We start from the raw sequence: 57671 nt of genomic DNA on the forward strand, positions 1-57671 counted from the left end.
CGGCCCGCCGCCTTCCAGCGGCGGGCCGACACGCGCGACGGCGACCTCATGAAACCCCTTCTCGGAGAGGCGACTCGCCACTGCCCGCTGTTCGCCCGCAGCCGGACGGCGTGACGCGTCAGGTGAGGTCTCTGGCGGTGAGGGCGGCTTCCAGAAGGCGGGCTTGGGCGGGGATCGTGAAGTCCAGGCCGGTCAGAGCGGTGATCCTGCGTAGCCGGTAGTCGAGGGTGTTGCGGTGGATGTGCAGGTCCTGAGCGGTGCGGCTTCGGTTGTGGCCGCGATTGACGAAGGCGCGCAGGGTCTCGACCAGGTGGGGGTGATCGTCCAGCGTGTCGAGCTTGGCGGCGAGCCGGGCGAGGCCGCTGCCGGGCCGGGCCAGCTGGTATTCGAGCAGGACGTCGTCGAATCGGTAGAGGCCGGTCGGTCGGCCGAGGCGCTGGACGATCTCCATCACCCCGCGCACCTCTTCGGCGGCCCCGGGAATGAGGTCCGGCTCCGCGGCCCGGGCCGTGGCCGCCACGACGGGCTGGCCGGTGGCCTCGGCGATCCTGGCGACCAGGGCCGGCAGGTCGAGCGTCGCCGGCAACAGCGCGAAGCCCCCGGTGTGGTCCAGCATGGTGAGCACGGGCGTTCCCGTGTGGGCGTCAAGGGCCGACTGCGTGAGCCTGACGGTGCGGCGGTCGGCCGGCGGGTCCTCGGCGAACCGGATCTCCATGACCTCGTAGGCGGGTGCGACCGTGACCCGCGCCGCCTCCGCCAGGGCCTCGTGCGGCTGCCCGGTCAGCAATGCCGTGATCAGCGCCCGCCGCACCTTCCCGTCGTCGCTGCGCATGTCGTCCTGTGCCTGTACGTGAGCGATGGCGACCGCGGGCATGGCCGAGCCCAAGCAGCCGAGCAGGCTCAGGCCCGCCTCGGCCAGCTCCGCACGGTCGGCGGTCTCCGCCAGGGCCCGCCACCAGACTTCGGCGCCGACGAGGTACGCGGTGAGCGCCGCCTCCAGCGGGACGCCCTCCTCGGCACGCCGCGCGGACCATTCGATGAGCTCGGTCAGATCGCCGGGGCCGAGGGCGCGGCCCTCCCGCAGCGCCCGTAGTAACAGCCTGAGGACAGCCGCGACCGACCGGCTGACCTCTTCGTCGAGGAGGTCCTTGGGCAACTGCCGGTAGAAGGGCACCTCGGATTCACACCGTGCGACCACCGCCGCGGTGAGCTCCCTGACACGTGGAGCCATGCGGGCGTGAAGGGCGGGCATCCACGGATCGTCACATTGCACAAACCGTGACGTCAATCATTGCCGCGAGTGCGGAGAGACGGCGGGCGTTCCCCCATTCAGGATGTGCAATCAAACGAGAAGTGAATCCGGCGTAACACGGGATTCACCTCTCGGCGTCCCCCTGTCAGGAGAAACCCCATGCTCCGAAGGCTGTTCGTCCCCCTGATCGCACTCGTCCTCGCCCTCACCGCCACCCCGCACGCGGCCGGCGCCGACACCGGCTTCCCCTCCGTCGAGGGGAAGTGGAGCGCCGCGGGCCCCTACGCCACGGCCGTGGACGTGGGGCTGGTGACCACTCTGTACTACCCGCGAGACATCGCGCAGAGCCCTCGACGTCATCCAGTGATCATTTGGGGCAACGGTACGTTCGCCTTCCCCGTGGTCTACCGTGACCTGCTGCTCCACTGGGCCAGCCACGGCTTCATCGTGGCGGCGGCGAACACACCGCAGTCCAACCTGGGCATCTCGATGCGGGCGGGCATCGACCTGCTGGCTCAACGGAACGCCGACCCCGGCAGCATCTTCTACGGCCACGTCGACCTGGACCGCATCGGCGCGTCCGGCCATTCACAGGGCGGTGCGGCCGCCATCGTCGTCGGCGCGGATCCCCGGGTGGACACCATCATCCCGATCCAGCCCGGACCGCTGGCCGACGTCGACACGGTGCACGGCCCGATGTTCATCCTGGCCGGGCAGTACGACATCGTCGTGTGGCCGGCTCTCGTCAAGGCCTTCTACAACGACGCCGACCACATCCCGGCGATCTACGGCGAGGTCAGGGGGGCCGACCATTTCACCGTGGTGGGCGCCCCCGGTCCCTTCGCCGGCCCGACGACGGCGTGGTTCCGCTTCCAGCTCATGGGCGACGAGGAGGCGCGCGGCGAGTTCTTCGGCGCCGGATGTCACATCTGCGCCGACACCCGGACCTGGTCCGACGTCCGCCGCAACCAGCCGGCGCTGCGGGTACCGGGCCCGGCGCTCTGACCCGGCCCCCGCGGCCTCGCCCTGTTCAGCGCCAGCGGCGTAGTTCGTCGTCACGCGGCGCGCGGACGAGGTCAGGGCCCGGATGATCGAACAACATCACCGGACGGGTCCTGTCCCAGACGGGCCAGCCTGGATCGCCGGAGACGGCGAAGGCGATCCAGGCTCGGTGCATGGCGTCGGCCAGTTCCTGGGGGGCTTCGGGTCCCGCCAGGGCCAGCTGTGCCGAGGTGCGCAGCGTGTCGAAGACGAACCCGATCTCCAGCGCGTGGCAGGCGCCGAGCCCGTCCACCGGCGAGCGCCAGCCGAACTCGTACATGTAGGTGTTGCCGCCTCCTGCGCGTGCGTCGGCCAGCCGGTTCAGCGGCACGCGGAGCAACAGGTCGGTGGCGAGAGCGCCGAGGATCTCACCGGGCCGGGCGCCTGGCCGGTTCGCCCGGTAGAGCCTGGCCAGCGATCCTTTGATCTTGAACTTGGCCATCGCGAGCCGCAGGGTGAGACCGCCGATGCGGTCGACCACCCCCGTGGGGACGAACCACAGCCGGTACTCCTCGGTGTTGGCGCCCAGCAGCAGGTCGACGTCGCGTGCGACGCCCGCCTTCAGCGCGTCCATCGGGTGCGCGGGGACGACGTCGCCGTCCAGGACGATCTCGAACCCCGCGCCGCCGCTGATCGGGTTCCCCTTGGCCGTCGCCTCGGCCTGCGCGGTGAGCAGCCGTTCGCGGTCCACGGCCGCGAAGGCGGCGGCGGTCGGAGCGATGCCGAGACCTCTGGCGATGACCCGGGTGATCCTGGCCCCGGCCTCGGACGGCACGGCATGTGGCGGGCCGCTCTGCAGTACGGCACGGCGGAACAGGCCGGCCGAACGGGGGCTGGTCAGCAACGCCCCGATGCTGATCGCTCCCGCGGACTCGCCGAACACGGTGACGTTGCCCGGGTCGCCGCCGAAGGCCGCGATGTTGTCTCGCACCCAGCGAAGTGCGGCGAGTTGATCCAGCAGGCCGCGGTTGGCGGGGGCGTCGGGGAAGACCGCGAAGCCCTCGACACCGAGCCGGTAGTTGATGGAAACCAGCACGATCCCGTCGCGGGCGAAGGCACGGCCGTCGTAGACCGGCACGCTGGAGGAGCCGTTGCGCAGTGACCCACCGTGGATCCACACCATGACGGGCAGGCCGTCGGCTCCTTCGGGGGTCCAGACGTTGAGGTTGAGGCAGCCGTCGCCGGGGATGTCCGGATCGGGGATCAAACGGTCGAGGGGGCGGCGATAAGGCCGCTTCGGCGCGGTGGGGCCGAACTCCAGCGCGTCCCGGACGCCCTCCCACGGTTCGGGCTCGACCGGAGCCCCGAAGCGGTGGGGACCGAAGGGCGGAGCGGCGTACGGAATGCCGAGAAAAACCGCCACACCGTCATCGAGCCTGCCTCGTACCTTCCCCCGCTCGGTGGCCACTATCGCTTCCATCGGTTTCCTCCCGGTCGGTTCCACCGATCCTCATCTTCCCTAACGATCGATCGGTCGTGCCATATGCTCCCCGGCTTCGCCCCAGGGCACAATGGGGCGAGGAAGAACGATCGATCGGCAGGAAACATGACCATACCCACAGAGCAGCGGCGGATCGCGGCCGACGAGGTTCGGCTGCCACCCGACGTGTTGCCGGAGGGCACCAAAGGCCGGATCCTGCGGGAGGCGCTACGCCTGTTCGCCGAGCGGGGCTTTCACGGCGCCTCGATCAGGGACCTGGCCGAGGCGTGTGGCATCCGCTCGGCCACTCTTTACGCGCATTACCCGGCGAAGGAGCACGTCCTGGCCGAGCTGATCCGCATCGGCCACGAAGACCACCACGGGAGGCTGCTGCGGGCAGGCGGCACCGACCCGGTCTCACGGCTGCGAGCCGTGGTACGAGAGCATGTGCTGGCTCACGCCGAATATCCGCTGCTCGCCACGGTGGCCAACAACGAACTGCACGCCCTCTCGCCCGAGATGGCCGCCCCCGTGCTGTCGATCCGCGCCGGTGGCAGGCGGTTGCTCATCGACATTCTCAACGAGGGCCTGGCTCAGGGCCTCTTCGACATGCCCGACACCTTCCTCGCGATGACCGCCATCAGCGGCATGGGCATGCGGGTGGCCGGCTGGTACGGCACGGGCGTGCCCTACACACCGGAAGAGGTCGCCGACGCCTACGCCGACCTCGCCCTGCGCATCGCCGGCGCGACCATCCCGCGCTGACCCGCGGACAAGCCCCGCCGGCCCGGGCGCCGATCGGGGAAGCGGCGCCCGGACTGTCCGGTCCTACGCCGGGATGAGCAGGGTGGTCAGCAGGTCGTCCAGGCTGACCAGTCCGGCCAGGGAGCCGTTCGCGGTCCGGACGAGCGCCAGCTGGCTGTGCGCGGCACGTAGTTCGGCGACCGCCTGGGAGATCGAGGTCTCCGCTGAGAGCTCGGGCAGCCGGTAGGCGATGTCTCGAGCGCGGATCCGGGTGCCGCGCCTGCGGGCCAGGTAGGCGTCCCGGACGTGGACCACCCCTGCTGGGCGATCACCGTCCCACACCACCAGGCGGGTACGGCGCGTCCGAGCCGAGGTGCTGACGATCTCCTGAGCCGAGGCGTCGGCCGGCACTCCGGCGATGTCGCTCACCGGGACGGTGAGCGAGGCGATCGACGCGTTCGGGGCGTGCAGTGCCTGGGTGAGCACCGCGTGGTCGTCGGTCTCGATGAGCCCCAGGCGGCGCGACTCCTCCACCAGGTGCTGCAGTTGCTCGGGTGTGCGAGGGTTGGACGTCTCGTCACGGGGCTGCACCCGGAACATGCGCAACAGCAGGTTGCTGACGCCGTTGAGCGTGGTCAGGATCGGCCGGACGGCCACGGTGAAGCCGCGAAAGGGCAGCGCCAGGGCCGTCGCCGAACGCTCGGGGTGGGCGATGGCCCATGACTTGGGGGCCATCTCGCCGATCACCATGTGCAGGAACGTCACGATGGCCAGCGCGATCACGAAGGCGACCGCGTGCGCGGCGGCCTCGGGCAGGCCAAGGGTGTCGAAGAGCGGTGTCAGGCTGCCGGCGATCAGCGGCTCGGACACCACGCCCAGACCGAGAGAGCACAGGGTGATGCCGAGCTGGGCGCCGGCGAGCATCAGCGACAGCTCCCGGATGCCCTTCACCGCCGCTGCGGCGGCGCGGCTACCGTGCGCGGCCGCCTTCTCCAGGCGGTGCCGTTTGGCCGCGACGAGGGCGAACTCGGAGGCGACGAAGAAGCCGTTGCCGATCAGAAGGAGTACGGTCAGCAGAATGCCGGTGGGCAGGTTCACTTCTCCTCCACGCCTTCCTGGCTCGCCTCGGTGTTCCGGAAGGGGCGCAGGCGGACCCGCTCGGGTACGTGCCGGTCGAGGGTCAGCACCTCGATCTCCGCATGCGTGGGCGCCTGCTCGGCCATGGAGGGGACCAGGTCGACGGTGACCACGTCACCGACCGCGGCGAAGCGGGCCAGGCGCCGCAGGATGAGCCCGCTGACGGTGTCGTAGTCGTCCTCGTCGGGCAGTTCCAGCCCGGTGGCCAGGGAGACCTCGTCGATGCGCAGGCTCGCGTCGATTTCCCAGCCGTCGCCGGTGGCGACCACGGTGGGGATGTCGAGGTCGTTCTCATCGGCGATCTCCCCGACGAGTTCCTCGGCGACGTCCTCCCAGGTGACCAGCCCGGCCAGGCCGCCGTGCTCGTCGAGGACGCAGGCGACCTCCTCGTCGCGTGCGTGCATCTGGGCGACCAGGTCGGGCAGTGAGACGGAGAAGGGCACCATCAGGACCTCGCGGGCGATGTCGGCCACCGGCGTGTCCGCGGCTTTGTCGGCCGGGATCGCCACCAGCTCGCGCAGGCCCACGATGCCGATCACGTCGTCCAGGCGGTCGCCGAGCACCGGGTAGTGGGTGTGCCCGTGGCGGGAGATCAACTCGTCCAGCTCGGGGATCAGAGCCGAACCGGCGACGCTGACGACGTCGGCGTGCGGGACCATGACCTCCCCGGCGGTGTGCTCGGAGAAGGCCAGTGCCCGCTCCAACAGGTCCGCCTGGTCGCCGGGCAGGTGCCCGTAGGCCTCGGACTCACCGATGATGTGCCCGAGTTCCTCCAGCGTCGCGCCGTGGTGCAGCTCCTCGACCGGCTCGATGCCGACCGCGCGCAGCAGCCTGTTGGCCGCTGAGTCGAACAGCCGGATGATCGGCCCGGCGATCGTCAGGTAGGCCAGGGTGGAGGAGGCCAGCGCGCGGGCCAGCGGTTCTGGCCTGGCCAGCGCGAGGTTTTTGGGGGCGAGCTCGCCCAGCACCATCTGGATCACGGTGGCGACGATGAAGCCGAGCAGCAGGGCGATGCCGCCGGTCGCGCCCTCGGGGACGCCGAGTGCGCCCAGGCCTGGGGCGATCAGCTCGGCCAGCGCGGGTTTGGCGATGAAGCCGACGACCAGGGCGGTGACGGTGATGCCGAGCTGGGCGCCCGACAACATGAACGACAGCCGTTCCATGACCTTGATCGCGCGGGCGGCCTTCTTGTCGCCTTCGGCGGCCTGCTGGGACAGAGCCAGGCGATCGGCGGTGACATAGGCGAACTCCTGGGCGACGAAGTAGCCGGTGGCCAGGGTCAACAGCAGAACGGCCAGCAGGCCGAGGGCGATGCTCACCTCGGTTGCCTGCCTCGTGATCGACGGTCTCTGATGTGGTCTCTGCTATGGCCGGAGTCCGACGACACGGACACCACCACCTTGCCCTTTCATCCGGCCCTCGTGGCCGGCTCGTGTCCTCCCGGGTCGTCGACGCGGGAGGACCTCCGTGTCCGCAACGCTAGCCGATCTTCTGGAGCCGGCCCGCTTCGGGGTTCTTCAGCGTGGTCAACGCTCCGCAAATCGGCCGGGTTCCTCCTATGGCGTATGTCATATGTTCAGATCTTTTCAGGGGTGACCTGTGCGGGCTTACGATGATCGGCATTTGACCCCTTCCCCCCTCCGGGAGCTGACCTCTTGCCAGGGCGAGAACGTATTCGTTCCTTCCTTGAAACCCGGCTCTTCCAGCGGGTTGTCATCGCCGTCATCGTGATCAACGCGATCACGATCGGCTGTGAGACCTCCTCCTATCTGACGGACCGGATCGGCGGCTTCCTGCACGCCGTCGACCGGATCGCCCTGACGATCTTCACCGTCGAACTCGCCGCCCGCCTCTACGCCTACCGGGGCGCGTTCTTCAAGGACCCGTGGAACTGGTTCGACGCGATCATCGTGACCATCGCGCTGATCCCGGCGTCCGGCCCGACCTCCGTGCTGCGGGCCCTGCGAATCATGCGGGCGCTGCGCCTGGTCTCGGTGGTCCCCAGCATGAGCAAGGTCGTCGGTGCGCTGTTCGCGGCCATGCCCGGGATGGCCGCGATCGTCGGGCTGCTCCTCCTGGTCATGTACGTCTCGGCGGTCCTCGCGACCCAGCTGTTCGGCGGAATCGCCCCCGAGCACTTCGACGAGCTGCCGACGTCGCTGTTCACCCTGTTCCAGGTCATGACCGGCGAGGCCTGGCCGGACATCGCCCAGACGGTCATGGCGGAGAAGCCCTGGGCGTGGGTCTTCTTCGTCGGCTACATCCTGATGTCCTCCTATGTGGTGCTCAACCTGTTCATCGCCGTCGTGGTCAACGCCATGGACGACCAGAACACCTCCGCCGAGGAACAGCGGACCGAGGACCAGCTCACCGCCATCCTGAACGAGCTCGCCCGCCTGCACGCCAGGATCGACGCGATACAGGGTGTTCCCCGAGCTGCTCAGCCCGTCAAGGCGCCGCGCAAGAACGCCGCCCGTCGCTCCCGGTAACCGGCCCGTGGCAGGCCGGCCTGCCCATGAACTCCGCCTGCGTCGCGGCGGATCGACGAGGGTGGGCCGGCCTGCGTCGCCGACCCCGGTGAGGGTACCGGTCGGCACCGACGCCTCCGGCCGCCGCATACCGCGACCGGGCGCCGGAGATCAACGGCCGGCCGCCCCGGCGCGGATACGGCTGTCGCCGCTGGAGGTGATCACGGCACAATGAAGTCACGGCAGGCACCCCCAGAGAAAAGTGACCGTGATGGATTTCCGTGACGATGTGGATCTCGACGCCTCCCAGGTGGAAGACCGGGGCGGTGGCGGTCTGTCCGGTGGCGGAATCGCGGTCGGCGGGGGCCTGATCGGCATCATCGCGCTGGCCGCGGCCGTGTTCTTCGGGGTCAACCCGGCCGAGCTGCTGAACGGCGGCGGCTCACGACCCGCTGACCCGGGCCCGGCCTCGAACCTGGGAGCCCAGTGCAAGAAGGGGAGCGACGCCGACCAGTCGGACAAGTGCCGGGTGGTGGGTGTGGTCAACAGTGTCCAGCGGTACTGGCAGGACGCCTTCACCGAGCGCGGCAAGGAGCCCTACCGCACCGCGAGAACCATCCTGTTCAGCGGGGCCGTGAGCACAGGGTGTGGCCGCGCCGGCTCGGCCGTCGGCCCCTTCTACTGCCCGGCCGACCGCCGGATCTACATCGATCTCGGCTTCTTCGAGGAGCTGCAGAGCCGCTTCGGCGCCAAGGGCGGTCCGTTCGCCCAGGCGTACGTGATCGCTCACGAGTACGGACATCATGTGCAGAACCTGATCGGGACCACCAGGCGGGTAGGCAACGACAGGAAAGGGGCCGACAGCGCCTCGGTCCGGCTGGAGTTGCAGGCCGACTGCTATGCCGGGGTGTGGGCGAAGAACGCCATCGACACCGGGTTCTACGAACGGCCGTTCACCGACGCCGACATCCAGGAAGCCCTGGACGCGGCCGCGGCGGTCGGCGACGACCGGATCCAGGAGCGCGCCCAGGGCAGGGTGGATCCGGAAGGATGGACGCACGGCAGTTCGCGACAGCGAGTCAAGTGGTTCACCACCGGATACCGAACCGGTGCCCCCGCGCGCTGCGACACCTTCTCCGGCAGCCTCTGATACCGGCGACCGCGGTTCCACGGCCCGGTCGCGCGCTCGACGGCGATGCGGGTGAGCCAGCCGAGGCCCGCGGTGAAGAGGGGCGGCCACACGATCGGCCCGAACGTGTAACCGACCAGTACCGCGAGTGGAATCCACACCCGGTGCACGGCGTGATAGAGCACTCCGGGAGGGCCGACGCCGGCCAGTCGGGCCAGGTCGGGCAGCACGAAGAACAGGAGCATGGCACCCGTGGTCGGCACCCCGTACTTGACACTCTCGAAAATCGCGAAAGCGGCCAGGAACAACGCGAACGCCCACCAGGCTGCTTTCCGTGCCCACCCCATGACGTCGTGCCGAGAGTCACCCCGCCGCGCGGTCACGGAAGGAGGCTTCGCCCTGGATTCCCCGTCATGGGGATACTCGGCAGTCACCCGAAAAGCGTAGTGGAGGAGACTGGTCGAACACCCGGACTCCGAGCCCACACCGTCGCCCCGGGAACTCCTGCGATCAAGAGAATGCGCACTGATCTGGTGACGATCGTCGTCGAGGACTATGACCGGGCCATCGCCTTCTTCGTCGGCATCCTGGGCTTCGACTTGGCCGAGGATGTTCCCTCAGAACCGCCAGCGCGTCGCCGTCATGCCGTCCACGCCGTAGCCGAAGGCACGCATGGGCATGACCTGGTAGAAGCCGTACTCGGGCGAGCCGGGCAGATCGTCCTCGTGGACCGAGCCGTCGCGTACCGCGAGATCCCACTCGTACTTCGCTCTGAACGCGGCGGCCACCCGCAGGAGCCTGGCCTCGTCCCGCACCAGGGTGGCGACGCCTTCGATCGAGAGGTCGAGGGTGTCGCCGGCGACGGTGACGACGCAGTGGGGGTTGCGGGCGAGGTTCCTGGCCTTACGGGACGTCGGGCGGGTCGTGAACCAGGGTGTGTCGTCGACGCAGACCAGCAGTACGGGCATGGCGTGCGCGCGGCCGTCGGGCCGTACCGTGGAGAGCCATGCCTTCGGCGCGGTCTCCAGGCACGCCCGCGCCTGGGCCCAGGGTTTCACCGTCGCCTCGTCCGTGCTGAACGGTGTCGCGTCGGCCTCGCTGAACAGGAGTTCGGCGGTGGGTGTCGTTTCGGCTGCCATCATGTGTTCTCATCCTCAAGATCTTGACGCTTCACCGGGCGGCGGTGCTCAAACGTGGTACTCGTCGTGCAGGCGCCACCACTCGTAGGGCCGGGTCTGTGGCCTGCCTTCGGGGGAGTCCTCCCAGATCTCCTGCCGGCCAATCCTGGGCCGAGACGACCTGGGGATGGCTCATGATGCTCTCCCTACTATTGGTTCCCTAAAGGAACTTACTTGGAAGACGGTAGCAGGCGATCGTTCCTTAAGGGAACCCTCTAGCTTAGACTGACCTCATGCAGCGAACCCGATTCGGTGACATGACCTGCTCGATCGCCCGCACGCTGGACATCGTCGGCGAGCCGTGGTCACCGTTGATCCTGCGGAACGTCTACGTCGGCATCACCCGCTTCGATCAGATCCAGCAGAGCCTGGACATCTCGCGCAAGGTGCTCACCGAGCGACTCAAGTGGCTGGTCGAGAACGACGTGCTGGAGCGGCGAGAGTATTCGAGCCGTCCGCCGCGCCATGAGTACGCGCTCACCGCCAAGGGCTTGGAGCTCTGCGACCTGCTGCTGGTGATGGTGCGCTGGGGAGACCGGTGGACGGCGGGCGAGGCCGGTCCGCCGGTCCTCTACCGGCATCATGCCTGCGGTGAGATCAGCCACGTCGAACTGCACTGCTCGGTGTGCGACCGGCCCATGCGCGCCGCTGACATCGATGTGCTGCCCGGTCCTGGTGCGGCCTCGGTGTGAACCGCCGTGAACTGGCCCGGCTCAGGTCTTCGCCTCACCCGGATGGCCGCCTTCATCGGTGGTGTGGAGGACGGTGAACTCGGTTGGGAGGACTCGCGGGACAAACGGACGCGGGCCTCCTCGGTCACTGAAGGACCTCAAGTCGGGTGGGACAAGGGGATGTCGGAGATCTGAGGTCCTTGCTCACCGGAGCCTTTTGGGGCCGCCCCCTTCAAATGCTCACCGAACGTCAGCGTCTCGTATCAGAATGACATGACGCCAGGTGGTGGCCGACCTCTGCGAGGGTGGTATGGACAACGTAATGCGGCTGGTCGATGCTGCGACACTCGATCCGCGGATCACCCCCGAGCAGTTGAGCACCCGCTATGGCCAGGACGACCACGCCTTCAGTCTGCTGGCCGTCGCGGAGGCGATCCTCAACCGTGTTCCCGCCGGTGTCACCCAGTGGCTGTCGGCCCCCGGCGTGCGCACGATGTGGGAGGAGGTCCTCACCGTCCAGGAGGGCAACCACCAGCTTTCGTGGTGGAGCAAGATGATCACTTTCGGGATCGAGCACCCCGACACCCTGCGCGCGGACCGGCGACTGGCCAGGATCCGCCAGCGTCGCCGAGAGGCACAGTTCATCGTGACCACATCGGTGGACCGGCCGGTGGACGGCCGTGTGCGGGACACCGCACTGCAGCGGCTCAAAGACGCCCATCCCCAGGAGACCGATTCGATGCTCGACGAGTTGCGCCGCCTGGGTGGCATCGTCGGCGACGAATGCCTCAGCCCCGGGGCCGAACGGCTTCTGCGTCTGAGCGATGAGCGGTTTCGCGACCTGGCCGCCCAGGATGTCCAAGGACGCGCGGACGCCGACGAGCTGAGGCATCCCGCTGTGCTGGCCCGCTGGTATGACGCCCTGGTCGAACTGGGCTCTCAAACCTTCGAGCAGATCGGCCTCGAAACCGAAGAGCGCAACATCCGGGCATGGTTCGCCGTTCCCGACCGGTACCTGATCGATACCCGGCACGACGCGTCCGTCGAGGACTGGGCCCCCAGGCTCACCTTCCTCACCCACCTGCGCACTCGCCTGATGGAACGCGGCAGGCTCCGCCGCGCACACGACCTACGGCTGTTCCAGCAGGTTCACAGCCCCTTGGAGCAGAGGCTGAGGGCGGACTACCCCGATGAGTACGTCCGCTACCGGCAAGAAGAGCCCTCATCCGCCGCCGCGCCGCAGGCGGGCGAACCTCGTCCACCCCACCCCGCCGTGTTCTCCGGATACGCGGAGGTGTTGCACAGGCATGCGTGGGATGTGAAATGGATCTATGACGGGCACCGGGTGTGGTTGGACGCCTGGCACGGCGACGACTGGCGTAAGGGCGGCCGCATCGTCGTCACCGCCGCACGGAGTAGAAACGCCGGTAAGTCGTCATGGAGATGGAGCAGGCCCAACTTCGTGTTCCACAACCGCCGCTCCCGCCGTTACACCCTCCTGTCGAGTGCGGAGGCCCTGGTAACGCTCGCTGCGGAAAACCCCGCCGTCACCCCGACCCGATACCTCAAGGCCGTGGTGCCGCAGGTACGTGAGCATCTTGAGGCGCTCATCCCTCCGGACGGCTTCCGATGGCGGCACCCGTACCCGCCCCCATGCGGCCCCGCCCTGGACAGGCCGCAGGAGTTTCACGAACGCGGGCTTCCGGAAGGGGATCTATCCGGGGTCGCGCAACGCCGAGGCTAAGCCCGTGGCCGTTGGGTGTTCCCACAGCAGGCGGGCCGCCACCGGTCTGCGCAGGACGTCACGGAGGCGGTCCAGCAGTGTCACCGCGAGCCGCGAGTCGCCGCCCGCCTCGAAGAAGGTGTCGTGCGGGCCGACCCGATGGTTGTCCAGCACCCGCCGGAAGGCTTCCAGCACCTCCAGTTCCAACCGGTCACGTGGCTCGCCCGTGCGTCTCCCGGCGCGGGCGGCCGAGGAGACCAGCCGGCGACGGTCGATCTTGCCCGCGCTCGTCAGCGGTAGCTCGTCCAGCACGTGCACGGCCCCCGGCACCATGTAGCCGGGCAGCCGCCCGGCCGCCCATGCCCTGGCGTCCTTCGCCGTCACCGGCCCGGAAGCGGAGGCGGGCCTGGGGACGGACAGGTAGGCCACCAGCTGGTCGTCCTCCAGTGTCACCGCCGCGTCGTCCACACCGGGACAGGCGCGTAGCGTCTGCTCGATCTCGCCGAGCTCGATCCGGTAGCCACGGTGCTTGACCTGGTGGTCCACCCGGCCGATGAAGTCGAGGCGGCCGTCGGGGCGTTGCCGCACCAGGTCGCCGGTCCGGTAGAGCCGCCCGCCAGGCACCGGAGGCCGGCCCGGTGCGGGGGGAAGCGGCCCGGCGAGGGGCACGAAGCGTTCGGCGGTCAGCGCGGGTCGCCGGTGGTAGCCGCGGGCCACGCCCGCGCCGCCGACGTGCAGCTCGCCGGGCACACCCCGTGGCACCACACGGCCCGCGGCGTCCAGCACCAGCGCGTACGTCCCCGCCATGGGCAGCCCGATCGGCGGTACGCCCTCGCCGGGCGAGCAGTCGGCCAGGGTCGCGATGACGGTCGCCTCGGTCGGCCCGTAGGCGTTGACCATGCGCCGGCCGGTGCCCCAGCGCTCGACCAGTTCGGGAGGGCACGCCTCGCCACCGGTCACCAGCACCCGAAGGTCCGGCAGCGGGTCGTCGCCGGGCAGCGTCGCGATCACCGAGGGGGGCAGCAGCACGGCGTTCACCTCGCGCCCGGACAGGCACCTGCTCAGCGCCCGGCCAACGAGGATGTCCCCGGCCTCCGGTACGCACAGGGTGCCGCCGGAGGTCAGCGTGGTGAACACCTCCCAGACCCAGGCGTCGAAGGTCGGCGGCGCGAACTGCAGCAGCCGCGTGCCGGGACCGATGCCCAGCTCGGGGGCGAGGGCCGTGACCAGGTTGCACGCGCCGGAGTGCTCAAGCAGCACCCCCTTGGGCAGGCCGGTCGAGCCCGAGGTGTAGATCATGTACGCGAGGTCGCACGGCCCGGCGGGGCTGACCGGGGCGGTCACGCCCTGGTCGCTCAGGTCGAGGTCGAGGCGGCGCCCCCCGCTCCGCGGCAGTTCGCGAAGGATCTCCCCGGTGCTCACCAGGACGGCCGCCGCCGCGTCGGACAGCAGGTACTCCAGCCTGGCGGCAGGCTGGGCCGGGTCGAGCGCCAGGAACGCGCCGCCCGCGTACAGCACCCCGGCCACGACCGTGACCAGGCGGGCCGAGCGGGGCAGGCAGATCGCGGTCACCGTGCCCGGGCCCACCCCCTCGGCGGCCAGCCGGCCGGCCAGCTCCCGGGCGCGCTCGTCCAGCTCGCGGTAGGTGAGCCGCCCGTCGTCGCCGTCCACCGCCGTCGCGTCGGGGGTGCGCCCGGCCTGCGCGGCGATCAGTACGGCCAGGGTGGAGTCCGGGTCCACGGTCACCGGTGGGCCGGTAAGAGGACCGGAGCACTCGTCCAGCGGCAGGTCGAGCACCGGCCGGGCGGGGGAGCGGGACATCTCACCGAGCAGCCGGATCAGGCGGGCGGCCATCAGCCGGATCGTGGCGTGGTCGAAGACGTCGACGGCGTAGGTGAGGGTCGCCCGCAGCCGCTCGTCGCCGCCTTCGGGAAGGCCCGCCCCGCCGTTCCCGGCGAGGGGAGCGCGCGGCCGGTCGCCGCTGTCCCCGCCCTCGCGGCCCCTGCCCGATGCCTCGGTGGTGAGGCGCAGGTCCAGGTCGCGGGCCGTCCACGGGGTGACGGCGTCCGGGGCGTCGAGCGGTTCCAGGCGCAGGCCCGCCGCCTCGTGCGTGACGGGATGGGGCACGACGCCGTACGTCACGTCGAACAGCGCGCCCCGGCTGGGGGTGCGGGGCGGGGCGACGGCGGCGGCCACGTCCTGCAGTGGCAGCCGATGCCGCCGGGCGTCGCCGACGGCTCGCTCCAGGCGGGCGGAGAGGGCGGCGAGGTCGGGGCCGCCGGACAGGTCCACGCGCACCGGGAGGAAGTCATCCAGCGGCCCCACTGTCCCGGAGAATTCGTTCGGCTCCCCGCCGAGGGGCCCCGAGACGCGGCCGGGGGAGTGCACGCCGATCGTGAAGCGCTCCTGGCCCGAGCAGCGCGACAGCAGCGCGGTGAACGCGGTGAGCACCGCGAGCGGAGGGTCACCCAGCCCGGCCGGTACGGCCACCTCGAAGTGGTGTGCCCCGCCCGCGCCGGAACGGCGCCCGGGGCGGGGACGGTCGGTGGCCACCTCCAGCGGCGGCACCTCCCGCAGTGCCGCGCGCCAGAACCTTCCACTGTCGGCGTCCGCGTCCCTCTCGGCAGGGGCGGAGGGCGGCTCGGGCAAGCGCGGGGAGTCATCCTCGGCCCTTGCCCGGTACAGCTCGGCCAGGTCGGCGGCCAGTACGGCGGCCGAGCCCTCGTCGGTGACGCACGGGTGCGCGCGCAGCACCAGCACGTGCTCCGCCGGGCCGAGCGCCAGCAGCGAGACGCGGGCCAGCGGCCCCGTCACCAGGTCGAACGGCCGGGACTCCAGCTCGGCCAGCGTCGCGCCGAGCTTCTCGGGCTCGACCGGCACCGCCCGCGGGGCGGGCAGGACACCGGCCGAGACCACCGGGCGTGGCCCGTCGCCCCGGGTGGGTAGGGACCAGCGCAGCACCTCGTGCCGCGCGGCCAGATCGCCGAGCGCCGCGCCCAGTGCCGCCTCGTCGAGGGGGCCGGTCAGCCGCAGCCGCAGGGAGATCCCGCCGGGCGCGACATCGCCGAGCAGATGTTCCAGCCAGGCCCGCTCCTGGACGGGCGAGAAGAGCCTCACCGCTCGCTCCCGGGCAGGTTCAGCCGGAGCCAGTCCAGCTCCTGTTCGATCATGCTCTGGAAGTTCGCGGGCGAGACCATCGAGTACGGCATGTGTGCCTCGCCCCAGTAGCTGACCAGCCGCACCTTCTTGGCCTGCCTGGCCAGCGCCGTGTACATCTCCTCGGAGCCGGTGTGGGTCAGGTAGTCACGCTCGCCGTGCAGCATGAGCACCGGAGTCTTGATCTTGCCCGCGTGCAGCAGCGGGCTGTTGCGCACGTACCGCTGCGGGTCCTCCCACGGGGGCTTGCCCAGCCCGAACTCGAAGGCCGGGTCCTCGATGTAGGCCGGCGCGAACCATTCCTGCGCGCGCGGCGTGTAGCGGAAGCGGGAGTCGAACACGCCGTAGCTGCTGATCACGTCGGAGAAGCCGGAGATCGCGATCGCCGCCTCGAACCGGTCGGTCTGGGTGACGAGGCTGTGCACGTTGTAGGAGCCGAAGGAGTGCCCCATCACCGCCAGCCGCTTGGAATCGGCCACTCCGGAGTCGATCGCGGCGTCCACCGCGTTCATGATCGGCTTGGTGGGCCAGGTCATCGGCTCGGCCGCCGCCTTGCCCTCGGGGCGGGGGATCGACGGGACGAGCACGGCGTAGCCGCCTGCGGCCAGGAACTGCAGGGTCAGGTAGCTCGGGTTGTTGACCTGGAACTCCGGCACGTCCTCCAGGGTCGAGACGATCCGGGTGCCGTACACGTTGACCACGAGCGGGTGACGCTGCCCGTCGCGGTGGCCCGGTGGCAGCAGCAGTGCGCCGGTCAGCTTCTCCCCGTCCGCGCCCTTGTAGGTGACGAGCCTGCGCTGCGGGGGGAGCACCTGGGCGAGATGGCCGTTCAGCGAGATCCGCTGGGTGTGGCGGCCGGCGTGCGTGGTCCACAGCGCGGTGCCCTGGTCGCCGCCCGCGCCGAAGACCGCGGTGCGGTTGGCGGGGGAGTACCCGGCGATGCCCGCTTCGGGGTGCGGCGCCGGGAGCGGGGTCAGCACCGGTGCGGCGCCGGGCGCCAGCTCGTACAGGCCGCCCTTGGTGTCACGCGCCAGCACCAGGGGGAAGTCGCGGTCGAGCCGGGGGTTGGCCGGTTCGGCACCGCCCCGGTCGGTGGGGCGTACGCCGTTGCGCCTGACACCGTCGTCCAGCGGCCAGGCCAGCTCCGCCAGCGGGGCGGCGCCGGTGGCCTTCAGGTCGCGGGCCTGCCCGGTACGCGGGTCGATCAGCCAGGCGCGCCCGTCGGCCACGCCCAGCACGCCGCCGGTCACCGGCACCAGCTCCAGCGGGGGGACCTTGAACCGTGAGGTCAGGTCGCGCGGCTTGGCGGCGGGATCGGCCGGGTCGAACGCCCACCAGTCCTGGCGGGCCGCCGGATCGGCGGCATCGGCGACCTGCGTACCGCGCACCAGCGGGGTGCCCGCGCCCCAGAGCAGGCCGGTGGCCACCAGCCGGTCGGCGGCCAGCGGTGCGGCCTGTCCGCCGGCGGCGGGCACCAGGTAGGCGGTGAACGGGTCGGGCGTCTTCGGCGTGGCCTTGCCGACGACCAGCAGGTTGGCGCCGTCGGCGGCCCAGCGGGGCTGCACGGTGACCGAGGGACTCGGCACCTCGGTCACCACGCGTGGCTGCCCGCCGGCGGCGGAGGCGATCGCCAGCCGGGTACGCCGTTCCAGGACGCGCTTGAGCCGCCCGGCACGTGCGGGGGTGGGGCCGAGGTCGTCCACCCGGGCGATGTGCCGCCCGGTCGGGTCGGCGACCAGGTTGCCCGCCGTGTAGGTGCGGGCCGGCCCCGCTGAGGTGATCTTGCCGGTGACGGCGTCGATGACGGCGATCTCCTCGTCCAGCGTGTCCGCCCGGCCGGCGGTGGAGCTGTCGAGCACGGAGGCGGTGTCCTCCTTGCCGCGCTCGACCTTGGCCCACTCCTTCGGGGCGGCACGCTGAGCCTCCAGCCACTGCCCGTACTCCAGCGACCAGCGGCCGGGCCTCACCATCGGCGCGATCACCCGCCGGGAGTCCAACCACTGGATCAGGTAGCCGGAGGCGTTCGTCATCGTCTGCACCCCGCGCGGGGTCAGTTTGCGGATCTCGCCGCTCTCGCGGTCCCACACGTGCAGGAACACGTCGTCGCCGCCCCGGGTGGAGGCGAAGGCCAGCATGCGCCCGTCGGGCGACCAGACCGGGTTGTAGTGACCGGTGCCGTCCTTCGCCCCGTGCGTCACGTCACGGGCCGGTCCCGCGCCGTCCGCTATCCAGATGTCGGCGCGCTCGTTTCCATCGACAAATGATGCGCCATATCTGCTCGACTCGCTCGGACCACGTTTCACGACCGCCGCCACTGATTTACCGTCGGGGGACGGGACGACTTGACCGAGTTTCTTCGTGGTCAGGAAGTCCCGCATCGTGAACGGCCCGGGGGCCCGCACCGCGACAGGCTGCTCCACCGGTGGGGAAGCGCCTCCCACCAGGGCGGCGGCCGTGAGCAATGACAGGACGAGCTTGACACGTAGCACCATGGGAGGACGATAACCACGTCATCGGAAACGCGGAAAAACGCCCGAGCGGCCCTCCGGTGGGCGGCTTATAATCCCGCCTTCGCCTTAATCGGACCATCCCGCCGCTTAAATCAGTGCCATCCCGCCGGCGAGATGACATCTGCCGGAAATCTCTCCGAGGAATGGGAGGTTCGTAAATGACCGATGTCGATCTGGCCGACGCCGAGCTGCACGTCGGAGACAGACCCCACGAGGTCTTCCGCCGGCTGCGCGACCACGACCCGCTGTACTGGAACCCCGAGGGCAGGGAGCCGGGCTTCTGGTCGGTCACCCGCTACGAGGACTGCGTGAAGGTGCAGAAGGACCCCCGGACCTTCAGTTCCAACCAGACCAACACCCTCGGCCCGCACCGCAACACCGGTGACCAGGGATCCGGAAAGATGATCAACACGACCGATCCGCCCCGCCACACCGAGCTGCGCAAGCTGGTCAACAAGTGCTTCACGCCCCGGGCCATCGCCGCCCTGGAGCCGTACCTGCGCTCGGTCGTCAGGGACGTGTTCGCCGACGCGCTGGAGCGGGGGGAGTGCGACTTCGCCGAGGTCGTGGCGGCCCTGCCGGTCGCGGGCATCTCCGCGCTGCTGGACGTGCCGCGCCAGGACTGGGACCTGATGCTCAGCCTCACCTCCACCGCGTTCGGCTCGCACGACAGCGAGTACCAGCTGACCTCCGACGTGCGCGCCAACGCCGCCCAGGCGCACGGCCGGCTCCTGCTCTACTGCCAGGGCCTGGTGGAGCGGCGGCGCGCCTCACCCGGCGACGACATCGTCAGCCTGCTGGCCCGCTCCCAGGACGCGGGAGTGCTCAGCGAGGAGGAGTGCCTGCTCTTCTTCGACGTGCTGATGCTCGGCGGCAACGAGACCACCCGGCACGCCGCGGTCGGAGGGCTGCTGGCCCTCATGGAGCACCCCGACCAGTGGGAGCGGCTGCGCAAGGAGCCCGAACTGGTGCCCAACGCGGTCGGCGAGCTGCTGCGCTGGACCTCGCCCAGCCGCCACGTGCTGCGCCGCGCCGCCCGCGAGACCGAGCTGCACGGCAAGACCATCCATCCGGGCCAGGACGTCGTCATCTGGCACACCTCCGCCAACCGCGACGAGCGGGTGTTCGACGCGCCGGAGGTGTTCGACATCGGGCGCCCCCGCAGCTCACGCAACGGGCACGTCGCGTTCGGCTCCGGGCCGCACTTCTGCCTGGGCGCCGCCCTCGCCGAGCTGGAGCTCACCGTCTTCCTGGACGAGCTCGCGACCTCGGTGTCGGGGGCCGAACTGCTCGGGCCGCCCGACTACCTGCGCTCCCCGGTCATCAACGGTGTCAAGCACGTCCAGGTTCGGCTCCACCCCATGGGGTAGAAGCGGAGACCATGAACTCACTCACCTGGGATCAGGTCCACGCGCGGCGGCTGGCCCGCCACCATCTCGTGAAACCCGTCTCCGGCGACCTGCGGAAACCCGTGCGTGACGTGTGCGGGGTGCAGGCGCAGGTCGCCGCCGCGGCCGAGCTGGCCATCGGGTCACGGGTGAGGGACGCCACCCGCGAGCAGGTCCGCGCGGAGCTGTACGACGACAAGCGCCTCGTCAAGACCTACAGCCTGCGCGGCACCCTGCACGTGCACGCCGCCGACGAGCTGGCCCTGTGGCTGGCGGCCATGCGCTGGAAGCCCTACTGGCGTGCCAAGGGCAGCTGGCACGCCCACCACGGGCTGACCGCCGAACAGGGCGAGTCGTTCGTCGACGCGGTCCGCCAGGCACTGGACGGCGAGTGCCTGACCCGCGAGGAACTGGCGGGGGAGGTGTCGGGCCGTGTCGGCGCCTGGGCCAAGGACAGGCTCGCCTCCAACTGGGGCGAGCTGCTGCGTCCGGTGGCCTACCTCGGCGTGCTCTGCTTCGGGCCGGTACGGGGCGCCAAGGTCACCTACGTCAGGCCCGACCGGTGGGCGGGGCTGAAGGTCGAGCTCGGCGACCAGCCCGATCCCGAGGAGTCGGCGATGGAGATCATCCGCCGCTACCTGCGCGCGTACGGTCCCGCCACCCACCAGGACCTGGCCCGCTGGTTCGCGCTCAGGCCACCCGAGGCACGCGAGGCGCTGGAGTCGCTCGGCGACGAGATCGTCCAGGTCGAGGTCGAGGGCCGCAAGGCGTACGTCCTCGCCGCCGACGAGAGCCGCTGGCCGTCACAGGCGAGCTGCCTGCGACTGCTGCCGCAGTACGAGGCGTACGTCCTGGGCAGCGGTCCCAAGGAGGTCGTCGTGCCCAAGGGCACCGCCGGACGCGTCTTCGAGCACGGCCGGGGCAGGTACGAGGGCGCGGTCGCCCACCAGATCATGCTCGTCGACGGGGTCGTGTCCGGCATGTGGGAGCGCAGAGAGAAAGGCGGCAAGGTCGAGATCAAGGTCGAGTCGTTCGTCGAACTCGATTCCGGCCGGAGCGAGGAGCTGGAGCGGGAGGCCGAGCGTGTCGGCCGTTTCTACGGCGCCGAGGCCACCCTGTCCATGGGCAGGCTCACCGGCAGGAAACGCTGAGTCCGCCGCCCGGGGCCCCGCGGGTGGCGGGGCCCGTGTGGCGGCCTTTGCTCATCGGCAGGCGCCGAGGTCCTCCCGGATCGCACGCAGCACCGACCGGCGCTGGGTGTGGATGAAGAAGTGCCCGCCAGGCAGCAGCCGGAGCCGGAACGCCGACCCCGTCTGCGCGCTCCACGCGCCCAGCCCGGCGGCCGTCGTCGTCGGGTCCCCGATCCCGCCGAACACCGAGATCGGGCAGGCCAGCGGCGGCTCGTCCTCGTGGACGTAGGACTCGGCCACGTTCAGGTCGGCACGGAGCACCGGCATGACGAGGCTCATCAGCTCCGCGTTGCCGATCACCTCCGGAGGGATGCCGTCCAGCCGGTGCAGCACGCGCATCAGGTCCTCGTCGCAGAGCTGCCCGAGCCGCGGCATGCCGTCGCGGATCTGGGGGGCGTTCCAGCCGGAGACGAACAGCCGCCCCGGGCCCGGCAGCCCGCGCGAGCGCAGCCGCCGCGCCGTGGTGAACGACACCAGCGCGCCCATGCTGTGCCCGAACAGCGCGAACGGCAGCGGGGCCAGGCGCGACAGTTCGTCGATCACCGGATCGACGATCATCGACAGCCGGTGCGGCGGCTTCTCCCCGATGCGGGTCTCCCGGCCAGGAGAGCGCACCGCCCACAGTTCCACGTCGTCGGCCGGCAAGCCGGCCCAGCCGCGGAACGTCGTGGCGCCGCCTCCCGCGTTGGGCACGCAGACCAGCCGAGCGCGAGGCCGTTCCGGCCGCCGCAGCGGTACCAGCCAGCTCGCGGTGGTCAGGCGAGCGGTCACCACGAGACCTCCAGGGATCGTGCGGAGTCCCGGACCCGCTCGCAGGTGGCGACCAGGTCCGCCAGGGATTCGGGGGGGAACATGTGAGCCGCGTCGCCGGGGCGATACAGCCGCTCGGGCTTCGTGCACGACTCGATGAGCAGCCCGTCCGCGCCGTACGCCGAGGCCGCCAGCGCGGCCGGCGCCACCAGCGAGGCCGAGCGGGTGCTGTGGCTGGGATCGAAGATCACGGGCAGCTCGGTGCGGGCGCGCAGCGCGGTGATCGCCCCGAAGCCGGGCTGCTGCGGTGTCCCGGTGGCGCCCGCACAGAGCACCACGGCACTGTTACCCCGGGTGAAGACGAACTCCGCGGCCCGCAGCCAGTCGTCCAGACTCGCCCGTGGCCCCCGCATCAGCAGCACAGGGCGCCGCTGGGCACCCAGCTCGGCCAGGAGCGGCCGGTTGTCCAGCTGCCGCCCGTCCACCTGCAGGCAGTCGGCCACCTCGGCGACGGCCGCCACCTCGCGCGGGTCACAGACCTCGGTGATCACCGGGATGGCCGCCGCACGCCGGATCTCCGCGAGCGCCTCCAGGCCCCGCAGGCCTCTGCCGGGAAAGTGGTAGGGGCTGCTGCGCGTCTTGGACAGCCCGGCCCGCAGCGCGTGCGCCCCCTGCGCTCTGACCGCCAGGGCCGTCTCGACCGCGTCCTCGGTCGACTCCAGCGCGCACGGTCCCGCCGCCCACCACAGCCTCGGCCCCCCGACCACTCCGACCTCCCGAGGAGCCTCCGGCGGGCCGGGCAGTGCTGGGCCGCCGATCGTCACCTCGCGCGCGGCCACGCCGCTGTCGCGCCGTACCAGCCAGTGGCCGTCAGGGGTGGGGCGGCGGGCCAGCACGGCGGGCGAGGCGGGTACGCAGGCGAGGGACTCGTCGCCGCTCACCACGACGAACACCCTTCCGGCCAGGCGCACCGGCCAGGCGGTGACGTCCTCGTGCGTCCCGGCCCGCGCCGCCACCTCCTCGGCGACCTCGGCGGAGGTGCCGGGCCGCAGCTCGATCAGCATGCCGGGACCCCCGCGCCGATCTCCTTCCGCCAGGTCGTGATGCTCGCCTCCAGCGCGGCGACGTCAGGTCCGTGCCGCAGCACCCCGGTGGTGACCGGCAGCACGGCCCGCCCCGGCGCGCCGGCGGCGACGGCGACGAGGTCGCGGGTGTCGCGTCCGACCCGGCCCAGGCCAGGCAGTTCCACGACCGCGGACGGCATGCGGGCCACCAGGTCGCGGGCTTCCTCGGCGGCGGCCCCGACCACGGCCGCCGCCGCCACGCCGTGCTCGTCGTTCCACTCCCGCACCTCGTCGGCGGTGCGCTGGGCGACGGTGCGCGAGCCGGTCATGGCGCACTGCACCCCGCCGGCCGCGTGGTTGGAGGTGCGTACGAGCACCATGACCAGCGTTCCGCTGTCCCGGGCCCGGCGCAGCAGCGGGCCGAGGGAGCCGAAGCCCATGAACGGGTTCGCCGTCACCGCGTCCCCGCGCAGCACGCTGCCGGGCCCCAGGTAGAGGTCGGCGTAGGAGTCCATCGTGTCGTCGGCGTCGCACACCTTCGCGTCCAGCACCGCCAGCGAGCCCCGCTCGTGCACGCCGTCGACGACGTCACGCAGCAGGGCGGTGCCCGCGGTGCCGAACCGGGTGAAGAACGGCGCCTGGATCCGGTAGACGGCCACCTGCTCGCCCGCGGCCTCCAGCACCGTCGCGCACATTCGCCGGGCCCCGCCCACGTCGCCGGGCATCCGCCACGCCTCCAGCCACTTGGGGGAGGGGGCGAGTCCCAGGCAGAGGGCGGATCGGTTCCGCAGCAGGTCAGTCCATATCGGTACAACAGCCATGGGGTCATTGCACACAACCGAGCCCGCGTGCGCACGGCGTCCACTCGCCGTTGAGGTTCCAGCGAGTAAAATCCCCGCTCCGCACCGCGCCCGCGATGGGGAGCGGGGATTTCACCGCTTCTTGATCTACATTGTAAAGGGGCTGGGTTGGTGCAAACCCCCACACAACGCACAGACCCACAGTCATCGGAGCCTGCGGATGCTGGACCGCGCTGCTATCCGCCGCTCAGCGGTTGGTCCACAGATGCCAGAACCAGTCGCCCTCGGAGCAGGTGTAGTGCTCCCAGTGGCCTCGGTCGATTCCCCCCTGGCCGGCTGCCACACAGTTGGAGTGGCTTGAGAACCAGTCGCGGTACACATCGTCGCCGGCGGGTAGCCGGCCGGCCGTGCCAGCCTGCACGGTGACCGTGTGTGCCTCGGGGGCGGTAGCCGAAGCCGCGAAGGCGGGTGCGCCCGTCGCCAGCAGGGCCATGCCGATGATCGCGCCGACCGCCGGCAGCGCGCGGACGCGGAATGCCCTTGTGAAGCGGCCGTGCTCGCCCAGGGAGCCGGAGACGCCGCGACGACCTGTGTTCATCTTCATCAGATACCTCCAGTGTGGAGACCCCCGCCTTCAGACGGGGGAGGAAACGCGGCACGGTGCCGCGTTTCTGGGTGGTGTAGCCGTAGGGGTCGGCTCGCTGGAGCAGGTGGCCGCACTTGTCGAGGACGAACACGGCCGGGTGAACCTCACGGTTCGCTCCCTCAGACGCCGAAGCACCCTTGGGGTGACGCCGGTGCGGCGGTGCGGCCGGACCGGTCTCCCCTCGCCCAGGTTGAACACCAGGTACCGCCGTGAGGCGGTGTCCGTGAGCCGTTTCGTGCCCACCCTCGGGCGTGTCTGCTCCCACGGATTCGAGAGCTTGGAGCTGAGGAAGCACCCCAAGGTCGGTCTGCGATCTTGTGTTCAACGTAGCCATCTGGATCACACCTCCAGTTCATGACGGCTAGGGCTGGTCAACACGGGGCTTCGAAGCGCATCACCGCGCCTCAAGCCCCCTCCTTCAGGAGAGGGTCGTTGACCTCGCGCCTGCTGTCCGTGGAGGCCGTGACGTGGGGTCCGGGGGCCGGGCCGCCGCTCTTCTGGAGGGTTCCGCCGAGGTCATCTTGCTCAACTCCGCCGGCACCGGCATGATCGTCCGGATCCCTTTGTCGACCGTCTCCTGACTTCCGTGATGGCCGGCATGCGGGACGCCGCCGATTCGGTCATCACTTGATTACGTAGTGTAACGGTGTCCGGTTGGCAAAGGACGGGTTTTGCCACGAGGAGGGGCGAGCATGCGGGCAAGGTCGCCGGAGGAGCTTTCGTGATCTCGCACGCGCTTGTGGACGGGCCACATGGGCCGATCCTGGCACGCGTTCCCGGCGATGCCGGGTCGCTGGCCGAGCTGGTACGCGGTCACTACGTCGGTGAGCGGCGGCTTCGGGAGGTCCGCGATCTGGCCGCGCTGCTGGCCGAGTCCCGGCGGGTCCACCACCTGCTGCCGCTGTTCGGGTGTGTGCCCGCCGAGCCGGACATCTGGGCGGAGCTGATCGCCTGCCTGGCGCAGGAGCTGGTGGTGCGCCGGGTCAACCTGACCCGGGTGCCGGCGGCGGTGCGGTGCGTCGCCGCCCTGCGCGAGCTGGGGCATCCTCTCGCGGAGCTACCCCTGAGGCTCGGCAGGGGAGAGCGCTGGATACGCGTGCCCGAGTACCAGTCTGGCTGGGTTCCCCAGCCAGACTGGTACATTCCCGAGCATCCGGAGGCCGCGGGGCTCCTCCTGGATGGTCGCACGCTCGCACGGGTTCCCGGTGGGGAGCCTGCGATCGTGAGCACCCGGCAGGAGGAGCGGCTCATCACCGCGGCGGTGGAGCACTGGAGTTCACCGGGATGGGCGAAGATCTTCGAACTTCCCGGGGCTGTCGGCCCTGAGGAGCTGGTGCCGCTGGGGGTGAACGCCTTCCTGCCGGATGCCTTCGTGGCGGAGACCGTGTTGAACGGGCAGCGGGGCAGCCTGGGCTCGGTGGTGGCCGAGCTGTTCACCTCCGCCTACTGCGACGCCACTCACTCCTCCGGGCTTCGCGGTGGGTACGGCAGGCTGGCGACGTGGCGGTCGGTCGCCGGTCTGGTGCGCGCTCCCGCCGACGCGTCCGTCCACCGGGTCAACGAGCTCGCGGCCCGGTGGCGGTGGCTGGCGTTCAAGATCACCAGGCGCACGCCGTACTGGACGGACCAGGAGTTCGCGGTCGGCGCGCTCGGCCCGCGCGGGAAGGTGCTGAGCCTGCTGGTCTCCCACGACACCGACTGACCGGCCCTTGGCCGGTCAACGCGTTCCCGGGGCGGGAGAGGGGGCAGGCCGGAGGCTGAGAGCTCCGACCGGGCAGATCCGCACCGCGTGGCGGAGGCCGTCGGCGCCGGCCTCGGTGACCTCGCCGGTCACGATGACGAGTCCCTCGTCGTCGGAGTCGAAGATCTCCGGCAGGACGAGCGAGCACTGCCCGGCACCGACACGGCGCCGGCGGTCCGCTCATGGGCAGCGTTCCCTTCCTGCTCGGCATGGAGGTGCCCGAGGAGGAACGGAGCGCGATCGCGCTGACCGTCGCCGCGAGGCTCGTCGCCGACCGTTAGGCCCTGTTCCGCGATCCTGTCGTGGCGGTGTCAGGGGCCCTGGGGACCGCGGTAGGGCAGGGGCCGGCTGTAGACGAGGTTGGTGGTGGTGCTGCCGAACTGGGCCAGTTCGTCGACGAGCTGTTCGAGGTGGGTCATGGAGGTCGCGGCCAGTCTCAGCACGTAGCAGTCGTCGCCGGTGGTCCGCAGGCACTCCAGGATCTCGGGGCGCTCGTCGAGCAGCCGGTGCAGGGGCTGGTGCCGGCTGCCCGGATACTTCAGGCGTACCACGGCGAGTACGGTGAAGCCGACCTTCGCCAGGTCGACGTGGGCGTGGTAGCCGGTGATGACGCCCGCCGCCTCCAGGCGCCTGATCCGCTCGGTCGTGGCGGAGGCGCTGAGGTTCACCCGCCGCCCCAGCTCGGTCAGCGGGATGCGGCCGTCTCGCTGGACCTCGACCAGGATCGACCAGTCGGTGGCGTCGAGGCTCTCGGTCATCCGGCAAAGGTACCGGCATATTCACGGCATACCAACTATTACGCCGAGAAAACTCCCTTCCAACGGGAAATAACGGCTGGATAGCCTGAACCAGTGCAAATAGGCGTTAATATCCCGAATTTTGGGCCAGGTACCGACCCCGGCGTGCTGCGCGACTGGGCGCAGACGGTGGAGGGCCTGGGTTTCGACCTGCTCATGGTCTCCGACCACATCGCGATAACACCCGACGTCGCCGAACAGTACCCGGCGCCGTTCTACGAACCCTTCACCACCCTCGCCTGGCTGGCCGGCATCACCGGCAGGGTCAGGCTCGGGACCACGGTGCTCATCGTGCCGTACCGGCACCCGCTGCTCGTCGCCCGGATGGCCGCCAACCTCAACCAGCTCAGCGGGGGACGGCTCGTCCTCGGCGTGGGCGTCGGCTGGGCGCGGCAGGAGTTCGACGCGCTCGGAGTCCCGTTCCAGCGGCGCGGGGCGCTGACCGACGATCACCTCCGGGCGATCCGCGCCGCCTGGAACGATGACAAGGACTACCGCGCCGGGCGGATACCGATCTGGGTCGGCGGCAACAGCGACGCCGGCCTGCGCCGGGCGGTGCATCTCGGCGAGGCATGGCATCCGCTGAGGTTCACCCTCCCCTGGCTGCGCGAGGCGCTGGGCCGGTTGAAGGCCATCGCGAACGAGTGTCAACGGCCGGTGCCCGCCCTGGCTCCCCGGATCGCCCTGCGGCTCACCGAGACGCCGATCACCGCCCCCGGGCGGCTCGCCGGTGAGGGCACGATCGACCAGATCCTTGACGACCTCGAACAGCTGCGCCTCCTCGGCTCCGAGACCGTCGTACTCGACCCCTTCAACGGAGATCCGGACGAGACACGCCATCCGCAGACCGCCTGGCAGGCGCTCGCGACCGTGGCCGCCCGCTGGAATCCGAGCACGTATCAGACAGAAACGAGGGAGACCATGACCGGCGACGATGAGAAGTTCCTGCGCAGGGCCATCGAGCTTGCCGCCGCGGCACGGGCGGCCGGTGACCCGCCGTTCGGGTCACTGCTGGTGGGCCCGGACGGCACCGTGCTCGCCGAGGACCGCAACACGGTTCTCAGTGACGCCGACATCACCGCCCACCCCGAGCTCAAGCTGGCCAGGTGGGCGGCCCGCGAGCTCGACCCCGCCGTCGCGGCCGCCACGACCATGTACACCAGCTGCCAGCCGTGCCCCATGTGCGGGGGTGCCATCGAACGATCCGGCCTCGGCCGCGTGGTGTTCGCGCTCTCCAACGAACAGCTCGCGAGCCTCAAACCGGCCGCCACCGGCGCCGGCGCGCGGCAGGAGGGCCCCGCCCTGTTCGACGAGGCGCGCGTCCCGGTCGAGGGTTACTACCGCTGACCCGGTTCGATGGTTTCCACGGTCGTCCCACGATCTCGGCGCCGCCATGCCCGCGGCGCCGGAACGGGATCACGTCATCCTCGGGGTGCCCTGCTAGGGTGCGATGTCTAATCAATCGTTCGATTGAGAGATACCGTGTCAAACCTCGAGCAGATCCAGCGGGCCGCGGTGCGGCTCTTCGCGGAACGGGGCTTCGCGGCCACGGGCATCCGCGAGATCGGCCGCGCGGCCGGGCTGAACTCGGCCACGCTGTACCACTACGCGGGCGGCAAGGAGGAGTTGCTGGCCGGGATCATGCGCGCGGGCCTGGGCGAGCTGCTGCGCGCCGGGCGCGAGGCCCTGGAGCCCAGCGCGGACCCGGCCGTCCAGCTCGCCAGGCTGGTGCTCGCCCAGGTCGCGACGGAGGCGGTCAACCCGCTCACCTGCCAGGTCACCGACCGCGAGGTGCGGGCACTGACCGGGGACAACCACGCGGAGATCGTCGCCATGCGTGACGACTACGAGTCCATGTTCCAGCGCGTGCTGGAACGGGGGGTGCGTACGGGGGAGTTCCAGATCACCGACCTGCGGGTGGCCAGGCTGGCGCTGCTCGAGATGTGCAACGGGGTCGCCGTCTGGTACCGCCCCGACGGCCGGCTGTCGGTCGCCCAGTTGCAGGATCGCTTCGTCGAGCTGTCCTGCAGGCTGGTCGGCTCCCGGCTGGTCGGCCGTCAGGAGTGCGGGCCCGAGATCGTCGTCGTGTCGCTCAGCTCCGAGCCCCGTGACGGGAACGTCGGCGTCGAGGCGTCGGCGTGAGCGCCTGAGCCGCGGCTCGCGGTATTCCGAAGACACCATCGGTTCATCAGCGGAAGGCGGGGAGCCGACATCCTCCCCTTGCCGAGGGAGGGATTCCCCGTCGCCCTCCCCGCCTGAAGGCGGGATTTCCACATTGGAGGATTTGATGAAGGCGGTCGTTTACCGGCGCTACGGAGGGCCGGAGGTCTTGGAGATGGCGGAGGTCCCCGAGCCGAAACTCGGCCCGGAGTCCGTTCTCATCGACGTCAGGACGGTATCGGTCAACCCGGTCGACTGGCAGACAGCCGCCGGGCAGCTGGACAGTCGTTTCGACGTGCATTTTCCCGTTGTCCCCGGCTGGGACGTCGCAGGGGTGATCGCGAAGGTCGGCCCGACGGTCACCGACCTCGCGGTGGGAGACGAGGTGATCGGGTACGTGCGCGAGGATTCCATCGGGAGGGGAACCTACGCCGAGCGGGTGGCCGCGCCGGTGCGCACCATCGCCCGCAAGCCGGTCAATCTGAGCTGGGAGCAGGCGGCGGCCGTCCCCATCGCGGGCCTCACCGCCTACCAGTCACTCGTCCACGCGCTGCGGGTGGGGGCCGGTGACACCGTGCTGGTGCAGGCCGCGGCGGGCGGTGTCGGGTCGTTCGCCGTACAGATCGCCGCCGCCCTGGGAGCGCGTGTCATCGGCACCGCCTCGGCCCGCAACCACGACTACCTGCGGGGCCTCGGCGCCGAGCCCGTCACCTACGGTCCCGGGCTCGGCGAGCGGGTTCGGGCGCTCGCGCCGGCCGGTGTCAGCGCGATCGTGGACATGTACGGCGGCGAGACGCTGGTCTCCTCCCTTGACCTGCTGCGCGAGGACGCGCGGGGACGGGTCGTCTCGCTGACCAACGACGGCGTGCTGGAGCACGGCGGCGTCTTCGTGTTCGCCAGGCCGAGCACGGCGGACCTCGACGAGCTGCGACAGATGATCGAGAACGGTCTGGTCGTCCCGGAGATCGCGACGGTGCTGGATCTGTCAGAGGCCGCCGAGGCCTTCCGGCTGAGTCAGACCGGGCACCTACGAGGCAAGATCGTCCTTCGGGTCTCGGCGGGCTGAGGCAGGACGGGTCGGGGCATCCGCGCGGGCCGTCCGACCTTTTCCCGCCCCGTGCGGAGCGCCGGTGGCATGGTCCCGGTTAAGGAACCGGTCATGTTTGGCATGTCGCCGGCATCCTTCCGAGGCGCGGCGGTTGGAACCCGCCCGTGGGGTAGGAGATGCGCATGTCGGAGGAGGTTCTGGCGATGGCCGAACGCGTGGTGGTGGTGACGGGAGCCAGCGGGGGAATCGGCCGTGCGACCGCGCGGGCCTTCGGCGCCCAGGGGGCGAAAGTGGCCCTGCTGGCACGGGGGGAGGTCGGGTTGCGAGGGGCGGCGGAGGATGTGACGGCGGCCGGTGGCCAGGCGCTCGTGCTCCCGACGGACGTGGCCGACTACGGCGCGGTCCGGGAGGCCGGGCGGCGTGCCGAAAGGGAGCTCGGCCCGGTCGACGTGTGGGTGAACGTGGCGTTCAGCTCGGTGTTCGCCGAGTTCGTCGACATCGAGCCGGAGGAGTTCAAACGGGTCACGGAGGTGACCTACCTGGGAGTCGTCCACGGCACGAGGGTGGCGCTGGATCTGATGCTGCCGCGTGACCGGGGCGTGATCGTGCAGACCGGGTCGGCACTTGCCAAACGCGGTATTCCCCTGCAGTCGGCCTACTGTGGGGCGAAGCATGCCATCCAGGGATTCCATGAATCGCTGCGCACGGAGTTGTTGCACCACGGCAGCGGAGTGCGGGTCACGATCGTGCACATGCCCGCGGTGAACACGCCGCAGTTCGGCTGGGTCATGTCACGCCTGCCGAGGCAGGCGCAGCCGGTCCCGCCCATCTACCAGCCGGAGGTCGCGGCCCGGGCGCTGCTGTACGCCGCCGATCACCCGGAGCGCCGGGAGTACTGGGTCGGCGGTAGCACCGTCGTCACCCTGCTGGCCAACAAGGTCGTTCCCGGGCTGTTGGACCACTACCTGGCGAGAACGGGCTTCGAGTCCCAGCAGACGGATCAGTGTCGTGCCCCTGATCAGCCCGCCAACCTGTGGCGGCCCGCCGACAGCGAGGATGGCCGGGACTATGGCGCGCACGGAATCTTCGACAGCCGCTCCCACCGGCGCAGCTACCAGCTGTGGGGAGCGGAGCATCGCGCCGTGCTGGCGGTGGGGGGAGCCGCACTGGGACTGGCCGGGCTGCGCCTGTTGCGCCGGATGCGCCGCTGAGCGTCAGTGGGCCAGCCGGGTCGCGCTCTCCAGCAGCATGGCGTGGGCGAACGCCTGCGGGAGGTTTGCGCGGAGCTGGCGCTGGACCACGTCGTACTCCTCGGTGAACAGGCCGGTGGTGCCGCAGCCGGACCTGATCCGTTCGAAGCAGCCGAGTGCCCGGGCGGTGTTTCCCTGCTGGTGTTCGGCCAGGGCGAGCAGGAAACCGCAGAAGGTGAACGCCCCCTCGGCCTGGCCCAGGGGGCGTTCATCGATCTTGTAGCGGTAGACGAACCCCTCCTGGACGAGCGTGTCGCGGACCGCCGCCAGCGTCGCGACGGTGCGTGGATCATCGCCGGGCAGCGCGCCGCGCAGCGGTGGAAGGAGGAGGGGCGCGTCGACGCGGTCGTCGTCGGGGGCACGCCGCCAGCGCCCCGTGATGTTCAGGCTGGATTTGGTGGTGGCGGCCAGGATCGTCTCGGCGAGCGAGAGCCATCCGGCCGTCTCGGTGGTGTCCGGGACGAGGGCCGAGCAGGCCCGCAGCCCGGCCACGCAGGTCAGCCGGGAGTGCGTCCACCGCCGGTCGTCGATCTCCCAGATGCCGGCCTCCGGCTCCTGCCAGCGCTTGGCGATCGCCGCCACGGCGGCGCGCGCCGCGCGGACGGCCTCGGGGGGCAGCCGATCCGCCCGCTGAGCCGCGGCGAACAGCAGCAGCGCCTCGCCGAAGACGTCGAGCTGGAACTGGCGGGTGACGCGGTTACCGACGATCACCTTCCCTCCGGGGTAACCGGGCAGCGGCGCCGGTGTCTCCGATGGCACCGGGTGGCCGGTCACCGTGTAGGCGGGTCTCAGATGTTCGCGGGCGGTGAGGATCCGCTCGGCGACGAAGGCCACCGAGGCGTCGAGCAGTTCGAGCCGGCCGCCGTGGGCCGCCACCGCCTGACCGGCGTAGCATTGATCACGAATCCAGGCGTACCGGTAGTCGTAGTTGCGGTGCGCGCCGCTCCGCTCCGGCAGCGACGTCGTCGCCGCCGCGACCATCCCGCCCGTACGGCTGGTCAGGCCGGTCAGCACCGCGTACGCGAGCTGGGCGTCCCGCGGCGCGATCGTGTCATCGCAGGCCGGCACGCTTGCCCGCCAGCCGTCCTCGGTCGCCGCCCACAGGGCGTCCGCGGCCAGCGGGTCCGTACGAGCTCCGGCTGACAGTTCGAGAACGAGATCGTGTGCCTGGCCCGGCCCGAGGTCCAGGCACATGGCCAGGCCCCCGTCCACCGGTTCCGCGCGGGCGGCGCCCGCCCAGCGGATGCGGACCTCGCCGCTGCGTCCGGTCCACAGCTGTCCCGAACGGCGCAGCCCGGTCATCGTATGGCGGCCGAAATCGGCTCTTATGTTCAGTTCAATACGGATCCGTATGGGACCGCGGACTGCCTCGACCCGGCGGAGCAGGACCGCCCGGTCGCTGTCGGCCGGACGGACCAGCGCCTCTCGGCACTCGACCACTCCGTCGCCGGTCACCCAGCGGCTCCGCCAGATCAGACCGCGCTCCTCGTAGTAGCCGCCCCACACCCGCCACTCGTCCTCGGGCCGTACCCAGTAGCCTCCCGCGCCGCCGACCAACGTGCTGAAGACGGCCGGTGAGTCCCACGAGGGGAAGCACATCCACGCGCAGCCCCCGTCCGGGCCGACGAGCGCGGCGCGCTCGCCGTCGGCGATCACCGCGTATTCGCGCAGCGGGTGGATGTCGCCTTTGAACACTGTCATCACCTCTATTTGCCCCCGGTTCGTCAAACGCAACGGTAGAGCGGCCGGCTGGCGGGTAGGCGAGGTCGAGGGGGACGTCCCGGGGAGGGCTGTCGCCTGATCCTTGGGGGGGAATGACCGATGGCGTCGACGACCGTTGCCGACCATGTGCTGGAACGCCTGCGCGAATGGGGAGTCGAGCGGGTTTTCGGCTATCCGGGCGACGGCATCAACGGCCTGCTCGCCGCCTGGGGACGGGCCGGTGACCGGCCGAGGTTCGTCCAGGCGCGGCACGAGGAGATGAGCGCGTTCGAGGCGGTCGGCTACGCCAAGTTCGCCGGCCGCCTGGGCGTCTGCGCGGCGACCTCGGGACCGGGCGCGATCCACCTGCTCAACGGGCTCTACGACGCCAAGCTCGACCACGTCCCGGTGGTGGCGATCGTCGGTCAGACCAACCGCAGCGCGATGGGCGGCTCCTACCAGCAGGAGGTCGACCTGCTGTCGCTGTACAAGGACGTGGCGGGGGACTACGTGCAGATGGTCACCGTGCCCGAGCAGTTGCCGAACGTGCTGGACCGGGCGATTCGGGTGGCACTGGCCGAGCGGGCGCCGACCGCGGTCATCCTGCCCGCCGACGTGCAGGAGTTGAAGTACTCCGCGCCGGGCCACGCGTTCAAGATGGTGCCCTCCAGCCTGGGCGTCGACTGGCCGGCGATCTCTCCCGACGGCACCGCGCTCCGCCATGCCGCGGACCTGCTGAACGCCGGTGAGCGGGTCGCGATCCTGGCCGGTGCGGGTGCCCGCGGGGCTCGTGAGGAGCTCCAGCGGGTCGCCGAGCTGCTGGGGGCGGGCGTGGCCAAGGCGCTGCTGGGCAAGGACGTGCTGTCGGACGAACTGCCGTACGTGACCGGCTCGATCGGGCTGCTGGGCACCCGGCCGAGCTACGAGATGATGAACGACTGCGACACGTTGCTCACCGTCGGCTCCAGCTTCCCCTACACCCAGTTCATGCCGGATTTCGACCAGGCACGGGCCGTGCAGATCGACATCGATCCCAAGCAGATCGGCATGCGCTACCCCTACGAGGTGAACCTGGTCGGAGACGCCGCCGTCACCCTGCGGGCGCTCATCCCGCTGCTGGAACCCAAGGAGGACCGGTCCTGGCGCAAGAGCATCGAGGCCGGCGTCGAGCGGTGGTGGGAGACCGTGCGGATGGAGGCGATGGTCGAGGCCAAGCCGATCAACCCGATGCGCCTGTTCCACGAGCTGTCCGTGCGGCTGCCCGACAACGCGATCGTCACCGCCGACTCCGGTTCGGCCGCCAACTGGTACGCCCGTAACCTGCGCTTCCGCGGTGACGTACGCGGCTCGCTGTCGGGCACGCTGGCCACCATGGGGCCGGGCGTGCCGTACGGGATCGGCGCCAAGTTCGGCTGTCCGGACCGCCCGGTGATCGTGTTCGCCGGTGACGGTGCGATGCAGATGAACGGCCTGGCCGAGCTCATCACCGTCAAGCGCTACTGGCGGGAGTGGTCCGATCCGCGACTGGTCGTCGCGGTGCTGCACAACAACGACCTCAACCAGGTGACCTGGGAGATGCGCGCCATGCAGGGCGCGCCCAAGTTTCCGCAGTCGCAGACTCTGCCCGACGTGGACTACGCCGGCTTCGCCGCCTCTCTCGGCCTGGGTGCCGTCACCGTCGACAGGCCCGACCAGATCGGGCCGGCCTGGGAGCAGGCGCTGAGTGCCGACCGGCCCATGCTCCTGGACGTGCACGTCGATCCGGATGTGCCGCCGATTCCGCCGCACGCGAGCTTCGAGCAGATGAAGGACACCGCCGAGGCGCTCCTGCGAGGCGACGAGAACCGCTGGGGCGTCATCAGGGAAGGGATCAAGACCAAGGTTCAGGAGTTCCTGCCGCACCGTGACGACGGCGACGGCAGGTGATCGACCCGCCGATCGAGTCGGTCGAGGCGAGCGTCTACACCGTCCCGACCGACGGGCCCGAGGCCGACGGGACGCTGGCGTGGGATTCGACCACGATCGTGCTGGCGCGGGTGCGGGCGGCCGGAGGCACCGGCCTCGGCTGGACGTACGGGCCCGCCGCCTGCGCCGCCGTCATCGGCGACCGGCTCGCCCCGGCGGTGCTCGGCCGCGCCGCGCTGGACATCGCCGGAGCCTGGCGGGCGATGGTCCGTGCCGTTCGCAACGACGGGAGGCCGGGTGCGGTCGGATACGCGATCTCTGCCGTGGACGTGGCGCTGTGGGATCTGAAGGCCCGCCTGCTCGGGCTGCCGCTGCACCGGCTGATCGGCGCGGTGCACGAGGAGGTTCCGGTCTACGGCAGCGGCGGTTTCACCACCTATGACGACCGGCGGCTGATCCGGCAACTCGTCCACTGGACCCAGGAACGGCGGATTCCCAGGGTGAAGATCAAGATCGGCGAGTCGTGGGGCGCCGATCCAGGCCGGGATCTGGGCCGGATGCGCCTGGCCAGGGAGGTCGTCGGCGACGACACCGGGCTGTTCGTCGACGCCAACGGTGCCTACACCGTCAAGCAGGCCGTCCGGGTGATGGGTGAGGCGGCCGACCTGGACGTGCGCTGGTTGGAGGAGCCGGTCTCCTCAGATGACCTCCGCGGGTTGCGTGAGGTCCGTGACGCGGTCCTGCCCGAGGTCGCGGCCGGAGAATACGGGTACGACCTCACTTATTTCCGGCGGATGTGCCAGGCGGGGGCGGTGGACTGCCTGCAGGCCGACGTGTCGCGCTGCGGGGGCATCAGCGAATGGCTCCGCGTCGCCGCCGTCGCGGCCTCGCACGACCTGCAGATCTCCGGCCACTGCGCACCGCACCTGCACGCGCACGCCGCCGCGGCCACCCCCAACCTGCGCCACCTGGAATGGTTCCACGACCACGTGCGCATTGAGTCGATGTTCTTCGACGGCGTCCTCGACCCGACCGGCGGCAGTGTCCGGCTCCGTCCCGACGCACCCGGCCACGGCCTCATCCTGCGCCGCGCCGATGCCGAGCCGTACCGGGTCGGCTGATCGCGTCCGGGCTTCGGCAAGGTCTGATTCATGCCGGAACGTTGCCATTTCCTTGGCGAGATGCCGGGTATGTGGGTAAACATGTCGCTTTATCGCGATCTTAGTGCGCGGGTGGACGGAGAGGTGCGGCGCGACGAGGGGTCGCTGGCCGCCTACGCCCACGACTCCTCGAACTACCGGCAGACGCCGTCCGTGGTCGTGCTGCCCCGTACCGTTGACGCCGCGGTCCAGGCGGTGTGCGTCTGCCACGAGTACGAGGTGCCGGTGCACTCCCGCGGCGGCGGTACCAGCCTGGCCGGGCAGTGCTGCAACGAGGGCGTGGTGATCGACTGGTCGAAGTACTGCACGCGGTTGCTGTCGGTGGACGGCGAGCGAGCACTGGTCGAGCCGGGCGTCTGCCTGGACGACCTCAACGCCGAGCTCGCGGATCGCCGGTTGATGGTCGGCCCGAAGCCGGCCACTCACGACACCTGCACGATCGGCGGGATGATCGGCAACAACTCGTGCGGGGCCTCGGCGCAGGCGTACGGGAAGATGGTCGACTCGGTGATCCGCCTGGAGGTGCTCACCTACGACGGCCTGCGCATGTGGGTCGGCGAGACCTCCGATGAGGAGTACGAGCGGATTCTCGGGCAGGGTGGCCGGAGGGCGGAGATCTACCGGGCGATGCGGGAGCTGCGCGACGAGCACCTCGCGCTGATCCGCACCCGTTATCCGGACATTCCGCGTCGAGTCTCGGGCTACAACCTGGACTCGCTGCTGCCCGAGAACGGTTTCAACGTGGCCCAGGCGCTGGTGGGCAGCGAGTCGACGCTGGTCACGGTGCTGCGAGCGGAGATCAGGCTGTTCGAGGTGCCGCCGTTCCAGTCGCTGGTGGTGCTGGGCTACCCGGACCTCGCCACGGCCGGCGACATGGTGCCGGAGATCGTGGCGCACCGGCCGCTGGCCCTGGAGGGGCTCGACCACGAGTTGATGGACCTGGCCCGGGTGGAGCGGGTCGCAGGTGAGGGCGTGCTGGACAGGCTGCCCGAGGGGTCCGGCTGGCTGATGGTGCGGTTCGGCGGCGCCACCCGGCAGAAGGCCGACGACCGCGCCCGCAGGCTGGCCGAGAGCGCCGGGCGCGCGCACACCGCCTACTTCGACGATCCGGCCGATGAGGAGCGGATATGGAGGATCCGTGAGGCCGGGCTGGGGGTGACCGCCTACCCGCCGGACAACCCGGACACCCACGAAGGGTGGGAGGACGCGGCGGTCCCGCCGGACCGGCTCGGCGACTACCTGCGCGACTTCCAGGAACTCCTGCACCGGTTCGGCTACCACAACAGTTCTCTTTACGGGCATTTCGGGCAGGGGTGCGTGCACACCCGCACGCCGTTCGATCTGGACGATCCCGAAGGGGTGGCGAAGTACCGCCGGTTCGTGGAGGAGGCCGCGCATCTCGTCGCCTCCTACGGAGGGTCGCTGTCCGGTGAGCACGGCGACGGGCAGTCCCGCGGCGAGCTGCTGCCGATCATGTTCGGCCACGAGATCGTCCAGCTGTTCGGCGACTTCAAGCGGATCTGGGATCCCACCTGGCGGATGAACCCCGGAAAGATCGTCAAACCGTACCGGCTGGACGAGAACCTCGATCACCTCGACTACCACCCGAAGGAGCCGGAGACGCACTTCGACTACCCGGCGGATCATCACCGGTTCACCCACGCCGCCGCCCGCTGCGTCGGCGTCGGCAAATGTCGTTCCAGCTCCGGCGGGGTGATGTGCCCCAGCTACCGGGTCACCCGGGAGGAGAAGCACAGCACCCGCGGCCGGGCCCGCATCCTGATGGAGATGATGCGCGGCGAGACCATCACCGGCGGCTGGCGTTCCGAGGAGGTGCACGAGGCGCTCGACCTGTGCCTGGCCTGCAAGGGATGCCGGGGTGAATGCCCGGTCCACGTGGACATGGCCACCTACAAGGCCGAGTTCCTCTCCCACCACTACCGCCGGCGGCCGCGGCCGGCCGCGCACTACTCGATGGGCTGGCTGCCGCTGTGGGCGAGGCTCGCCTCGGCCGCGCCCGGAGCGGTCAACGCGCTCACCCACGCGCCCGGCCTGGCCCGGATCGTCAAGCTCGCCGGCGGTGTGGACCGGCGCCGCGAGCTGCCGCGGTTCGCCGCCCAGCGCTTCACCGACTGGTTCAGGGACCACCGGCCCACGGCCGGAGGCGACCAGGTCGTGCTGTGGCCGGACACCTTCACCGACAACTTCAATCCCGGCGCGGCCAAGGCGGCGGTGCGCCTGCTGGAGGCGTACGGATACCGGGTCGAGGCGCCACCGGTGCCGTTGTGCTGCGGGCTCACCTGGATCTCCACCGGCCAGCTCGCCACGGCCAAGCGCGTCCTGCGCCGGACGGTGGCGGCGCTGGCGCCCCGGCTGCGGCGGGGGGTGCCGGTCGTCGCGCTGGAGCCCAGCTGCGCGGCCGTCCTGCGCTCCGACGCGCCCGAACTGCTCTCCGGCGACCCCGACGTGAAGCTGCTGGGTGAACAGACCAGATCGCTGTCGGAGATGCTTCTGGATCGGGTGCCGACCGCTCCGCCACCGGGCACGGGGATCCACGCGATCGCCCAGCCGCACTGTCACCAGCACGCCATCTGGGGCTTCGACGCCGACGCCAGGCTGCTGGAACGCGTCGGGGTCGAGGTCGAGGTACTGGACGTCGGCTGCTGCGGCCTCGCCGGCAACTTCGGCTTCGAACGCGGACACCACGAGATATCGACCCGGATAGCCGAGCTGGGCCTGTGGCCCGCCGTGCGCGACGTAGGCCGGGACACCAGGATCCTCGCCGATGGTTTCTCCTGCCGTACCCAGATCGAGTCCGGCACCCGCGCGCAGCCGGTCCACCTCGCCGAACTCCTCGCCGAGGTGCTGCTGCGACACCGCGCGCCCTCCACCCGGGAGAAGCCCGGTAAACCGCAGCTGGGGAAGGTCCGCTGACCGTCCGGACCTGGTGGCCGGCCGGTGTGGTTCCAGGGACGTGACGCGGCACCGGCGCACCGATGAGTTTTCGCGCGGTCCGCCGTCTCAACGGGGATCAGTCGAATCGATCTCGGCGGAGGTAGGTCATGGGTAAGTTGCAGTACCAGTGCACCATGTCGCTGGACGGCTTCATCGCCGGTCCGGGAGGTGACATGTCCTGGTTGGCCGGGCACCTCGGGCCCAACCCGATGGTGGAGGAGATCATGGACCAGACCGGTGCGCTGCTCGTCGGCAACCGCACCTTCGGCGGCGACGATCCGCACAGGGGCACCGAGCAGCAGGGCGAGCCGTACGGCGGGGGGTGGACCGGGCAGCAGTTCGTGCTCACCCACAAGGCGCCGGACACGCCGGTGCCGGGCGTCACCTTCGTCGGTGACCTCGACAGCGGTGTCGCCGCGGCCAAGGCCGCCGCGGGTGACAGGTACGTCGGCGTCCTCGGAGCCCAGGTGGCCCGGCAGTGCCTTGACGCGGGCGTGCTCGACGAGATCCTCGTGTTCATCGCGCCCGTCCTGCTCGGCGACGGCGTCCGGCTGTTCGATCATCCGGGTGGGACCAACATCAGGCTCGAACGCCTCAGCGTGACCCAGGCGCCCGGAGCGACGAACCTCCGGCTACGCGTCCTCAGCTGACCCGTTTGCCGGGCCTGTGGATGGCCGGCGGTCACACGCCCCAGCGGAGCGCCGGTCAGGACTGTCCGTGACCCCGGCGAGGCCGGTACCCGAACGGCACGGGTACCGGCCTCGTCCGGCTCATCGGCGCAGGGGCCGGGAGGTGGGCCTGGTTCCGATGACGACCGTGGCGTCCAACTCGTCGGAACCGGCCACCCTCGGGATCAGCCCGTTGCGGGTGAAGGCCTCGATGGTCCGCGGCGCCTGGCGCTCGCTCGTCTCGACCAGCAGATGGCCGTCCGGTGCCAGCCACAGTGGCGCCGCGGCGGCCAGGCGCCGTACGACGTCAAGGCCGTCCTCGCCACCGTCGAGTGCCACCCGGGGTTCGTGGATGCGGGCCTCCGGGGGCAGCAGCCCGATCGCCTCGGTGGGTACGTAGGGGGCGCTGGCGACCAGGAGGTCGACACGCCCCCGCAGCGTGCCGGGCAGCGGTGCGTAGAGGTCACCCCCGTACACCTGACCGCCGGTGGCGGCGACGTTGCGGCGGGCGCACCGCACCGCGGCGGGGTCGATGTCGACGGCGTGCAACTCGACCCGCTCCAGCGCCGCGACCAGCGCGGCGCCCACCGCTCCCGAGCCACAGCACAGGTCGACGACGACCTGCGTCCGGGGGGCCTGTCGGTCCTGGACGGCGACGGCCTGGTGGATGAGGAACTCGGTGCGCCGCCGGGGTACGAAGACTCCGGGGTCCACGGCTATCCGCAGGCCACAGAACTCCGCCCAGCCGAGGACGTGTTCGAGAGGCAGGCCGGCGACCCGGCGGTCCACCATGGCGGTGAGGTCGGACGGAGTCCGTGCCGTGGAGATGAGCAGGTCCGCCTCGTCCTCGGCGAACACGCAACCGGCGGCCCGGAGCCTGGTGACGATGGCGGACCGGAGGCAAGGGGACAGAGGAGAAGACACGAGAGCCTTTCGGGATGCCGAAGGGTGCTCTCCCGGTCACCTATGCCCGGTGAACCGCACGGTCGTGAGATGAGAGCACCCGACCTGACACAGCGGTAATGGGTCTCACCTCCTCGATAGGTCCATTGCTGGAGGCGGCAACACTATCCGAGCCGGAGCGCGGCGCAAACACATTATGTTGAGCCGGAACAGTAAGGGAGCGGATCCTGACGCCCGCGTGTCGCCCCGGTGACCGATTCCTGCAAGACACCGGCCCGGCGGCCGGAGCAGGATGAACGCCTGATCCGCGGCCCACGGCCGGAGCGGGGGCCGGCCCTCACCGGCCCGGCCCCCCGCTTCACCGCCATCGCACACCGGGAGAATTCAGATGAACGTCGACCTTGCCGCGGCGGACGCCTTCATGGCCACGCACGCGCGTGTCCTGGACCGCCGCCGTTTCGAGGTGCTGATGGGCCAGGAGGACCCCGCCGCCGTGCTGGCCGCCCTGGACGGCCATCGCAACCCCGACGGCGGCTACGGCTGGGGCCTGGAGCCCGACCTGCGCTCCAGCGAGAGCCAGACCGGGGCCGCGGCGCACGCCTTCGAGGTGTTCGAGGACATCGCCCCTGCCACCACGTCGCGGGCCGTGGCGCTGTGCGACTGGCTGGAGTCGGTGTCCCTGCCCGACGGGGGACTGCCGTTCGTGTTGCCGCTGACCGGCACCGCCGGTTGCGCCCCCTGGTGGCGGGAAGCCGACCCCTCGGTGTCGTCGTTGCAGATCACCGCGGTGTCCGCCGCCGTCGCGCACCGCGTCGCCGTCCACGATCCCGCCGTGGCCGCCCATTCCTGGCTGGAGCGGGCCACCAGGTACTGCCTGGCCGAGATCGAGGCGGTCGAGGCGGCGCCCTCCGCGTACGTGCTGGCCTTCGCGGTGCGGTTCCTGGACGTCGTGCACGGTCGCCTGCCCGAGGCGGCCGATCTCCTGCGCCGCCTCGGCAAGTACCTTCCCGCCGACGGCCGGGTGCACGTCGAGGGTGGCACCGAGGAGGAGACGCTGCATCCGCTCGACTTCGCCCCCTACCCCGGTGGGCCGGCGCGGGAGTTGTTCGCCCCCGAGGTGATCTCCGCCGACCTCGACCGCCTGGCCGGTCTGCAACAGGAGGACGGCGGCTGGACCGTCGACTACGCCAGGATCTCGCCCGCGGGCTCTCTCGACTGGCGCGGCCACACCACGGTCCGCGCCATCGACATCCTGCGGCGGAACGCCAGGATCTGACCTGGCGATCGCGAGCCGCGAAACCGGAAGCGGGGCCGGCCCCGGTCAGTACGGCCCCGCTTCCCCCGTCACGTCCGCGACGGATCTAGCCGCAGTGTTCGAAGGGGCTGTCGTAGCCGGTGGAGCCCGCCTTGCCGCCCCACTTGACGCACTTGCCGGCTCCGGAGGCGCGTATCGGGCCGGCGTAGTAGGCGAAGTTGCCCGAGTCGGTGACGCGGGTGCTGCCCTGCACCTCCAGGTAGGCGCTGGTGGCCGTCGCGGTGCCGATGGAACTGCTCTTGATCGTGGTCACGCAGTTGTAGCCGTTGGAGCCGTTGTAGAGCAGGTAGACGGTGCCCGCCGACCCCAGTGCCGCGGAGTCGATCACGTCGTAGCCGGAACCGCACACCTCCTGCGGGGTGTACGGGTTGGTGGAACCGCCGCAGTTCTTGGAGGTCACCGTCTGGGCGGGGTAGCCGAACGTGGCCCCGTTGAAGACGGCCTTTTGAATGTTGGACGGGTAGCTGGTGCCCAGCCGGACCTCGTAGTGCAGGTGGGGCGAGATGTTGTTACCGGGCTTGCTGGTGTTGCCGACCGTGCCGATCTTCTGGCCCTGGGAGACCGTGGCACCCGCGCTCACCGAGCGCGAGTTCAGATGCGCGTAGTAGGTGGACCAGCCGCTGCCGTGGTCGATCTTGACCAGGTTCCCGAAGCCGTTGGTCGATCCCTGGTGGGCGGAGATGGAGACCGTGCCCGCCGCCGCGGCGACCACGGTGTCGCCCAGGTCGGCGTCGGCGGTACTGCCCCGGTTGAAGTCGATCTCCCATGACTGGTGCGCGCTGCTGGCGCTGGAGTTGCCCGTCCAGGCCTGTCCGCAGGGGAAGGGCAGCTGGAAGTTGGTCGCCAGGATGCTCATCTCGTCGCTCGGCGCGGGGTCCGCCGCGCTGTTGGCCGGCGCCGGGTCTCCCAGTGCCGCCGCGCCGGCGGCCGGGGCCGTGACGGCACCGCCGGCGAGACCGAGGAGCAGGGCGAACCCCGCCGTGAGTACCCCGTTGAGTCTCATGCGGATCCTTTCCCGCAGGCCCGGCGGGCCGAGCCCTGACCGGTGCCGTGCACTGTCTGTTAGTTCTCTCCGAAAGGCTCTTGCCGGGGTCCAGGGTCCGGATTAGCGATACAAAAATCATCCAAAATCGATATAAAGGCCTATCCGACCCGTACAACACAGCCCGATGAATGGTTGCAGCGCCTCCACAAGAGGAGTGAATGCGGTCATGGTGGTCGATCAGCCCACGTTCAACGTGCTCGGCACCCTCGAAGTCCGGAGCTCGGGACGGTCTCTCCGCATCGCCGGTACGAAGCCCAGGATCCTGCTGGCGTCGCTGCTGCTCAACGCGGACCGCGTGGTCGGCGCGGACCTCCTCGTCGAGGTGCTGTGGCCCCGGCAGCGGCCACGGTCCGCCCAGGCGAACCTCCGCACCTACGTGAGCTCGCTCCGGGGCGTGCTGGCGGCGGCTGGCGCGCGGATCCAGGCCCGTCCGCCCGGCTACGTGATCGAGCTGGCACCCGAACAGCTCGACGTGCTGCTTTTTGAGGACCTGCTCGCCAGGGCGCGCGCGGCGGGCCGTACGGACGAGGCCTTCGACCGGCTCCGCCGGGCGCTCGCGCTGTGGCGCGGAACACCGCTCGCCGAGCTGCCGGGCAGCCCGCTCTGGGACGGCCGCCTGCAGTCGCTGGCGGAGGCACGGCTCGGCGCCGCCGAGGAACTGGTCGCCCTGAGACTGGAGCGGGGCGACCACGCAGGCGCGATCGGCGAGCTGCGCGGGCTGCTGAAGGAGCATCCCTTCCGCGAGGACCTCTGGCGGCAGCTGATGCTCGCCCTGCACCGGAGCGGCAGGCAGGCCGAGGCCCTGCACACCTACACCACGGTCAGGCGGCAGCTGGTCACCGAGCTCGGCGTCGAACCCGGCGCGGATCTGCGCCGGGCGCACTCGGCCATCCTGGCGGGAGAACCCCTGCCCACCGTGGCCGTGCCGGGCCATCCTCCGGCTCTCGCCGCTCCCCGGCAACTCCCCTCTGACGTGCCGGACTTCACCGGCAGGGCCGAGAGCGTCGCCCTCCTCACGCGGGCGCTGACCTTCGCGGAGCGCCCGCCGGCCGGACCGCCTTCGATCGTCGTGGTCACGGGGGCACCGGGCGTGGGCAAGTCGGCGCTGGCCGTGCACTGCGCGCATGCCGTACGGGCCGGATATCCGGCAGGGCAGCTCTACCTCGATCTCCGTGGGACCGACCCGGTGCCCGCGGACCCCGGTGAGCTGCTGGCCGAGGCACTGCGGGCGCTGGGCGCCGATGCGGCGGACCTGCCGGGCACCGAACGCGAACGTGCCGCGCTCTACCGGTCCCTGCTGGCCGAGCGCCCGATGCTCGTCTTCCTCGACGACGCCGCAGACGCCGCCCAGGTACGGCCGCTGCTGCCGGGCAACGGCTGTGCGGTACTCGTGACAAGCCGGCGGCGGATCACCGAACTGCCCGGGGCGCTCCAGCTTGAACTGGACGTCCTGTCGCCGCGGGAGGCAGAGGACCTCCTGGCCGCGATCGTCGGGCCCGAGCGGCTGGAACAGGAGAGGGAGGCCGCCTCGGCGATCCTGACGGCCTGCTGCCACCTGCCGCTGGCCGTCAGGATCGCCGGGGCGCGGCTGGCGGGGCGGCCCGGCTGGTCGCTCGGAGTGCTGCGGCAGCGGCTGGAGGTCGAGTCGAACCGGCTCAGCGAGCTGCGCGCCGGGGATCTGGGAGTGCGGGTCAGCCTCGACCGTAGCTACCGGCTGCTGCCCGAGGACGCGGCACGTGCCTTTCGTGCGCTCGGCCTCCTGGGCCCGCAGTCCCTGCCCGGCTGGGTGGTCGACGCCGCACTGGGCCGGCACCGGGCCGACGAGGTGACGGATGCCCTGGTCGACGCGAACCTGCTCCAGCTGGTCGGGACCGACCCGATCGGCCAGCCGCGCTACCGGCTGTACGACCTGGTCCGCTGCAACGCCAGGGAGAAGGCCGGCGGCGCCTCGGATCGGCACGCGCTCATCAGGGTGCTCGGCGCGTGGACGGCCACCACCGAGAGCGCGACCGCGCGGCTGCCGACCACGCTCTTCAGCCTGACCTCGGCCTCGGCCACCCGCTGGCACCTGGCCGAGGACACCCTCGGCCGCCTGACCGCCGACCCGCTGTCCTGGTTCGACGCCGAGCACGACGCGCTGGTGGGGGCGGTACGCCTCGCCGCCGACGCCGGACTGGCCGGATCGGCGTGGGGGCTCGCCGCGGCACTCGTCCCCTACTTCGACCTGCGCTGCCACTTCGACGAGTGGCGCTCCACCCACCGGATCGCCCTGGAGGCCGCGTGCCTGGCCAAGGACCGCCACGGCGAGGCGGCCATGCTCCGCGGCCTGGCCCAGGTGAGCCTCTACCAGGACCGCTACGCCGAGGCGACGGAGATGTTCCGGCGATCCCTCAGGATCTTCCACGAGCTGGGGGACAGGCGGGGGGAGGCGACCTCGATCTGCGGGCTGGGGGCGGTCAACCAGTTCTGCGGCGAGAATCTCCGGGCGCTCGGGTACTTCCGGCAGGCTCTGGCCATGTTCCTCGCCATGGGAGACCAGAGCGGCGAGGCCTACGCGCGGCAGGCCATCGGGCGGGCCTGCCTGGCCTCGGGCGACCTGCGGCAGGCCTCGAACTGGCTGGACGCGGCGCTGCGGCTGGCCAGGGAGATCGGTGACTCCCATCGCGAGGGCTGCGTGTCCATGCAGTTCGGGCGGCTGCACGATCTGGGGGCGGACCCCAGCCGGGCGATGCGCTTCCAGGGGCGTGCGCTGGACATCTTCGAAGGCCTCGGCGACCTGCACTGCGGGGCCTACGCCATGCAGGGGCTGGGCGGCCTGCAGGTGGTCCGCGGTGACCGGTCGCACGCCTCCGACCAGCTGGAGCGCTCTTTGCTGATCTTCCAGCGGCTCGGAGACCGGAGCGGGGAGGCCGCCACGGTCCAGACGCTCGGCGAGCTGCACCGGTCGGCGGGCCGTACCCGCCTGGCGCGGAACTACCTCCGCCACGCCCTCGTGCTCCGCCGCGAACTGCGGGGAGGTGCCGACCTCGCCGTGGGCGCCGGTGCGCGGGACGTACCGAACTAGGGCCGGTACGGAATTCGGATCTTCAGAATGGCCCTGAGCAGCTGAAGGCCGGCGAGGTGGCTCTCGGGGGTCTTGTCGAAGCGGAAGGCCGGCCCGTGCCATCCGATGTCGTGCGGGCGGCCGTTTCGGGATGAAAGTGCGGTGTGAAGAATCAGGGAAATTAAGGAATTCACCTGAAGTGACAAGGTGATCACTGATAGACACTTTGCTGGAGGTCGGTCGCTGCAGAAGAGCCGCCCTCGTCCGAGGGGAAGGGACAAGATCCTGATCGTCGGCTTAGGCCGGTTCGAGCCTGCCTGCCCTTTCGTGACGGGCATCGACGTCGTTCTCACCGTCTCACCGTGTCGCTTGCCGGTGGCCGGGGTGATGGGCGGCGCCGGTGGTCTTCGAGCCGCCTCAGGTGAATTCCGCGGGAGGATCAACAGCCGGCGAGGGCGGCTCCGTAGCGGGTTCCTGTTCTTCGATCAGGCCGATGGGCAGCGCGCCCTCGGCGTTCCACGGGGGCTGGGTGAGCTGTTCGGAGGCGCCGTCGAACTCGGCGGCGGCCTCGGGGTGACCGTTGCCGGCCGCGCGGCTGAACAAGCTCGCGGCCGCCCAGTCCTCGTCCTTGGCCCGGTGAATCCTCGCGAGGCGATAGGCGGCCTCGGCATGACCACAGTCGCTGGCCAGCCGGTAGAAGAACATCGCGACGCTGAGCTTGCTCGGATCCGAGCATTGGTAGTGGTGGCCGTAGCGGTAGGCGAGTTCGGCAGCCGCCCGCAGGCGGTCGGGGTCATCGAACAGGCCCGGTGCGGCGGGGTGACCGGCGTCGCCGGCCTGGCGCAGCCACTGGCGCGCCTCCTGGGGCCAGCCTTTCAGCAGCGCGATGACGGCCAGGCGCATGCAGTCATCGCCGTTGCCGGCCTCGCTGTGGGTCAGCAGGCGGGTGCCGGTCCTGCCGTAGATCCGCAACAACCGCTGCCGGGCCGCGGGGAGCGGCGCGAACACGATCGTGGTACTCGACCGGCGCGGTGCTCTCCTGCCCGTCGGCCGCGCGGGCGGCAGCTGCTCGGCCTCGGGCCGTTGCGCGGGTGGGGGCGAGGCGGCGAACGGGACGGAGGCCGGTCCCGGCGGCGGCGTGGTGAGGGCCGGCCTGGCAGGCGCGGTGGGCGCAGCCGGTGGATCGGGCCGGGCGTCATGGGCGGCTCGCCAGCTCTGATACCAGGTCCGGGTGTCGCCCATGGCCTGCACATCCAGGCCGGTCTGCTCGGCGGCCACCGTACAGGCGGCCACGAAGGACGCCACCCACGCCCATGCCGGGGCGCGTTTGCGTTTGCCGGTCAGGATGTCGTGGGTAGTGCTTGGCGCCAGCCCCCTGCCCTCGTTGTCCTCTGGAATGCGCATCGACAGCGTGTGCAGTCGAGACAGCGTCGGGGAGCCAGCCAGGCCACGCAGCTCGTTGAGCTGATCGACGAAGGCGCGTAGCGCCGCAACACGATGTTGTTCAGCCATCGCCCTTAGCCGGAAATGAGTGATCCGCGATCTACAAGTAGTAGCGGGAGTCATATTGGCATTAATCGGCGGCCAGGCTGAGGGAGATCGCACATTCCGCTTCGTCCGGAATTAACGGCCGTTGACCTGTAAGTACACAGTCCGGAGGCATCCGGATGAGTCCGGATGACATCGGAGCGATCCGGATGGGTCCGGATGAGACCGGATGGAGGCGGACCGCCCCGAAGGACGCCGAAAATCCTGCCCGCCAGGCCGGGACGAAGGGATATCGGCGTCGAGAACGTAAATATTTCTCACCTTACAAAAGGGTATTTATCCGGTCTCTTCCGGACATGTTTGAACCGGTAGCGGCCCAGATGGCGGCACCTTCATCGTTGATCGCACCCCTCAGTGCCGACGATGAAGGAGAAAGCCCATGGCGCACGCCCTGACTGCTTCGCCTGCCTTTCTCCGCGTCACCGGCACCCGGCCGGGCTCCCCACCCCCGCCGTGGGTTCACAACGACGACCAGCTACTGACCTTGCTGGTGACGGTGTGGGCCTTGACCACCGGACGCATTCCGCCCAACCGCCCGGCTGACGAGCTCACCGAGACCGAGCTCATCGCGTTCTGGGCCGATGACCAGACCGCCGGATCCCCGGCGACGCCACCTCAGGAGCGACCCCGATGTTCTCCGTACCCGTGCTTCTCACCTTGACCACCACCGCGCTGGTGACGGCCATCGCCTGCGCGCTCACCCTGGCCGCCGGCACCGCCTGGCCCACTGCCCTACTCAGTGGCGGCGCCGCCGGCGCCGCCACCATGAGCCTGCTCATCCGCCTGCTCGACCAGCACCGCGACAAGCGCTGAGCGGCCGACCTCGAACCGGGCCGCGCCGGTCTGACCGGCGCTTCACCGGTTGAGTGTGAATCCTCCGGTCATGACCGCCACCGGCGCGCCCGCTCCGATCTTCATCGCCCAGGATTCCGCCATGAGGCCGAAGGAGAACAGCACCAAGGCCGGGCCGAGCAGGACGACGCTCGTCACCGACTACGCACCGGACGGATCGACGAGTGCCTGATCCGTCCGATGCACAGTACGTACAGCCCTCCCGGATCATGGTGCGGGCGGTCTAGCGTAGGCACCGTGAGTGAGCGAGTGACGAGTACGGGCCGGGTGGTGGTGCTGGTCCTGCCGGACGTGAACCTGCTGGACCTGGGCGGTCCTGCGCAGGTCTTCGACGCCGCGGCGCATCTGGGTGCCGATTACCGGCTGGAGTTCGTGTCCGATACCGAAGAGGCGGTGTCGGCACAGGGACTGAGGCTGGCCGGACTCGGCGGTCTGCCGCCGACCGAGCCCGGTGACCTGGTGCTGGTGCCGGGACCCCGGCTGAGGGATCTTCGGCCGAGCGAGCCGTTGGTTTCCGACTCGGTGACGCAATGGCTGCGTACGGCACAGCGCTGCGGGGCCCGGATAGCGTCGGTGTGCAGCGGCGCGGCGGCGTTGGGCGAGGCAGGGCTGCTGGACGGACGCCGGTGCACCACCCACTGGTCGCTCATCGAGGCGATGCGGCAGAGATATCCGGCGGCCCGGGTCCAGGACGGGGTGCTGTACGTCCACGACGGCCCGGTGAGCACCAGCGCGGGGATCTCAGCCGGGATCGATCTGGCGCTGTCGCTGGTGGAACGCGACCACGGCCCCGCCCTCGCCGCCGCGGTCGCCCGGGAACTGGTGGTCTATCTGCGGCGAAACGGTTCGGCGACCCAGATCAGTCCCTTTCTCCAGCACCGTTCGCACCTGCATCCGGCCGTCCACCGCGTACAGGACCATCTCGCCCAGCACCTGGACACCCCGCACACCCTCGCCGAGTTGGCCGCGGTGGCACACCTGTCCCCGCGCGGTCTGAGCCGGGCGTTCAGCACGTCGATCGGCATCAGCCCCCTGGAATACCAGCAGCGACTGCGCCTGGAACGGGCTTCGAGACTGCTGGCCGACACGGACCTCGGCGTGGATGCCGTAGCGAGCCGTTGCGGCTTCCGCGATGTTCGGCACTTCCGCCGCCTGTTCTCCGCCTGGTACGGGATGCCCCCGTCCGCGGCGCGCAAGCACGCGCGCTGAGCGGCATACCTCATCCTGATTCCCCTTTCACGGCGCCGATCGCGCTGCCGTGATCTCGCCATGCCTCAAAGGCCTTCACGGAAGAGAGCCTCCGGTGTCCCCTGTCCACAGCGGTCTGACCACGCCCGTCGTGCGCCGGATCGGGCGTGTCCTGCTGGGCGCCGCCTTGTTCCTCGCCTCCCTGGGCGGGATCTGCGCCGCCGGTGTCACCACCGTGATGGGCCAGAGCTACCCCCTGTCTCAGCAGCGCCCGCCTGCCCGGGGCTGGCCGGCCCCCAAGGCGATACCCGGCGGACGGATCACTGTCGCGATCGTGGTCAGCAACGCCGGTTCGGTCTCCGCCGACGTTCTCGCCCCCTACGAGGTCTTCGCCCGGTCGGAAGGATTCGCCGTCTACACCGTCGCGGCCCGGCGAACCCCGTCCCCGCTTTCCGGCGGCCTGCACCTGCTGCCCGACCACACCCTGGAAGAGATCGGGACAGGCGCCGTTTCCGAACCGGACGTGGTGGTGGTGCCCGCCGTCATCGATCCCACCGGCACGGCGGAGAAGCCGTTGCGTGAGTGGATCGCCGCGCGGTCCCGGTACGGCGCCCGCCTGCTGGGCGTCTGCGCGGGCTCGGAACTCCTCGCGGCCGCCGGTGTGCTCGACAATCGCCGGGCGACCTCCTTCTGGGCCAACATCGGCTCCCTGAAGCGGAACCACCCCAAGGTGCGCTGGCAGAGCGGCGAACGCTATGTGGAGGACGGCGCGATCACCACCACGGCGGGCATCACCTCCGGCACCGTCGGCGCGCTACGCCTGGTCGAGCGGTTCGCGGGCGCGGCGGAGGCCCAGCGGATCGGGAGCGCGCTCCACTATCCCGGCTGGAGTCTGGACGGCTCCACCGCGATCACCCCGAACCACCTCGCCCTGTCCGACCTGCCGTACGTGCTGAACGCGGCGTTCCCCTGGTGGCGCCCCACGATCGGCATCGGGCTGGTGGAGGGAGTGGGAGAGATCGACGCCGCCGCGGCGTTCGAGGTCTACTCCGGTGTCTCCTTCAGCGCCCGCGCGATCCCGATCGGCGCCACCGGAACGGTCACCACGCGGCACGGTGTGGTCCTGCTCACCGAACCAGCGGGGACGGCGGTGCCGCGTGTGGACCGGTTCGTGGTTCCGGGCGTGCGCGGCGTCCTGACGCCCGCCCTGGCGAGCTGGGCGTCAGGACGGAGTCTCACACCGGAACTGCCCGGCGGCGGCCGGCGGGACGGCGAGTTCGGTTTCGACCCGATGCTCCGTGACCTCGCCGCCCATGCCGACAGCGCCACGGCCCGGACCACCGCCAAGTTCTCCGAATATCCCGTCGGACAGCTGCGCCTTTCCGGGGCCGGCTGGCCTTGGCGTCCCACAGTGATCTTCGTCGTCGCCCTGACCGGCTCCGCCGGCGTCGGCATGCTCACCGTCGCCATACCGCGCCTGCTCCGCCGCCGTACGGCCGGCACAGTCTCGCGTTCCGGCGGGGGCGGGCCGGGGACGCCGCCGGCGCGGTAGCCAGGCTACAAGAAGTGCTGTCCGACCGGTTGCGGGTGCTAGGCGGACGCCTCCACGGCGGTCTCCTCCGCAGCCGGGGAGGTGCCGCGGGCCGAGCTCGCCAGGATGCCCCAGAGGGCGCCGGCCAGCACCACCGCGCCCCCCGCGAGTTGCTGCCAGGTCAGGGTCCCGCCCAGCAGCAGCCAGGTGGCGAGCACCGTCACGACGGGCTCCAGCATGCTGAGAATCGACGCGCGTACCGGGCCGAGCGTCGTGGCCCCGGCGAAGAACAGGGCGATCGCGAGCACCGTCGACACGAGCGCCACCGCCGTCGCCCAGACCCAGCCCGCCGGCGCGAAGCCGAGGTCCAGCCCGCCCGATGCCAGCCCGAGCAGCGCGAACGAGCCGGTGGCGAACATCGACAGGTAGGCCGTGGTGACCGAGGGGGACAGCGAGGCGGAGACCCGGCTGCCCACGATGATGTACAGGGCGTAGGCCACGGCGGCCCCGACCGCCGCGAGCAGACCGGGAACGTCGAGGCCGGTGTCCAGCCGGCCCACCACCAGGGTCAGCCCGGCCAGTGACACCAGGATCGGCCCGGCGACGGTCCAGCTCATGCGAGTGCGCTCCATCACCGCCGACAGGATGGACACGAGCGCCGGATACAGGTACAGCAGCAGTACGGCGAGGGCCGGCGAGATGCGCTGGACCGCCGTGAAGTAGAGCAGCGACTGGGCCGCGTACATGCCGCCGCCCAGCAGCGCGAGGGTCGCCCACTGCCGTCCGGTCAGCCGCCCGAGCCTGCCGCGCGCTCCCAGCCATCCGAGGAACACCGCCGTCGCGATCGCGAACCGCAGCATGAGGAGCGTCGTCACCGACATCCCCGTGCCGTACGCGAAGGAGGCGAAGACGGGCATGAGCCCGAACGCCGCCGCCGAGATCAGGATCGCCGCGACCCCGTGCCGCATCACCATCACCACCTCCGGCGATCATTGTGACCTATGGGACTTCATCTCTGTTATCGGGTACCTTCGGCGGCTGGACGGTCCTGCCACACGGTGTCCTGAGCGGCGGTGACGGTGATCGGGACGTGATCGCGCTAGGCTGAGCAGGGCCGAGGTTCCGTGCCGGTGCGGCCCGCCCGTCCTCGAGGCGCGGCACCCCGCTGCCGCCGGCGATCCCTACTCGCTGATAGGTCGTGTCGGGCATCCACCGCGTGTAGGGAGAGGCATGCGCTCGAAACAGGCGAGGTTCGAGACAGTGACCGAGCCCGTCGATCCCCCCGAGCCGCGTCGCTCGCACTACGGTGTCCTGGCGGTGATCGCCGCCGGTGGCGCGATCGGCACGGGCGCCCGTTACGGTGCCGCCCTGCTGTGGCCGACCGCGGCCGGCTCCTTCCCGTGGACCACGTTCTGCGTCAATGTGGTGGGCTGCCTGCTGATCGGGGTCCTGCTGGTGGTGCTGACCGAGGTGTGGACGGCACCGGCCTGGGTGCGGCCGTTCCTCGCCACCGGAGTGCTGGGCGGGTTCACCACCTTCTCCACCTACTGCCTGGACATCGAGCGCCTGGTCTCCGGCGGCAGGACCGGCCTGGCGCTCGGCTACCTGGCGGCGACGCTCCTGGCGGCCCTGGCCGCGGTGGTCACCGGCGCGTGGGCCACCCGCCGGCTCCTAGTGAGGAGAATGCGATGATCCCGCCTGGACGGGCGCTGCGGTTGACGATCTTCACCGACGACACCGACACCTGGCGCCACCGACCCCTGTACAGCGAGATCGTGCACCGCGCCCATGCCGCCGGGCTGGCCGGGGCATCGGTCTTCCGCGGCGTGGAGGGTTTCGGAACCACCTCGATCGTGCACACCACCCGGTTGCTGTCGATGACCGACGACCTGCCGGTGACCATCGTGATCATCGATACCGAGGAGCGGATCCGCGCCTTCCTGCCTCGGCTGGACGACCTGCTCACCGAGAGCCTGGCCGTTCTGGACGAGGTCGAGGTCGTTCGCCCCCGTGCCGGACGGGCCCAGTGAACTGGCTGCTGGTGCTGCTCGGCGGCGCGGTCGGCGCGCCGTTGCGATACCTGACCGACCGGGCCGTGCAGGCACGCCACGACACGGTCTTCCCCTGGGGCACCTTCACGGTCAACGTGGCCGGCTCGCTGATCCTGGGCGTCCTGGCCGGGGCCGCGCTGTCCGGGGTGGTGGGCACCGGCGTGCAGTTGCTGCTGGGCACCGGCTTCTGCGGGGCGCTGACCACGTACTCGACGTTCTCCTACGAGACGCTGCGGCTGGCCGAGACCGGCGCGGTGTTCTTCGCCGTCGCCAACGTCGTCGCCTCGATCGTCGCCGGCCTGGGAGCGGTGTTCGCCGGTCTCACCCTCGCCCAGGCGATCTTCGGGTGAGCCGCCCGCACGAAGGCCTGGGAACTTCGTACGGGCGGCCCTTATCGGTGGCCGGGCCTTCGGGAGCGGCACGAGAACCGACGCGGTTCACTCCCCGTCGAAGGGGTGAGCCATCTCGTCCAAGACGTCGTCCATGACCTCGCGCAGGGTTCGGGTCTCGTACTCTTCGGTCCACATGTGCGTGGCGATGCGCAGCGAGACCAGGAAGGCGGCCGCCATCACCCGAGATCGGGCGCTGGTCTCGGAGTCGCCGCCGCGCTCTGCGATGACCTGGGCGAGCTCGCGTTCGAGGTTGGCGTGGTTGGCCAGTTGCCTGGCCAGGAGCGAGGGGTGCCTCTTGGCGAGCCTGGCGCGGATCACCCACTCCCTTTCCGGTCCGCCCATTTCGCTGTAGAGATCGTGTACCGCTCCGCGCAGCGCCCGCCAGGCCGATTCCTCGGCGGGGCGGGTGCGGACCCGCTCGAGCAGCAGGCGGACGCGCTGCTCGTCGCCGTAGAGGAGGGCGTCCTCCTTGCCGGTGAAGTAGTTGGAGAAGGTTCGTCGCGAGATGTTGGCGGCGTCGGCGATGGCCTCGACGGTGACGTGGTCCAGGCCGTGCTCCACGGTCAGCCGTAGCGCGGCCTCGTGAACCGCCTGCCGCGTCTCGGCCTTCTTGCGCTCGCGCAACCCCATTGTGATCTGCATAACACGGACAGCCTAACGCCTGGCACCATACGTGCCCAGTGGGCAAACTTTCTCAATGGGCATGTATGGTGTCATGGCCTGTTCCAGTCACCCGTACGTGGAGGTCGTGTGAGCACCCAAGCGGTCATGCCGCAAAGCACGGAGCCGATGACTCATCGGCAGATTCTCGAAGCGCTCAGCGGCCTGCTTCTGGTGCTGTTCGTCGCGATGATCAGCGGCACGATCGTGTCGGTGGCGCTGCCGCAGATCATCGGCGCGCTCGACGGGACCCAGTCCCAGTACACCTGGGTGATCACCGCGTCACTGCTCGCCGCGACCGCCTCCACCCCGATCTGGGGCCGGCTGGCGGACCTGTTCAGCAAGAAGCTGCTCCTCCAGATCTCCATCGTCATCTTCATGCTCAGCTCGCTGGCCTGCGGGTTCGCGCAGAACGCCGGCCAGCTCATCGCCTTCCGCGCCATCCAGGGCCTGGGTATGGGGGCCCTGCAGGTCCTGGTCCAGGTCATCATCGCCGCGATGATCAGCCCCAAGGAGCGGGGACGCTACAACGGCTATCTGGGCGGGGTGATGGCCGTGGCCACCGTGGGTGGCCCGCTCCTCGGCGGCCTGATCGCCGACACCTCATGGCTGGGCTGGCGCTGGTGCTTCTTCGTCGCCGTGCCGTTCACGGCGATCGCCTTCGTCCTGCTGCACAAGACGCTCAAGGTGGTCTCGGTCCGCCGCCCGAATGTCAAGATCGACTACGCGGGCGCCACGCTGATCGCCGCGGGCGTCAGCGTCCTGCTCATCTGGATCACCTTCGTCGGCAACTCCTTCGACTGGATCTCCTGGCAGACCGCGGTCATGGCCGGCGGCGGGATTCTGATCCTGGCCGTCGCCACCTGGGTGGAGTCACGGGTCAGCGAGCCGGTCGTGCCGATACACATCGTCCGCAGGCGCACCCCTGCCCTGGCCATCGTGGCCAGCCTCGCGGTGGGCATGGCGATGTTCGGCGGAGCGGTCTTCCTGGGGCAGTACTTCCAGATCGGTCGTGGCTACAGCCCCACCCAGGCCGGGCTGCTGACCATCCCGATGATGTTCGGCGTGCTGCTCTCCTCCACGATCTCCGGGCGGCTCGTGTCCAAGAGCGGCAAGGTCAAGCCGTACATCGTGACGGGTTCCGTGGTGCTCACCCTCGGATTCCTCGGCCTGTCCCTCATCGACCACGAGACCTCGCTGGTGCTCATCTCGGCCGCGATGATGCTGGTCGGCATCGGCGTCGGCATGTCCATGCAGAACCTGGTGCTGGTCATCCAGAACGTCGTCCCGCTGCGGGAACTGGGCGCCGCCAGTGGCGCCATCACCTTCTTCCGCTCGCTGGGCGGCACCATCGGAGTCTCGGTGCTGGGCGCGGTCCTGGCCAGCCGGGTGGCCACCGGTATCGCCGAGGGCTTCGCGAAGGCGGGCATCCGGCCGTCCGGCTCCGGGGGCAGCACCCTCAACCTTGAGGCGCTGCCCGAAGCCGCGAGGACCGTCGTGCGCGCGGCGTACGGCGATGCCACCGGGCACATCTTCCTGATCTCCGCCGCGATCGCCGCGGTGGGCGTCGTCGCCGTGCTCCTCCTCAAGCCGACCAGGCTGCGCGACACCGTGGACCTGGCGGATTGAGTGGATGACGACGGCCCGCCCCGCGAGGTCGCGGGGCGGGCCGTCACCGTCCTGCCCCGCCCGGGCTCACCGGGCGGGACCCGGCACGGTCACTCCTCCTCTTCCTCGTCTTCGAAGATCTCCTCGACCAGCTCGGCGGCCACGTAGCCGCCGACCAGGCCGGCCGCGCCGGCGGCCACCACCGCTCCCATTCCCGGGCCGCCGTGACCACCGTGACCGCCGTGGTGACCACCCTGGTGGGCGTACGGGTCGTGGCCACCGCCGTGGGCGTACGGGGCGTGGCCGCCCTGGTGGGCGTACGGGGCGTGGCCGCCGTAGTGACCGCCGCCGCCGTGCGAGTACTGGGACAGCGCGGCCAGCCAGCCGTTGATCTCCGAGGCCCAGTCGCGGTGCGCCGCCTCCTGGTGGCTGGTCTGCCAGCGGCCGAAGGCGTCACCGCCGGAGCCGTAGCCGCCGGTACGCTTGTCGGCCTCCAGGACGATGTCCAGCCCACCAGGGTTGGCGATGAAGGTCAGCTCGACCTCGTTGATCTGCCCGGAGTAGGCGGGCGGCGGGTAGAACTCGATCTCCTGGTAGAACGGCAGCTGCTGGCTCACCCCGTAGATGTGGCCATGCTCCAGGTCGGCGCTCTTGAAGTGGAAGCCGAGCTGGGAGAACGCCCGCAGGAACGCCTCCTGGGAGGCCAGCGGCTCGATCTCGACCGGGTCCATGTCGCCCTTGTCGACCGCCGCGGCGATCGCCAGCTCGGTGCGCACCCCCATGCCCATGCCGTGCAGGTGCTGCCCGGCGATCTCGGTGATCGGCGCCTCCCAGGGGACGGGGAACTGGAAGGGGACGGTCCTGTCCTCCCCGCTGCGCAGCCGGAACGGTCCAGAGACCTGTGTACGGTGAAGTTCCATCAGGCCGATCTGCTCACCCTCGCCGTGCTCAGATTCCACCCGGGTGACCAGGCCAAGCGTGATGTACTCGATGTCGGCGTCGAAGTCGCCGCCCTTGATCCTTACCTCGCCGCGCAGCAGCCCACCGGGTTGCACGCGGGGGGTGGACAGGACGGTGTCCACCGACGGGGCCCCGACACCGAAGGCTCCCAGCATCCGTTTGAAGATCACGGCTTCCTCTCCTGCTCGTCCGTTGAACGTGACCGAAGAGCAAACGATCACCAGGTGTTCTGGGTTCCCGGCCTCTGCCGCAGTCAGGCGGCGAAGCCGGTGATGTCGCGGTCGTGGTGGCGGTGGACGGCGATCGCCTCGGCGAACGCCTCGCTGAGGCCGTCGCCTCCGGTGACCACCCCCGGGGATCCGGGGAGCGCCGCCGTCTCCAGCAGCGTCGTGCCCGAGCCGACCGCGCCGATGGCCTTGCCGTGCTTGAAAGCCTCCCTGACGAAGTGGACGGCGTTCCCGACGGCCGACAGGGCCGCGCCGTCGGTCAGCAGGACCGCGTCGTAGAGCACCGAGGAGACCGTTCCCAAAGAACGGTCCACGCTCAGCGGTCCGGCCTGACCCTCGTGCGGCGCCAGCACCTCGCAGATCGCTCCCCGGTCTTCGAGCGCCTGCCGCACCGGGGCCAGGGCGTCCGCGTCGCTTCCGTCGGCCGCCAGGATCGCGACCTTGCGGGTGGCGATACCGGCCGGTGGCTGGGCGGCCTGGCTCAGCGCGGGAGAGGCCAGGTCATGACCGTCCTGGGCCGGTGGGACCGGCAGGCCCAGCCCCTGGGCCACCCGGGTGGCCAGCTCCGTGTGGACACCGGCGAGCTGGGCGAGGACGCCTTCCCTGATGGGCTTGCGCCGCACATGGCCCAGCTCGAACAGGAAGGCCGCGACGATGTGGTCACGCTCCCAGCCCGACATGCTGTTCCAGAACAGC

47 protein-coding genes and 2 pseudogenes (1 of these 49 running past the window's edge) are annotated in these 57671 nt (G+C 70.6%); 28 read left to right on the forward strand and 21 right to left on the reverse strand.

From position 1 onward, the window contains the following. Nucleotides 1-118 precede the first annotated feature (118 nt). Nucleotides 119-1252 (reverse strand): PucR family transcriptional regulator, encoded by a 1134-nt coding sequence (locus tag ABT130_RS09195; RefSeq protein ID WP_350954175.1) that lies wholly within the window; start codon nt 1250-1252, stop codon nt 119-121. Nucleotides 1253-1411: 159 nt separating this feature from the next. Between ABT130_RS09195 and ABT130_RS09200 the strand changes: the two genes are divergently transcribed. Continuing rightward, nucleotides 1412-2257, forward strand: coding sequence for an alpha/beta hydrolase family protein (locus ABT130_RS09200; RefSeq protein WP_350954177.1), 846 nt, complete (start codon nt 1412-1414; stop codon nt 2255-2257). Nucleotides 2258-2282: 25 nt separating this feature from the next. Here ABT130_RS09200 and ABT130_RS09205 read toward each other — a convergent pair whose 3' ends face one another. Next, nucleotides 2283-3713: a carboxylesterase/lipase family protein gene (locus ABT130_RS09205; protein WP_350954179.1), complete on the reverse strand. Its 1431-nt coding sequence runs from the start codon at nt 3711-3713 to the stop codon at nt 2283-2285. Between the two features lie 126 nt (nt 3714-3839). Here ABT130_RS09205 and ABT130_RS09210 point away from each other — a divergent pair, with 126 nt between their 5' ends. Beyond that, complete coding sequence (locus tag ABT130_RS09210) at nt 3840-4478, forward strand: TetR/AcrR family transcriptional regulator (protein ID WP_350925092.1); 639 nt, start codon at nt 3840-3842, stop codon at nt 4476-4478. Between the two features lie 63 nt (nt 4479-4541). Here ABT130_RS09210 and ABT130_RS09215 read toward each other — a convergent pair whose 3' ends face one another. Next, on the reverse strand, nt 4542-5555 hold the full coding sequence (locus tag ABT130_RS09215; RefSeq protein ID WP_350954181.1) for a hemolysin family protein: 1014 nt from the start codon (nt 5553-5555) through the stop codon (nt 4542-4544). Further along, complete coding sequence (locus ABT130_RS09220) at nt 5552-6913, reverse strand: hemolysin family protein (RefSeq protein ID WP_350954183.1); 1362 nt, start codon at nt 6911-6913, stop codon at nt 5552-5554. Before ABT130_RS09220 ends, ABT130_RS09215 begins: the two co-directional genes overlap by 4 nt. 336 nt (nt 6914-7249) lie before the next feature. On the opposite strand from ABT130_RS09220, the gene ABT130_RS09225 reads away from it, so the two are divergent. The 3 genes and pseudogenes from ABT130_RS09225 to ABT130_RS09235 form a co-directional block, all read left to right on the forward strand. Further along, nucleotides 7250-8083 carry an ion transporter gene (locus tag ABT130_RS09225; RefSeq protein WP_350954185.1) on the forward strand — a complete coding sequence of 278 codons (834 nt, stop codon included), beginning with the start codon at nt 7250-7252 and terminating at the stop codon, nt 8081-8083. A gap of 250 nt (nt 8084-8333) precedes the next feature. Continuing rightward, on the forward strand, nt 8334-9212 hold the full coding sequence (gene ypfJ / locus ABT130_RS09230) for a KPN_02809 family neutral zinc metallopeptidase (protein WP_350954187.1): 879 nt from the start codon (nt 8334-8336) through the stop codon (nt 9210-9212). A gap of 497 nt (nt 9213-9709) precedes the next feature. Beyond that, nucleotides 9710-9823, forward strand: a pseudogene (locus ABT130_RS09235) (VOC family protein); the annotation flags it as partial. Here the strand turns inward: ABT130_RS09235 and ABT130_RS09240 are convergent. Then, nucleotides 9809-10333, reverse strand: coding sequence for a pyridoxamine 5'-phosphate oxidase family protein (locus ABT130_RS09240; RefSeq protein WP_350954189.1), 525 nt, complete (start codon nt 10331-10333; stop codon nt 9809-9811). The pseudogene ABT130_RS09235 and the gene ABT130_RS09240 sit on opposite strands and share 15 nt — an antisense overlap. Before the next feature lie 269 nt (nt 10334-10602). Here ABT130_RS09240 and ABT130_RS09245 point away from each other — a divergent pair, with 269 nt between their 5' ends. Continuing rightward, nucleotides 10603-11061: a winged helix-turn-helix transcriptional regulator gene (locus ABT130_RS09245; protein WP_350954191.1), complete on the forward strand. Its 459-nt coding sequence runs from the start codon at nt 10603-10605 to the stop codon at nt 11059-11061. Nucleotides 11062-11350: 289 nt separating this feature from the next. After that, the gene (locus ABT130_RS09250; protein WP_350954193.1) at nt 11351-12784 is read left to right on the forward strand and encodes a hypothetical protein; all 1434 of its coding nucleotides are present in this window, start codon (nt 11351-11353) and stop codon (nt 12782-12784) included. Here the strand turns inward: ABT130_RS09250 and ABT130_RS09255 are convergent. Both ABT130_RS09255 and ABT130_RS09260 read right to left on the reverse strand, forming a co-directional pair. Next, nucleotides 12755-15880 (reverse strand): non-ribosomal peptide synthetase, encoded by a 3126-nt coding sequence (locus tag ABT130_RS09255; protein ID WP_350954195.1) that lies wholly within the window; start codon nt 15878-15880, stop codon nt 12755-12757. The two genes, ABT130_RS09250 and ABT130_RS09255, sit on opposite strands and share 30 nt — an antisense overlap. Next, on the reverse strand, nt 15877-18411 hold the full coding sequence (locus ABT130_RS09260) for a S9 family peptidase (protein WP_350954197.1): 2535 nt from the start codon (nt 18409-18411) through the stop codon (nt 15877-15879). The genes ABT130_RS09255 and ABT130_RS09260 overlap by 4 nt, the downstream gene beginning before the upstream one ends. A gap of 176 nt (nt 18412-18587) precedes the next feature. On the opposite strand from ABT130_RS09260, the gene ABT130_RS09265 reads away from it, so the two are divergent. Next, nucleotides 18588-19799 carry a cytochrome P450 gene (locus ABT130_RS09265; protein ID WP_350954199.1) on the forward strand — a complete coding sequence of 404 codons (1212 nt, stop codon included), beginning with the start codon at nt 18588-18590 and terminating at the stop codon, nt 19797-19799. Between the two features lie 11 nt (nt 19800-19810). Then, entirely contained in the window at nt 19811-20968 is a 1158-nt protein-coding gene (locus ABT130_RS09270; RefSeq protein WP_350925116.1) for a winged helix DNA-binding domain-containing protein, read from the forward strand. Nucleotides 20969-21019: 51 nt separating this feature from the next. Here ABT130_RS09270 and ABT130_RS09275 read toward each other — a convergent pair whose 3' ends face one another. The 4 genes from ABT130_RS09275 to ABT130_RS09290 all read right to left on the reverse strand — a co-directional run bounded on the left by ABT130_RS09275 (nt 21020) and on the right by ABT130_RS09290 (nt 24225). Continuing rightward, nucleotides 21020-21778 (reverse strand): thioesterase II family protein, encoded by a 759-nt coding sequence (locus tag ABT130_RS09275; protein ID WP_350954201.1) that lies wholly within the window; start codon nt 21776-21778, stop codon nt 21020-21022. Further along, a complete protein-coding gene (locus ABT130_RS09280; protein WP_350954203.1) occupies nt 21775-22821 on the reverse strand; it encodes a hypothetical protein in 1047 nt (348 codons plus the stop codon). The genes ABT130_RS09275 and ABT130_RS09280 overlap by 4 nt, the downstream gene beginning before the upstream one ends. Continuing rightward, nucleotides 22815-23642: an orotidine-5'-phosphate decarboxylase gene (gene pyrF, locus ABT130_RS09285; RefSeq protein ID WP_350954205.1), complete on the reverse strand. Its 828-nt coding sequence runs from the start codon at nt 23640-23642 to the stop codon at nt 22815-22817. The genes ABT130_RS09280 and pyrF overlap by 7 nt, the downstream gene beginning before the upstream one ends. 226 nt (nt 23643-23868) lie before the next feature. Next, the gene (locus tag ABT130_RS09290; protein WP_350954207.1) at nt 23869-24225 is read right to left on the reverse strand and encodes a hypothetical protein; all 357 of its coding nucleotides are present in this window, start codon (nt 24223-24225) and stop codon (nt 23869-23871) included. Between the two features lie 763 nt (nt 24226-24988). Here ABT130_RS09290 and ABT130_RS09295 point away from each other — a divergent pair. After that, nucleotides 24989-25969: a DUF6183 family protein gene (locus tag ABT130_RS09295; RefSeq protein ID WP_350954209.1), complete on the forward strand. Its 981-nt coding sequence runs from the start codon at nt 24989-24991 to the stop codon at nt 25967-25969. Nucleotides 25970-25984: 15 nt separating this feature from the next. Here the strand turns inward: ABT130_RS09295 and ABT130_RS09300 are convergent. Together ABT130_RS09300 and ABT130_RS09305 are read right to left on the reverse strand one after the other, a co-directional pair. Next, nucleotides 25985-26173: pseudogene (locus ABT130_RS09300) on the reverse strand (ferredoxin); the annotation flags it as partial. Nucleotides 26174-26319: 146 nt separating this feature from the next. After that, a complete protein-coding gene (locus tag ABT130_RS09305; protein ID WP_350954211.1) occupies nt 26320-26766 on the reverse strand; it encodes an Lrp/AsnC family transcriptional regulator in 447 nt (148 codons plus the stop codon). A 144-nt stretch (nt 26767-26910) separates the two neighbouring features. Here ABT130_RS09305 and ABT130_RS09310 point away from each other — a divergent pair, with 144 nt between their 5' ends. The 4 genes from ABT130_RS09310 to ABT130_RS09325 all read left to right on the forward strand — a co-directional run bounded on the left by ABT130_RS09310 (nt 26911) and on the right by ABT130_RS09325 (nt 31224). Continuing rightward, on the forward strand, nt 26911-28152 hold the full coding sequence (locus ABT130_RS09310) for a TIGR03619 family F420-dependent LLM class oxidoreductase (RefSeq protein ID WP_350954213.1): 1242 nt from the start codon (nt 26911-26913) through the stop codon (nt 28150-28152). A gap of 135 nt (nt 28153-28287) precedes the next feature. Continuing rightward, complete coding sequence (locus tag ABT130_RS09315; RefSeq protein ID WP_350925137.1) at nt 28288-28947, forward strand: TetR/AcrR family transcriptional regulator; 660 nt, start codon at nt 28288-28290, stop codon at nt 28945-28947. 145 nt (nt 28948-29092) lie between these two features. Next, nucleotides 29093-30031, forward strand: coding sequence for an NADP-dependent oxidoreductase (locus ABT130_RS09320; RefSeq protein ID WP_350954215.1), 939 nt, complete (start codon nt 29093-29095; stop codon nt 30029-30031). A 164-nt stretch (nt 30032-30195) separates the two neighbouring features. After that, nucleotides 30196-31224, forward strand: a complete 1029-nt coding sequence (locus ABT130_RS09325; RefSeq protein WP_350954217.1) for an SDR family oxidoreductase — start codon at nt 30196-30198, stop codon at nt 31222-31224. A 3-nt stretch (nt 31225-31227) separates the two neighbouring features. Here the strand turns inward: ABT130_RS09325 and ABT130_RS09330 are convergent, their stop codons facing one another. Continuing rightward, on the reverse strand, nt 31228-32964 hold the full coding sequence (locus ABT130_RS09330) for a glycoside hydrolase family 15 protein (protein ID WP_350954219.1): 1737 nt from the start codon (nt 32962-32964) through the stop codon (nt 31228-31230). A 120-nt stretch (nt 32965-33084) separates the two neighbouring features. Here ABT130_RS09330 and ABT130_RS09335 point away from each other — a divergent pair, with 120 nt between their 5' ends. The 4 genes from ABT130_RS09335 to ABT130_RS09350 all read left to right on the forward strand — a co-directional run bounded on the left by ABT130_RS09335 (nt 33085) and on the right by ABT130_RS09350 (nt 39634). After that, complete coding sequence (locus ABT130_RS09335; RefSeq protein ID WP_350954221.1) at nt 33085-34890, forward strand: thiamine pyrophosphate-requiring protein; 1806 nt, start codon at nt 33085-33087, stop codon at nt 34888-34890. Beyond that, complete coding sequence (locus ABT130_RS09340) at nt 34887-35990, forward strand: enolase C-terminal domain-like protein (protein ID WP_350954223.1); 1104 nt, start codon at nt 34887-34889, stop codon at nt 35988-35990. Before ABT130_RS09335 ends, ABT130_RS09340 begins: the two co-directional genes overlap by 4 nt. A gap of 81 nt (nt 35991-36071) precedes the next feature. Beyond that, nucleotides 36072-38963: an FAD-binding and (Fe-S)-binding domain-containing protein gene (locus ABT130_RS09345; RefSeq protein WP_350954225.1), complete on the forward strand. Its 2892-nt coding sequence runs from the start codon at nt 36072-36074 to the stop codon at nt 38961-38963. A gap of 128 nt (nt 38964-39091) precedes the next feature. Beyond that, complete coding sequence (locus ABT130_RS09350; protein WP_350954227.1) at nt 39092-39634, forward strand: dihydrofolate reductase family protein; 543 nt, start codon at nt 39092-39094, stop codon at nt 39632-39634. Between the two features lie 120 nt (nt 39635-39754). Here ABT130_RS09350 and ABT130_RS09355 read toward each other — a convergent pair whose 3' ends face one another. Continuing rightward, nucleotides 39755-40576 (reverse strand): putative protein N(5)-glutamine methyltransferase, encoded by an 822-nt coding sequence (locus ABT130_RS09355; RefSeq protein ID WP_350954229.1) that lies wholly within the window; start codon nt 40574-40576, stop codon nt 39755-39757. 367 nt (nt 40577-40943) lie between these two features. Between ABT130_RS09355 and ABT130_RS09360 the strand changes: the two genes are divergently transcribed. Next, nucleotides 40944-41831: a prenyltransferase/squalene oxidase repeat-containing protein gene (locus ABT130_RS09360; protein ID WP_350925147.1), complete on the forward strand. Its 888-nt coding sequence runs from the start codon at nt 40944-40946 to the stop codon at nt 41829-41831. 85 nt (nt 41832-41916) lie between these two features. On the opposite strand, the gene ABT130_RS09365 is transcribed toward ABT130_RS09360, so the two are convergent. Continuing rightward, nucleotides 41917-42873, reverse strand: a complete 957-nt coding sequence (locus ABT130_RS09365) for a M23 family metallopeptidase (protein WP_350954231.1) — start codon at nt 42871-42873, stop codon at nt 41917-41919. Nucleotides 42874-43081: 208 nt separating this feature from the next. Here ABT130_RS09365 and ABT130_RS09370 point away from each other — a divergent pair, with 208 nt between their 5' ends. Then, nucleotides 43082-45979 (forward strand): AfsR/SARP family transcriptional regulator, encoded by a 2898-nt coding sequence (locus ABT130_RS09370; protein WP_350954233.1) that lies wholly within the window; start codon nt 43082-43084, stop codon nt 45977-45979. Between the two features lie 396 nt (nt 45980-46375). Here the strand turns inward: ABT130_RS09370 and ABT130_RS09375 are convergent, their stop codons facing one another. Continuing rightward, entirely contained in the window at nt 46376-47470 is a 1095-nt protein-coding gene (locus tag ABT130_RS09375) for an SEL1-like repeat protein (protein WP_350954235.1), read from the reverse strand. A 666-nt stretch (nt 47471-48136) separates the two neighbouring features. Between ABT130_RS09375 and ABT130_RS09380 the strand changes: the two genes are divergently transcribed. The 4 genes from ABT130_RS09380 (at nt 48137) to ABT130_RS09395 (ending at nt 51098) form a co-directional block, all read left to right on the forward strand. After that, nucleotides 48137-48319, forward strand: coding sequence for a hypothetical protein (locus ABT130_RS09380; RefSeq protein WP_350925159.1), 183 nt, complete (start codon nt 48137-48139; stop codon nt 48317-48319). A 70-nt stretch (nt 48320-48389) separates the two neighbouring features. Next, entirely contained in the window at nt 48390-48530 is a 141-nt protein-coding gene (locus tag ABT130_RS09385; RefSeq protein ID WP_350954237.1) for a hypothetical protein, read from the forward strand. 65 nt (nt 48531-48595) lie between these two features. Continuing rightward, complete coding sequence (locus ABT130_RS09390) at nt 48596-49567, forward strand: GlxA family transcriptional regulator (protein ID WP_350954239.1); 972 nt, start codon at nt 48596-48598, stop codon at nt 49565-49567. 94 nt (nt 49568-49661) lie between these two features. Then, a complete protein-coding gene (locus ABT130_RS09395) occupies nt 49662-51098 on the forward strand; it encodes a DJ-1/PfpI family protein (protein WP_350954241.1) in 1437 nt (478 codons plus the stop codon). 38 nt (nt 51099-51136) lie between these two features. On the opposite strand, the gene ABT130_RS09400 is transcribed toward ABT130_RS09395, so the two are convergent. Further along, nucleotides 51137-52051, reverse strand: coding sequence for a DMT family transporter (locus ABT130_RS09400; protein ID WP_350954243.1), 915 nt, complete (start codon nt 52049-52051; stop codon nt 51137-51139). 256 nt (nt 52052-52307) lie between these two features. Here ABT130_RS09400 and ABT130_RS09405 point away from each other — a divergent pair, with 256 nt between their 5' ends. The 3 genes from ABT130_RS09405 to crcB are packed head-to-tail and all read left to right on the forward strand — an operon-like array spanning nt 52308 to nt 53478. After that, on the forward strand, nt 52308-52769 hold the full coding sequence (locus ABT130_RS09405) for a FluC/FEX family fluoride channel (RefSeq protein ID WP_350925169.1): 462 nt from the start codon (nt 52308-52310) through the stop codon (nt 52767-52769). Continuing rightward, nucleotides 52766-53107: a DUF190 domain-containing protein gene (locus tag ABT130_RS09410; protein ID WP_350925171.1), complete on the forward strand. Its 342-nt coding sequence runs from the start codon at nt 52766-52768 to the stop codon at nt 53105-53107. The genes ABT130_RS09405 and ABT130_RS09410 overlap by 4 nt, the downstream gene beginning before the upstream one ends. Next, on the forward strand, nt 53104-53478 hold the full coding sequence (gene crcB / locus ABT130_RS09415; protein WP_350925173.1) for a fluoride efflux transporter CrcB: 375 nt from the start codon (nt 53104-53106) through the stop codon (nt 53476-53478). The genes ABT130_RS09410 and crcB overlap by 4 nt, the downstream gene beginning before the upstream one ends. 87 nt (nt 53479-53565) lie before the next feature. Here crcB and ABT130_RS09420 read toward each other — a convergent pair whose 3' ends face one another. Further along, entirely contained in the window at nt 53566-54162 is a 597-nt protein-coding gene (locus tag ABT130_RS09420) for a TetR/AcrR family transcriptional regulator (RefSeq protein WP_350954245.1), read from the reverse strand. A gap of 108 nt (nt 54163-54270) precedes the next feature. On the opposite strand from ABT130_RS09420, the gene ABT130_RS09425 reads away from it, so the two are divergent. After that, entirely contained in the window at nt 54271-55809 is a 1539-nt protein-coding gene (locus tag ABT130_RS09425) for an MDR family MFS transporter (protein WP_502992111.1), read from the forward strand. A gap of 89 nt (nt 55810-55898) precedes the next feature. On the opposite strand, the gene ABT130_RS09430 is transcribed toward ABT130_RS09425, so the two are convergent. Beyond that, a complete protein-coding gene (locus tag ABT130_RS09430) occupies nt 55899-56918 on the reverse strand; it encodes a sporulation protein (RefSeq protein ID WP_350954247.1) in 1020 nt (339 codons plus the stop codon). An 83-nt stretch (nt 56919-57001) separates the two neighbouring features. Next, nucleotides 57002-57671, reverse strand: the end of a protein-coding gene (locus tag ABT130_RS09435; RefSeq protein WP_350954249.1) for a catalase. The gene runs 1340 nt beyond the window's last position; the window shows 670 of its 2010 coding nt (coding positions 1341-2010); its start codon lies off the right edge, out of view — the gene reads right to left on this strand; its stop codon occupies nt 57002-57004.

The sequence above is a fragment of the Streptosporangium sp. NPDC001681 genome (assembly GCF_040298085.1).
Lineage (GTDB): Bacteria > Actinomycetota > Actinomycetes > Streptosporangiales > Streptosporangiaceae > Streptosporangium.

Excerpts from the sequence above, each read along its gene's own strand:
- ABT130_RS09410 (WP_350925171.1), top strand. The coding sequence starts at position 52,766 with ATGATCCCGCCTGGACGGGCGCTGCGGTTGACGATCTTCACCGACGAC.
- pyrF (WP_350954205.1), bottom strand. The coding sequence starts at position 23,642 with ATGGCTGTTGTACCGATATGGACTGACCTGCTGCGGAACCGATCCGCC.
- ABT130_RS09195 (WP_350954175.1), bottom strand. The coding sequence starts at position 1,252 with ATGCCCGCCCTTCACGCCCGCATGGCTCCACGTGTCAGGGAGCTCACC.
- ABT130_RS09380 (WP_350925159.1), top strand. The coding sequence starts at position 48,137 with ATGTTCTCCGTACCCGTGCTTCTCACCTTGACCACCACCGCGCTGGTG.
- ABT130_RS09305 (WP_350954211.1), bottom strand. The coding sequence starts at position 26,766 with ATGACCGAGAGCCTCGACGCCACCGACTGGTCGATCCTGGTCGAGGTC.
- ABT130_RS09210 (WP_350925092.1), top strand. The coding sequence starts at position 3,840 with ATGACCATACCCACAGAGCAGCGGCGGATCGCGGCCGACGAGGTTCGG.
- ABT130_RS09240 (WP_350954189.1), bottom strand. The coding sequence starts at position 10,333 with ATGATGGCAGCCGAAACGACACCCACCGCCGAACTCCTGTTCAGCGAG.
- ABT130_RS09260 (WP_350954197.1), bottom strand. The coding sequence starts at position 18,411 with ATGGTGCTACGTGTCAAGCTCGTCCTGTCATTGCTCACGGCCGCCGCC.
- ABT130_RS09375 (WP_350954235.1), bottom strand. The coding sequence starts at position 47,470 with ATGGCTGAACAACATCGTGTTGCGGCGCTACGCGCCTTCGTCGATCAG.
- ABT130_RS09330 (WP_350954219.1), bottom strand. The coding sequence starts at position 32,964 with ATGACAGTGTTCAAAGGCGACATCCACCCGCTGCGCGAATACGCGGTG.
- ABT130_RS09270 (WP_350925116.1), top strand. The coding sequence starts at position 19,811 with ATGAACTCACTCACCTGGGATCAGGTCCACGCGCGGCGGCTGGCCCGC.
- ABT130_RS09345 (WP_350954225.1), top strand. The coding sequence starts at position 36,072 with ATGTCGCTTTATCGCGATCTTAGTGCGCGGGTGGACGGAGAGGTGCGG.
- ABT130_RS09360 (WP_350925147.1), top strand. The coding sequence starts at position 40,944 with ATGAACGTCGACCTTGCCGCGGCGGACGCCTTCATGGCCACGCACGCG.
- ABT130_RS09325 (WP_350954217.1), top strand. The coding sequence starts at position 30,196 with ATGTCGGAGGAGGTTCTGGCGATGGCCGAACGCGTGGTGGTGGTGACG.
- ABT130_RS09265 (WP_350954199.1), top strand. The coding sequence starts at position 18,588 with ATGACCGATGTCGATCTGGCCGACGCCGAGCTGCACGTCGGAGACAGA.
- ABT130_RS09405 (WP_350925169.1), top strand. The coding sequence starts at position 52,308 with ATGCGCTCGAAACAGGCGAGGTTCGAGACAGTGACCGAGCCCGTCGAT.
- ABT130_RS09205 (WP_350954179.1), bottom strand. The coding sequence starts at position 3,713 with ATGGAAGCGATAGTGGCCACCGAGCGGGGGAAGGTACGAGGCAGGCTC.
- ABT130_RS09400 (WP_350954243.1), bottom strand. The coding sequence starts at position 52,051 with ATGGTGATGCGGCACGGGGTCGCGGCGATCCTGATCTCGGCGGCGGCG.
- ypfJ (WP_350954187.1), top strand. The coding sequence starts at position 8,334 with ATGGATTTCCGTGACGATGTGGATCTCGACGCCTCCCAGGTGGAAGAC.
- ABT130_RS09200 (WP_350954177.1), top strand. The coding sequence starts at position 1,412 with ATGCTCCGAAGGCTGTTCGTCCCCCTGATCGCACTCGTCCTCGCCCTC.
- ABT130_RS09370 (WP_350954233.1), top strand. The coding sequence starts at position 43,082 with ATGGTGGTCGATCAGCCCACGTTCAACGTGCTCGGCACCCTCGAAGTC.
- ABT130_RS09335 (WP_350954221.1), top strand. The coding sequence starts at position 33,085 with ATGGCGTCGACGACCGTTGCCGACCATGTGCTGGAACGCCTGCGCGAA.
- ABT130_RS09290 (WP_350954207.1), bottom strand. The coding sequence starts at position 24,225 with ATGAAGATGAACACAGGTCGTCGCGGCGTCTCCGGCTCCCTGGGCGAG.
- ABT130_RS09320 (WP_350954215.1), top strand. The coding sequence starts at position 29,093 with ATGAAGGCGGTCGTTTACCGGCGCTACGGAGGGCCGGAGGTCTTGGAG.
- ABT130_RS09245 (WP_350954191.1), top strand. The coding sequence starts at position 10,603 with ATGCAGCGAACCCGATTCGGTGACATGACCTGCTCGATCGCCCGCACG.
- ABT130_RS09385 (WP_350954237.1), top strand. The coding sequence starts at position 48,390 with ATGACCGCCACCGGCGCGCCCGCTCCGATCTTCATCGCCCAGGATTCC.
- ABT130_RS09365 (WP_350954231.1), bottom strand. The coding sequence starts at position 42,873 with ATGAGACTCAACGGGGTACTCACGGCGGGGTTCGCCCTGCTCCTCGGT.
- ABT130_RS09250 (WP_350954193.1), top strand. The coding sequence starts at position 11,351 with ATGGACAACGTAATGCGGCTGGTCGATGCTGCGACACTCGATCCGCGG.
- ABT130_RS09280 (WP_350954203.1), bottom strand. The coding sequence starts at position 22,821 with ATGCTGATCGAGCTGCGGCCCGGCACCTCCGCCGAGGTCGCCGAGGAG.
- ABT130_RS09350 (WP_350954227.1), top strand. The coding sequence starts at position 39,092 with ATGGGTAAGTTGCAGTACCAGTGCACCATGTCGCTGGACGGCTTCATC.
- ABT130_RS09420 (WP_350954245.1), bottom strand. The coding sequence starts at position 54,162 with ATGCAGATCACAATGGGGTTGCGCGAGCGCAAGAAGGCCGAGACGCGG.